This is a genomic window from Pseudomonas sp. Y5-11 (assembly GCF_022368695.1).
In the GTDB taxonomy this organism is placed as follows: Bacteria; Pseudomonadota; Gammaproteobacteria; order Pseudomonadales; family Pseudomonadaceae; genus Aquipseudomonas; species Aquipseudomonas parakoreensis.
In genome coordinates, this window is sequence record NZ_CP058974.1 from 366,771 (window position 1) to 423,451 (window position 56,681).

Consider the following 56,681-nt stretch of genomic DNA (forward strand, 5'->3'; position numbering starts at 1 on the left):
GCAGGGCCTGAAGAGGCATTGGGACGCTGGTGAAGGGCTGGTGAAGCGCACGCGAGGCAAACCCAGCAGCCCAGATCGAATCCGGGCAGTACTAGAGCTCAAGGCCAGTGGCATGTCGAAGGCGGAGGTGGGTCGAGCGCTGGGGTTGCCTGAAGCGACTGTCAGGCGTTACTGGCTCAAAGAACTGCCTGGCTAGAAAGGGAGTTGTGGGGTGAGAGCAGAGAAGCTCTCCACTTTTCCAATTCGATTTAGCGCGGCGGCAGATCCGTGAAGCGCAGCCGGGGATAGATACGCCTTTCCTCAGCGCATTTGGAAATCTGCAAGAACGCTGACAGCAGTGCATCTTCCGAAGGGCAGTGGCGGGTCATGACCTCGAACTCGTTGTAATCGAAGGCTAGGACGCGAATTCCGACCTCATCCATGAATTTCAAAATCATGGCGCTGTATTCATCGTAGTTGTCGATAAAAAGCTCTCTGACCACGACAACTCCCACCAGGGGGCGTGCAGCAAGATCAATGTCCAAGGGCGTGCCGTCCACAAGCGCTAAGGCTGGATTGCCTTCTCGCCTGATCGTTGAGATGGCGCCACGTAGTTGCTGCAGGCCGTTCTTCAACTGACTTATGGCCTTCTTTCGCTTTCTCTCAAGCGTTGTGTTCATCATTGCTGGCGTATTGGGACTGTCCTTCGCCTGCAGCAGCAAAGTCACTTCATCGCCCATCACCACTACGTCAGCCAGCTCCTCGCCATCGGAAACCTTCAAGGGGCCATGGATGATCCGTTCGGAGGTGTATGCGCGCTGGAGAAGATAGATGATGTCCAACTCCTGAAACGTGCCCGGCTCAGTGCGCTCTAACTGCGTATTGGAGAAGCCTTGGGAGCCTCGAAAGTCCTGGCGGGTCAGGTCGGTGATCAAATAGTCCGAGGGGAACAGATCTTCCTGCAGGAACACCGTTGTGGCACGAGCGTCGTCCTCATAGGTCGTGAGGCTGAACCATCTTTCCGCCTGCTCATACATCTTGGGCCAGTGATCTGCTCCAATGGGGCTGAGTGTACCGAGCTCCTTGCGGAGCTGACCAAGCTTCGCCTGGGCCTTACAACTGAACAGCTCGCGGTTGTGCTCGTCGAAAAAGCACACACTGAATTCGTCAGGGAAGCTCTGCAGTGCCTCTGTGAGAGGGTCACCAGGGATGAGTGGGGTTTTGATCAATAGCGGACTTTGTGGGTCATCAAAGCAGGCTGTGAGAAGCGTAAGCCCCGTCGTTTCGCCTGCCTTGTATGGCGCAAGGTAAAGCTTCAATTCACGCCTTTGCTGAGCGGCCAAGATCAGCTCTTTCCCTGCCTTGATTACCAGCACGAAGCCTTCAGGGTATGCGTACGGCCAAGTCATCTACCCAGCCCTGCAAAGCCAAGACATGGTGTGCACTTACATTTAAGTGGGCACCAGTTCTAGCCTTTTAAGCGGGTATTTCATGCAGCCAACACGCCGTTCCTATTCCAAATCCTTCAAAGCTCAGGTCATTCAAGAGTGTGCCCAGCCCGGTGCTTCGATTGCCAGCATCGCACTCAGCCATAACCTCAACGCAAACCTCGTCCACAAATGGATTCGCCTGCAAGCGCAGAAAAGCACAGCGCTGCAACCTGCATTTATTCCGTTACCCGTGCCGCTGGCAGGGGCGAAATCCCACACATCATCATCGAATATTTGCGTTGAAATACAGCACCCGCGTGGCACCGTCACAGTGAACTGGCCCACTGAAAATGCTGCTGCCTGCGCGACCTTTCTTCGAGACCTTCTGCGATGATTCGCATCGACTCCATCTGGCTCGCCACCGAGCCGATGGACATGCGCGCTGGTACCGAAACGGCATTAGCCAAGGTGATTGCGGTGTTCGGTGCGGCGCAGCCGCACTGTGCTTATCTTTTCGCCAACCGCCGCGCCAATCGCATGAAAGTGCTGGTGCATGACGGCTTCGGCATATGGCTGGCGGCGCGCCGGTTGAGCCAGGGCAAGTTCCACTGGCCAAGCATTCGTCATGGCTCTGAAATGCAGTTGGACACCGAGCAACTCCAAGCCTTGGTATTGGGCCTGCCATGGCAACGAGCAGGTTCCGGCGGCTCGATCACACTGCTTTAACGGCTGCCATTAGCCTATCGGTCTATCGCCGCGAAGCGCCTGCTCTGGCAAAATTCGGCGCATGACTTCTTCTCCCAATCTCGACCAAATGACTCCCGACCAACTGCGTGCCTTAGCTGCGCAATTGCTCTCGCAAGTCGAAACAATGGGTAAGACGGTCGAAACCATGGGCAAGAAGATCAACCGCGATCAGACGGTGATCGAGAAGCTGACCTTCGAAATTGCGCAGCTCAAGCGCTTGAAATTTGCCAAGCGCAGCGAGCAGATGAATCCTGAGCAGGCCAGTTTGCTCGATGACCTGATCGATACAGATATCGCAGCGATTGAAGCAGAGCTTCAGGCCTTGCAAACAGTGCCAGCGGCGACCGAGAAAAAGCAGAAGCCCAAGCGCACTGCATTGCCGGCTGAGTTTCCACGCACACTGATCCATCACGAACCTGACAACACTCACTGCCCATGCGGCTGCGCGCTGAAACGCATCGGTGAAGATGTCAGTGAGAAGTTGGATTACACACCGGGCGTGTTCACCGTCGAGCGTCATGTACGTGGCAAATGGGTCTGCGATGACTGCGAAACGCTTATCCAGGCACCGGTTCCGGCTCAGATCATCGACAAGGGCATCCCAACCGCTGGGCTGCTGGCCCACGTCATGATTGCCAAGTTTGCTGACCATTTACCGCTTTACCGTCAGGAATCGATCTTCGGTCGAGCGGGCCTGGCGATTCCACGCTCAACCTTGGCCGAATGGGTTGGCGTGACTGGGGTTCAGTTGCAGCCGCTGGTCGATGCGCTGCGCGAAGTGGTACTCGGGCAGCAGATTATTCATGCCGATGAAACACCCGTGCAAATGCTCATGCCGGGAACAAAGAAAACCCACCGTTCCTATGTTTGGGCCTACGCCACCAGCCAGTTCTCGGATGTGGCAGCGGTGGTTTATGACTTCAGCCCCAGCCGTGCCGGAGAGCATGCTCGCAACTTCCTGCAAGGCTGGAGGGGCAAGCTGGTCTGTGACGATTTTGGCGGTTACAAAGCCAGCTTCGAACTCGGCGTGACCGAAATCGGCTGCATGGCCCATGCACGGCGCAAATTCTTCGAGCTGCACGCTACGAATAAAAGCACGCTTGCTGAGCAAGCCCTGCGCTATATCCAGTTGTTGTACGAAATCGAGAGCGAAGTCCGCGATCTGGAGCCGGATTTACGGCGGCGAATACGGAAAGAAAAAGCCGTCCCGGTAATGGACATGCTACATGTCTGGATGAGCGCCCAGCGCGACCTTGTGCCCGAAGGCTCAGCCATCAGCAAAGCACTCGATTACAGCCTGAAACGCTGGGCAGCGCTGTCGCGCTACCTCGATGACGGGGCTGTACCCATAGACAACAATTGGGCAGAGAACCAGATCCGACCATGGGCTCTTGGACGCAAGAACTGGCTCTTCGCAGGGTCGCTACGCAGCGGAAAACGGGCGGCGGCGATCATGAGTTTGATCCAGTCTGCGCGGCTCAACGGTCATGATCCGTATGCCTATTTGAAGGACGTGCTCACACGCCTGCCGACGCAGCGGGCGAGTGAAATCGATCATTTGCTGCCGCATATTTGGCAACCGGTCTAATTGCGTAAGACGTGATGCTCGGATGCAAACGTTCAGTTGCGCCCAGTAAGCAGCGATGATGTCATATTGGACAAGCACGCTTATCGTGAGAAATTGGAACAGCCTTACGAGGTTGTGCCCGATACAGTTACATCAGAGCTCTTCCTTTGCCTCGGCGAACTGGCGCACGGCGTCGACTACTTGCCGTGCTCCGCTCTGAATTTCCTCTATCACAAAGCCGGCTTGGCTGACCAAATCGACGCCTTGATCGACCTTTTGGCGACTAGCCTGCATGCTCTCCACAGCATCCTGCGCTAGTTCATGGTTGCGCTTCACAACATCGACGATTTCCACGGTGGCCTGCGCCGTGCGGGCTGCAAGGTTTCGTACTTCATCGGCGACCACCGCAAAACCTCGGCCTTGTTCACCCGCCCTTGCAGCTTCGATAGCAGCATTTAGAGCAAGTAGGTTGGTCTGCTCGGCGATACCTCGGATGGTCTGCACGATGCTGCGGATCATCTCTGACTGCTGATTGACTGCAGTGATGCCTTCAGCCGCTCGTGAGAGCTCGGCTGCTATGCCTTGTACCACCTCGACCGTTTCACTAATGACCTTGGCACCATGGCGAGCGCTTCTGTCCGTCTGCTGGGATATATTGTAGGCGAGCGTGGCTGCATCGGATTCTGCCTGCTGCTGGCGCACTTGGGACGTAATATCACGGGCAAACTTAACTACTTTGTAAAGCCGGCCACTGGCATCGAATACCGGGTTGTAGGTTGCGCTCAGCCAGACGGTATCGCCATGCCGGTTGAGTCGCTGGAAGCGTCCAGAGAAGAACTCACCACGGTTCAGTCGCTCCCAGAAATCGCGGTATTCAGGAGAGTCCGCTTCACCTCGTGTGCAGAACATGCGGTGGTGCTTTCCCCGAATCTCATCCAGGCGATAGCCCATGGCCTGCTCGAAGTTTTCGTTGGCGTCGAGAACCTCACCTTTCAAGTTAAAGGAAATCGCAGCCATCGAGCGACTGATGGCCTGAACCATGCTGCTCTGCTCCTGCTCACGGATCACCTGAGTAGTAATGTCGGTGGCCAGCTTCAGCACGCCTTCGACGCGACCATCGGCGCCTCGGATAGGGTTGTAGCTGGCTTCGAGCCAGACCTCCAGGCCTTGCTTATTACGCCTCAGGAAACGTTCACGTATGTACTCGCCACCAGCCAGGCGCTGCCAGAACTTACGATAGTCGGCACTCGCCTGGTAATCAGGAAAACAGAAAATACGATGGTGCTGTCCGACGATCTCCTCCAGTCGGTAGCCCATGGTGGTAAGAAGGTTCTCATTGGCACCTATGATGGTGCCATCGGGTTTAAATTCAATTGTTGCCGTCGAACGGTCAACGGCCACGGCCCTTGCTTCTGCGGCCTGAAGCTTTTGCAGAGCCTCAGCCAAGGTCTGCTTGATTGCCTTGTTGAACATTGATTAGCCTTAGAGTGAATTTTACTATCGGACGAATGAGGAGAAGCCGTAAATCCCAATTCGAATGTTTAACTGATGCTTAAATCAGGTGATGTAGCGGGTCTGCAAATTGCACCAGCAAGCACCAACTTGAATCTATGGCTTGTGCAGTATCACGCTAGAGTCTTGGTCGCGCTTAAGCTTTCCAGCATCCTCTCTGCGCTCATCGGCTTGCCCAGCAGGTAACCTTGCAAAATGTCGCAACCCAACTCGGTAAGCATCTGTTGTTGTTCAGCGGTTTCCACACCCTCTGCAACGATCCTCAGCCCCAGCGTTTTACCGAGCGCTACTATGGCCGAAACGATAGCCGCGTCATCGTTACACTTAGCCAGCTCGGTGATAAAACCTCGGTCGATCTTCAGTTCGTTGGCTGGTAGGCGCTTAAGATAAAGCAGGCTGGAATAACCGGTACCAAAGTCGTCGATGGAGATATTCACGCCCAATGCTGCCAATTGATCAAGAGCAATCAAAGCAGCTTCAGCGTCCCGCATCGCCGTAGATTCGGTAACTTCCAGTGTCAGGAAACGGGGGGGCAGGCCACTGCTTTGCAGGGCATTGCGCACGACATCAACGAGCTTTGCATGGGCCAGTTGTACCGTCGAAATGTTGACCGCAATACTCCATTCGTCTTTACCTTCGCCTAACGCTTGCCATTCGGCCATCTGCCGGCACGCCTCATGGATTACCCAGCTACCGATTGGCACGATCAATCCAGTACGCTCTGCCAAGGGCAGGAAACGGACGGGCGGCACCAAGCCAAAACCTGGCTTGTTCCAACGCAGTAAAGCTTCAACGCCGATCATAGGGCCATTTGGGGCGAGCATCTTCGGCTGGAAGTGCAGGATAAATTCATTCCGATCCAGTGCGCACCGCAGATCCTGTTGCATTTCCAACTGCAGGTGAGCGTTAACGTTCATAGCTTTTTCAAAGAAGCAGTAGCCATCGCGGCCCTGCTCCTTGGCGTGGTACATAGCCGCATCGGCATTGACCATCAGCTCATGCTCGGTTAGGCCATTTTCTGGGAATATAGCGATACCGATGCTAGCGGACACATGCACTGTCTGCCGCCCAAGTACGTAAGGTAATCGAATATTTTCCACCAAGCGTTGCGCCAACATCGCAGCGTCTTCAGGTTCGCCGGGATCGATAAGCAGAACGAACTCGTCGCCTCCGAGGCGAGCCACCGTATCTTCGCCGCGTTTGGCGTCGTTGATTCGCTTTGCTACTTGCAGAAGCAACTGGTCGCCAGTGTGATGACCGTAAGTATCGTTAACAGCTTTGAAACCATCCAGATCCATGAAGAGTACGGCAAAGTGGCTCTTCTGCCTGATGGCTTTATGAATCGCTTGCTGAAGACGGTCGTTTAGGAGGATACGGTTAGGGAGGCGAGTAAGATTGTCGTGAAGAGCTAGCTGCACCAGTTCACTGTTTGCGAGGTCAAGGGAGCTGGCAAGTATGCTGGTGCGGACGTCAAGCATTGATACGATCAAGGCAATAGCGCAGACAGCCAGCGTGATCAGAATCACCAAAACCATTAGCCAGTTGCTATCAATGCCTGCATTGACCGCTCCGCACACGCTCCCGATAGGAAATTGGGCAGCCGCCATTCCGGTATAGTGCATTCCAACAATGGCACACCCCATAATTAACGAGGCGCCGATGCGTGTACGATTGATGTACTGACCTTCGCCACGCAGGCGGAAAGCGATCCACAAAGCCACGCCCGAAGCAAGGATAGCAATCAGCACCGATAGCGCGAACAAAGACGGAACGTATTCCACTACAGGATTCATCAGCAGCGCCGCCATTCCAACGTAGTGCATGGATGCAATTCCGATACCCATGAGCACCGCACCAAGCAGCAAACGCGGCAGTGGCATTTCCGTCTGGCATGCTAGCCACAAAGCAAAGGCGGAGGAGGCGATGGCGATCAACAACGATAAGCCAGTCAGCGTCGGGTCGTAACCCAGCTCGATGGGCAGTTGGAAGGCCAACATGCCAATAAAATGCATCGACCAGAGGCCCGTGCCCATGGCGGAAGATCCACCGGCAAGCCAAAGTGCCGATGCTTTGCCTTCGGTACGGGTGACTCGACCAGTCATGTCCAGCGCGGTATAAGACGCCAGGATCGCTACGGCGAAGGAAAACAGCACATACACGCTGTTATAGCTGCTTACTAGCATTGAAACCCCGAAGGTTGAATTTGGCTCCTCTGGGCCATCGGCGGCACGAGCAGTTTCTGAAGAGTACGCTTCATCCTATCGTCAAAAATTTTACAAAAAAAAGCGTCATGCCAGCCTTGCGACTTCCACGGGCACGCTTACGGCTGAATGCGATGCTGGAAATTGTAGTGCCGTGCTGGGCACCCATATTGAATGACCTGGGCTTTGAAGGCCTTGGAATAGGAACCGAGTGTTGGCTGCATGAAATACCCGTTTAAAAGGCTAGATCTGGTGCTCACTTAAATTTGAGTGCACACGATGTCTTGGCTTTGCGGGGCTGGGTAGATGACATGGCCGGACGGTTACCCTTCAGGGCCTTCAACGATCCATAATCCACGGGCTAAGACAGCGATTTGCTGAAGCGCTTGTGGCTTCATGATCGTGAGGTACATTTGAACTCCTTGGCGGTTGCCTGATTGCGTCCTGCAAAACCCGAAGCCTAAAGCGATGAGGCGAGGCCTATGCTTACCATTCAAAATTCCCATCCTGGCCAACCAAAATTTGGCTAGCCAGGCATCGACTCAGTTAGATCGATACAGGAGCAGGAATATGAGGATGTGGGTCATAGCCCACAATCTCAAAGTCCTCAAACTTGTAATCGTAAATGCTGTCCGGCTTGCGCTTGAACTGCAACTTAGGCAGAGGGCGCGGATCACGAGTCAGTTGCAGGTTAACTTGCTCAATATGATTCAAGTAAATATGCGCATCACCCATTGTAACTACAACCTCGCCAACTCCCAAATCGCACTGCTGCGCCAACATATGAGTTAAAAAACTAACCCCTGCTAGGTTATAGGGATTTCCGAGCAATAAGTCTGACGACCGAATGTATAGATGCGCCGACAACTTATTGTTGGCTACATAGAACTGATAGAGCAAATGGCATGGTGGCAATGCCATCTTCCCATTCCGGGCATTCTCTTGTGGACTCACCGATTCATCAGGAAGGTACTCGACGTTCCATCCATGGAAGAGAATCCGACGACTGTTTGGGTTAGTCTTGAGCGTATGAACGACGTAGTCGATTTGATTGATGGCCTTGCCGTCCTGGGTAGGCCAGGCCGTCCACTGCTTGCCGTAGATCGGGCCGAGGTCACCGTCTTCAGTTGCCCACTCATCCCAGATGCTGACACCATGCTCCTTCAGCCATTTGGTATTCGTGTCACCATTCAGGAACCAGATCATCTCGTTGATGATGCTCTTGAAATGCAGCTTCTTGGTGGTGAGGAGCGGGAAGCCATCCTCCAGGTTGTGGCGGAACTGGCGACCGAAGACACTCAGCGTGCCGGTGCCGGTGCGATCGCCTTTCTCGACGCCATTCTCTAGCACGTCGGCCAGCAAATCGTGGTACATCTTCATTTCGGTTCCTCAAGGTTCGCGCTGACCAAATCCAGTGCGTCACGCAATTTCAAAATTTCAGTATCTTGCTCTTTGATCTTCTGACGCAGCTCATCTGCGAGCTGGAGGTAGTAGTCCCTAGACTCGCGGACAGTGTCCAATCTCTTGTCGAGCGTGGCACAAGAGTTCTCAGAATCCTGATACCTATTGAACCAATAAAGCACTTCCAATCGACTCTTTTCAAGGCGTTGCATCAGAATCGTCTTGGGATCCTGCTTCTTCTCAGCCTTGACCCTCTGAGCGAGCACTGCAATGCGGCGGTTGTCCTTGATCGCCTCAAGCCGCTGCGCCGGGAAGTCGCGCTGTCGGATAGTGTTGCGATGAATGCCTGTGATGCGGCTCAGCTCCGCCATCGTCGGCTTCAGTTTCGGATCAGAGGCAATCTGCATAAGCCCCTGAGCCAGCAGCTCAGTGTTCCGGTCGTAGTCGAGCTTATTCTTGGCATCAAACGCCTGGACTGTCATACCTCGACCTCCTCACCCAGATGCTCCAACACACCCTTGGCTTCCTCCATCGCCGCTCGCAACTCCTCCTCAGAGCCTGCTGAGTTCGGAGAGCTCAAGGCCAAGCTGTTCTGCACATAGATCTCCCGCCATTTAGGAGCGTGAGCCTTGGTGACCACGGCGTTTTTGCACCGATTCGGATTGCAACGCAGCGATCCGATGCAGGGCAGAGACTCGTCAAATACCTCACGTTGACCGCCATAACAGAAGCCTTGTCCCACGTTGATGATCGCCATGCGCTTCTTGGCCATCTGGGCGATGATTTGCTCTTTGGTGTAGCCAGCCGCCATGTACCCGCTGAACACCTTTTTCATCCGCGCCTTGTGGCTCTCCGCATTGGGGCCGGCGTAGTTTCCGTCGGGATCGCAGTAGCTCTGGATGTACTCCTCCTCTGCCATTTGCGTCGGCGTCTTGCTAGATGAACGCCCACCCTTGGACAAGATCTCAGCGATCGCTCCGTACCCAAGCGTCACCGCACTGAACGCCTTGTTCTGGCCAGCACCACCGATAAGGTCACCGAAGTGCTTTAGCTGGTGAGAGATGAATGGGAGCCCAAGCTCAGCCCTGGCCATCTGGTAAGCCAGGGTGTGTCGCAACGTGTAAGGCGAGAATTCCAGCGACTCGAACTCCTCGTCCGTCAGAATATCCTCGAAGAAAGCTCTGAACTGGTGAGTGATTCCAAGCGAGGACATTGAGTTTGGTTCGGCGTCCTGCGCGACAGTATCCACATTGGAGAACAGGTAAGGATTCTGCTTTACCTTAGCGATGAGGCAAGCGGCACGGATGGCGTCACGCACAATCGGAATCGCGATCCACTTGTCGTCGAACAGCTTGGCCAAGCCTTGGCGATGCTTGATCACGTTGCTGATCAGCAACCAGTAGTCGCTCTCTTGCTCCATGCACGACTCGACTAGGATCTCGGAGAGCTCTGAGGGCCGCATGCCGGTGTACTGCGCCACGAGATAGCAGGCACTGTACGAGACGAAATTGATGTACCTACGGAAATCATCGTCCAGTTTGGAATCTGAGAGCTTGAGTAACGTTTCGGTCGCCTTAAAATCATGTCGACCAGAGCCAGATTGGAACGTAGATGGAATGCAGCCAAAAGCTGCGGACAGTGCATTCGCCATCGCACCGGAGTCATAGCCTTTTCTCCGCAGCCTCAGCGCTACGTACAACTCGAAATTGTAACGCGACAGCTCTTGAGCGTTGGCTAACGAGTAGCCGCTAGCGTTTTGGCGGGTAAGGGCAACCAGGTCATCCACAGGCTCCCCCAGAGTGCTTAGGAAGTCGACCACTGCGAACGACGCCTCGCGAGAAGCCTTCTCGAACACATCGTTCGGCAGAATACGGTATGTGCGCTCAGAATCAGGGACGTGCTTGAGTACCTTGGCCCAGGCGAGCGATTCCAGCTGAACGTAAGGCAGTGGCTCTTCGAAAATCTGCTCCTCGAAAAATGGCGACCTGACCAAGGTAAAGAACTTCTTGAGATCAGGGCCAAAGGCGTAGGGATGAATGAGCGCTGCCTCCCGGTACATACCCGCATCAAAGTACGTCAGACCATGGTGTCCAACCTCGAAGAACTCATCCGTCATCAGCTGGCGCGCCTGCCCCGACATCGTATCCAGGAAGCTCAATCCAGCCTTCATGCATGAAATGGCGGTGTTGGCTTTGATGTTCCTTGGCGAGGCAAACGAGCGCGTTGCCGCTGGCATCTTCAGCCAGCAATACAGGGCCACCTTGACCTCCAAGACCGCCGACTGGTTGAGCAATGGGTACGAGTCAAAATTGAGCCGTAGCTTGGCTCCTTGGACATTCCTGGCGGCGTTCGGATGATCGTCATTGAAGTCCCAGACGGCGTCGCCCAAGACGGATGTCTTACTGACAGGCAACGCCATCAGCGCCTGGTACCAAGAGAGTGCTTCCAGCGACACAGGAGTCGGATCGGCGATGTTTCTGCGCAACTCAAGCAGCAGGGTGTGAGCAGTTGTACGCCACTGTTTGTACGCAGCGAGTTCAGGGATCAGAGCATGGTTCATAGCGTTACTCCCTCGGTCAAAACACTGACCTGCAGGTTTTCAGAGAGGCGCTCAGCCTTGGTCAGCTCTTCTGCGGAAAAGTCCGATGTCTCAGGATCTAGAAGGTTGTTTAGCACATCAAGGTTGTCCAGGATGACGGCTCCGTAGGGCGTATCGAGCACCCGGTTGACTTCAATCATCCTTTGGTAGTCACGCCGCATGGCGAAGAGCTCCGGCAGGTGCGATACCGTGATGATGCTGTTGCTGCATGAAAGGCACATGTTGAACAGCGTGCAGGGCTTGCTGGGGTCATAGCTTGCCAACGCCTTGATGAAAGCAGGTGGGTCAAAAACGTTCATGCATGTGGCAAGGCCAGAACGCAGTGGCATCGCCTCGGGCGTGGGCTCGATAGTCTTGGTCGGGATCAGCTTCGGAGCCTCCTCTAACGTGTCTTGCTGCATTTCATGGAGAACCTTATTCAGCATTCGGCGCGCCATGGGGTTGAAGTCCATCTGATCCAGATAGGCCATGGTGGTGCTTAGGCTCTTATGCCCCAGGAGAACCTGGATCTCACGTGGAGAGACGCCGCGCTCGATCAGTTCGCTTACGAAGCTAGGTCGGAAACGTGACGGTGAGAGCTTGAGAGGATTACCATCTTCGTCAAGCAGCCCGTGATCCTGAGAGAACTTGTCCAGGGTCTTATTGAGCTGGTTGCCACCTGAGTTCTCAAAGGAATCTACAACCCCGTATTTCCTGGGAGAGCTTGAGCGGTAAATGAAGAGCTTGTTCTGGGCTTCGACAGGCGCACTCAAGCGAATCTCACGGGTCAGGTGCTTCACATCGTCAAAGATTTTCTTGACCACACGGCCTTGAGAGGTGGTCAGCCAAGAGATCTCCGCATGGAAGATATCTAGATGAAGCATCTTCGCGCCTTCAGAACGCTCTTTCCAATACAGCAAGCAAGGCCGATCCGTTAAGTCATGGCGCTCAATGAAATCATCCAGCTCCAGTCCCAGCAGCGAGTCAGCATTCATCCCGGTAACTTGGGCAAGCCGAGCGATGTACGGCGCAATGACTCGACCATCAACCTGATACTGCACGCCCCAGCTTTTATAAACCTCGAAGATCGAAATTGGCGAAGCCGAGATAATCGACATAAACGCCCGTTGATAAAGGTCGTTTTTATCTACGGATTCGAAGTTTAGGGGCTTGCAGTTGAGTTTGTTCTCAAAAATCCACCGTGCGTTATCCAGAGTGTTAAAGCCTCGGCGTACTCTTCCGTCAGCGTTCAGCGGATCTTCCCCTACCTGGCTTGGAACGTAAGCCTGGGCCAAGCGATTGGTTTCATCAATTTCTTGCTCAATGACCTGCGAAATACGGTTTCGGACAGCCTGGGGATAAGGCTTGTACTGGTCAGTTTCACGCTCAGCATCGAAGCCTGTAGCTGCGACGTAGCTGCTCAGCCCGAGACCCTCGATTTGGACTGCGCGCGCCATCATTTTCCGAGCAGAGCTCATCATCGAACTGCTGTGGCTGGTCGACAGCGAACGCTCCAAGATCTTTTCCTGGAGATATCCCCTGAACTTGGGGAGGGAATACGGGGTTACGAGCTCCCTAATGTCCTCCAAGCCTGTGTAGTTGGCATCCTTGAGATAGGCTCGGAAGTTTTTGAAAGCCTCAATGAAATTCGACTGCCCTGACGCACTACTGCTCTTCATTGATGAAGCACTGAAGAGGTGCAGCAGGTGCTGGAAGGGGCGCTCCGGTTCCGGGCTTACGAGGTCGGACAGGCGATGGATGCGGACTGAGCGCAAAGCGTTGAAGCCGTCTCGCAATGACTCAGTCTTTTCGACTACCGTCTTCGAGGCGATACGCTGCTCGACGGTTTGATAGTTAGGGTCAAGAACACCAAGCTTGCGAAGATCATCGAGAATCTCCTCAAACGTGATCCGCACCAGTTCGAAGCTCGCCCTGGCTGATTTGAAGCCAGCCAATTCAGGAATCTCGCTCATGAAGCCACGATCCCTGATGGTATTGGCAGCCACTGGAATCGCCAGCTTCTCCTCCATAGACATGCCTTCGTACCAGGCAAGCAGCCTACGGCGCCAATCGCAGGCGCCAGACGGATGGCCAGGTACGATAATTCCTTCGGCGCGCATCGCCTCGAAGATCGGCTCAAAGCTTGAGACGCGCTTTGAGATCGTACCTGGGTTCAGATTAGTCTGTTCGATGAGGTATTTAGGAGCCACCGCCAACTCGTCCCCCCTGCTCAGACATACCTTCAGCAACGACTCCCGATCATCAGTGGCGCGGGCCACAAATGACTCAATGACGGCGTCTGCCTGAGCGCTAGTCAACCGACTCATTTCATATCTCCCGCATCAATTTTCAGGCGCGTCTGCTGGGAAAGCTCAGCCATCTCGCCTGCTTTCGTCTTGGTTTCAGTTCCGGGGCGTACGAGCTTCTGGTAGAGGTCGTAGGGGATCTGGGTATAGGTTTCCGACGTGCTGAGGCGCGAGTGACCAAGCGTCTTCTGCACGCTCACTAGCCGGTCAAGGTAATCACTACCAATGTCTGGCGTTCTCAACAGGGCATAAGCATTCCCGTGCCTCAACTTGTGGGGAGAGATCATCCTGTCGATTTTCAGCAGGTTCAGCGCTCGCTCGGATGTGCGCTCCAAGAGCTTGGAGATCGAGCGAGGGGTGTACTCACCCCCTTCCGCATTCAGGAAAGCAGGGGTGTTCTCAGCCCCCTTGAATTGACGCTTAGTCATTTTGTACAGCGGCGAAGCATGGTACTTCTTGATGCGCAGCAGCGTGGCGCGGCTGACCAACGTCTGGCGGGGCTTAAATGAGTCCGCAGGGCCTTTGCTTCCATCAATATGCAGCGGGCAGTAGTCCGCGTTTACCGGTTCTGAAACACCAGGCGAGATGAACAACGTGTCCTGGAATCGAAGGGCATCATCAATGGCCTTGAGGGTCACTCGCGGGACTTCTGAGCGGCGCACGCCTGCGTCGTACATGAACTGGAGCAAGCAGCGCTCACGCTCACTCTGCGTAGCCAGGATGAGCTCTCTGAGATCATTCAGGGAACAAGCCACTACCAAGCTCTTGTTGGGACGGGGGGACAGGTAGCCGGCAGTGTAGGGGTTAGGCGCGGTACGAGGCGCGGGTGCGTCGTCCACTCCCCGGCATAGAGAATCATTGAAAAACGCCATCAAAGACGAATCCCGGTTGCGCACCGTCTTCTTGGAAAGCTCCTCGTCCTCGCGCAGGTGAGCGAAGTACTCCTCGATCACGTGGGTGCGGATTTCCAAGAACGCCGAGTCACGCTCGCAATCACGAAACTCACGGCGGTTCGTCAGGTACTCGCAGGTGTACCCAAGGTTGCGACCATAGGTGATGGCCGTCTGCTGGGATATATAGGCTTTCTGAAGCGCGTGGGATAGGTAACCCGAAATCAAAGGCATGAGGCGCTCATCATCATCAAAGACGGCTGTCCCTGTGACGTTCACGGCTTCCTGAATTGGGGATTCTTCGGATGAGTCGTCCCGCCTGGTTGGGGACTCTCTGAAATCTAGGGGGGCGCCCCTAACTGCGATGACCTTCACGGCTTCCTCTCTCTTCAAAGCGGCCCGTACTATACACAATGTGCATTTCGTATTGGGGCACAATAAATGAGCTTGGAAGGTAAAGCCTTACTACGCAGCCATTGCGTAATGTGCGGTTTCGTCGAGGGGGTATAATAGACCCAGGTCATTGGAGCGGATGTACAGGGTCAGGGAGATCTCTTTGGTCTCGACGTTCGGGTGGAACTGGTACAGCAGATGGCACGGCGGCAGGGCCATTTCATCGAGCTGGGCGCAGTTCCAGCCGTGGAACAGGATGCGGCGGCTGCCTGGATCCTTGATGATCGTGTCGACGCACTGGCGCACTTGATCGATGGCTTTGTACAGCACCACGTAGGCCTGACCATCCTCTTCGCCTTGGGCGATCTGCTTGTAGCCGTTGTTCAGGGTTTGTTCGATGGCGGCGGTGTTACTCAGCGGGATCTGCTTGTACGCCGGCCACTTGCGCCATTGCACACCGTAAATTTCGCCGAGGTCGTCTTCGCCCTGACGGAACGGGTTGGCCAGCCACTGCGCGTTTTCGTTGGCGTTCTGGTCCCAGACCTTGCAGCCCAGCGCACGGAATTCAGCGGCATTGTTCACGCCACGCAGAAAACCGCACATCTCGCCGATGGCCGATTTGAAGGCCATCTTGCGGGTGGTGATCGCCGGGAAACCTTCCTGCAGATCGAAACGCAGCATCGCACCCGGGAAGCTGATGGTGTTGATGCCGGTGCGGTTGGCCTGTTTGGTGCCGTTCTGGATAACGTGCGAGACCAGTTCGAGATATTGCTTCATGAGTTACCTGTGTCCTTTGAGCCCCGGCGTCGCGCGCCGGGGTTCGTAGTTTAAGCGGTCGGCGCGAGCGGCGCTGCCGGCGCACGACGATAGGCCAGCCAGATCAGGAACAGCCCGCCGACGATCATCGGCACGCACAGCACCTGACCCATGGTCAGCCAGTTCCAGGCCAGGTAGCCCAGTTGCGCGTCCGGGACGCGGACGAACTCGACGATGAAACGGAAGATGCCGTAGAACAGCGCAAACATGCCCGATACCGCCATGGTCGGACGCGGTTTACGCGAGAACAGCCACAGGATCAGGAACAGCGCGACGCCTTCGAGCGCGAACTGATACAACTGCGACGGGTGACGCGGCAGCTGCGCCGGATCGCTGAACGGCGGGAAGATCATCGCCCACGGCACGTCGGTCGGCTTGCCCCACAGCTCGGCGTTGATGAAGTTGCCGATACGCCCGGCACCCAGACCGATCGGCACCATCGGCGCAACGAAGTCCATCAGCTGGAAGAAGGTCTTGCCGTTACGCTTGCCGAACCACAGCGCGGCGAGCATCACCCCGATGAAGCCGCCGTGGAACGACATGCCACCCTTCCACACTTCGAAAATCAGCGTCGGGTTGGCGATGTAGGCGCTCAGGTCATAGAACAGCACGTAACCCAGACGTCCACCGACAATCACCCCCATCGACAGCCAGAACACCAGATCGGAGAGTTTCTCCTTGGTCCAGGTCGGGTCGAAACGGTTGATCCGGCTCGACGCCAGCAGCCATGCGCCGCCGATGCCGACGAGGTACATCAGGCCGTACCAGTGGATTTTCAGCGGACCGATGGCCAGGGCCACCGGGTCAATCTGCGGGTAAGGCAGCATTGCGACTCCTCGTTAGAGTTGAAACCAAAATTCCCGGGCGACGCTGCCACCTCAGGATTAAGCCAGGATTGCGGCCTGTTCTGAACCAGAGGCTCAGAGCAGGAAATTCAGGCCCACGCAGAACAGCAAAGCGGCGAACAGCCGTTTCAGCAAGCGCGGCGACAACTTGTGCGCCAGACGCGCGCCGAGACGGGCGAATACCATGCTGGTCAGGGCAATGCCCAGCAGCGCCGGCAAATAAACAAAACCGAGACTATGCGGCGGCAACAACGGATCATGCCAGCCCAGAATCATGAAACTTAAGGCACTGGCCAAGGCGATCGGCAAACCGCAGGCCGACGACGTGGCCACCGCTTGCTGCATCGGTACGCTGCGCCAGGTCAGGAACGGCACGGTCAGCGAACCGCCGCCGATCCCGAAAATCGCCGAGGCCCAGCCAATCACACTGCCGGCCACGGTCAGACCCAGTTTGCCCGGCACCGTTCGACTGGCCTTGGGTTTGACCTCCAGCGCCAGTTGCACGGCAATCACCAAGGCGAACACGCCGATGATCTTCTGCAGGTTCGGCCCGGAAATCGCCTCGGCGGTCAGCGCACCAAAACCGGCGCCGAGCAGAATGCCCACGGTCATCCACATGAAGATCGGCCAGCGCACCGCACCGCGCCGATGGTGCTCGCGCACGGCATTGACCGAGGTGAAGATGATGGTCGCCAGCGATGTCCCTACCGCCAGGTGCGTGAGGATCGACTGATCGAATCCCTGCAAGGTAAAACTGAACACCAGCACCGGGACAATAATGATCCCGCCGCCCACCCCGAACAGCCCGGCCAGCACGCCCGCACAGGCGCCCAACGCCAGATAGAGCAGAAATTCCATGACCGTCTCCCAGACGCATCCCCAAAACCGGAGCGGCATGGTAACGGATGCATGCCCTCCGGCTCCACTTGCGATGGATGCACGGACGCCGACTGCGTAGAGTGAGCAGAAAACACACAAGGACCACCTTATGTGCCTGATCGTTTTCGCCTGGCGCCCGGGCCATGCCCAGCCGCTGATCGTCGCGGCCAACCGTGACGAGTTCTACGCCCGCCCGAGCCAGCCGCTGGCGTCATGGGCCGATGCGCCGCACGTACATGCCGGGCGCGATCTGGAGGCTGGCGGCACCTGGCTGGGGATTGGCGCCAACGGGCGCTTCGCCGCGCTGACCAATATCCGCGATCCGCGCCAGCCGCCGGCGCGCACGTCGCGGGGCGAGCTGGTGGCGCGGTTTCTCACGGGCGATGCGTCGATTGATGATTATTTGAGCAATGTGGTCGCGCGCTCGCCGGAGTACGCCGGGTTCAACCTGCTCCTGGGTAATGCCCATGAGCTGTGGCACTTCAATGCGCGAACGTCTGAACCGGTGATGCTCGAACCCGGGGTTTACGGTCTGTCGAATGCCGGGCTGGATACGCCGTGGCCGAAGTTGCTCAAGGCCAAGGCCGCCCTGAGCGCGGTGCTGGACGATCCACAACCTGCGCAGTTGCTGGAGTTGCTGGGCGATGCGCACACCGCACCGTTTGCCGAACTGCCGGACACCGGAGTCGGGCTGGCGACCGAATCACTGCTGTCGAGCGTGTTCATCGCCAGCCAGAGTTACGGGACGCGAGCGAGTACCGTGTTGATTGTGCAGGCGGACGGCACGCGGCGGATGATCGAGCGCAGTTTCGGGCCGTATGGCGGGCATTTGGGGGAGGTGGAGATCAATACCTGAAAGTGAGCAACCATTGTGGCGAGGGAGCTTGCTCCCGCTCGGGTGCGAAGCAGCCGCAACCCAGCCAATGCGATCTCTCAGAAGAATCTCATTGACCGAATTGGGAGCGCTCCGCACTCCAGCGGGAGCAAGCTCCCTCGCCACAGGGCCATCAGCCTTTTAAAGGGCCTTGTTGACCGCCGGCGGATTCATCTTCGACAAGCCGAGATTCTTCAGCGCCAGTTGCAGCGAGCTGTGAATAACCTGCGGGTTGTCGATGGTCATCAGCTCGGCCAGCAGATCCTTGGCCTTGCTCAGGTTGATCTGGCGTAGCATCCACTTCACTTTCGGCAGGTTGGTGGCGTTCATCGACAGGCTGTCGAAGCCCATCGCCATCAACAGCACCGCGGCGGCTGGATCACCGGCCATTTCGCCGCAGATGCTCACCGGCTTGCCTTCGGCATGCGCGTCGCGCACCACGGTCTGCAGGGCTTGCAGCACCGCCGGGTGCAGGTAGTCGTAGAGATCGGCTACTCGCGGGTTGTTGCGGTCAACCGCCAGCAGGTACTGAGTCAGGTCGTTGGAGCCGACCGACAGGAAGTCCACCTGGCGCGCCAGTTCCCTGGTCTGATACACCGCGGCCGGAATCTCGATCATCACACCGATCGGCGGCATCGGCACGTCGGTGCCTTCGTCGCGCACTTCGCCCCAGGCCCGGTGGATCAGGTGCAGGGCTTCTTCGAGTTCGTGGGTGCCGGAGATCATCGGCAGCAGGATCCGCAGGTTGTTCAGGCCTTCGCTGGCCTTGAGCATCGCACGGGTCTGCACCAGGAAGATTTCCGGGTGGTCGAGGGTCACGCGAATCCCGCGCCAGCCGAGGAACGGGTTGTCTTCCTTGATCGGGAAGTACGACAGCGACTTGTCGCCGCCGATGTCCAGGCTGCGCATGGTCACCGGTTGCGGGTGGAACGCGGCGAGCTGCTCGCGGTAGATCGCCAGCTGTTCCTTCTCGCTCGGGAAGCGCTGGTTGATCATGAACGGCACTTCGGTGCGGTACAGGCCGACGCCCTCGGCGCCGCGCTTCTGCGCCCGCGCCACATCGGCCAGCAGACCGGTGTTGACCCACAACGGCATGCGGTGCCCGTCGAGGGTCACGCACGGCAGATCACGCAGGGTGTCGAGGCCCAGCGCCAGTTGTTTCTCTTCTTCGACCACCTCGGCGAACTGCTTGCGCAGCACGTCGCCGGGGTTGGTGTAGACCTCGCCACGGGTACCATCGACGATCACTTCGATGCCGTCGACCTTGGCGTACGGCAGATCGACCAGGCCCATTACCGTCGGAATGCCCATGGCCCGGGCCAGGATCGCGACGTGGGAGTTGCCCGAGCCGAGGACCGACACCAGACCGACCAGCGTGCCTTCCGGCACCTCGCCGAGCATGGCCGGCGTCAGTTCTTCGCTGACCAGAATGGTTTTTTCCGGGTAGACCAGGTTCTGCTGACGCTCTTCCTGCAGGTAAGCCAGCAGGCGCCGGCCGAGGTCTTTGACGTCCGACGCACGCTCGCGCAGGTAGGCGTCATCCATCAGTTCGAAGCGGTTGACGTGCTCAGTGACCACCTGACGCAACGCACCCTGGGCCCACTGGCCGGTCTTGATCACGGTGGTGATTTCGCTGCCCAGCGAGGCATCGTCGAGCATCATCAGGTAGACGTCGAACAGCGCGCGCTCTTCCGGACGCAGCTGGGTCGCAAGTTTGGCGGACAAGGCGCGCATGTCGGCGCGCACGCCTTCGATGGCGGTCTTGAACAGTGCCAGTTCGGCGTCGATGTCGGTGATGTGCTTGTCCGGCACCACGTCCAGATCCGCTGGCGGCAGCATGACCACCGCGGTACCCACCGCAGCACCTGGCGAACCCGGTACGCCGACGAACTTGGCTTCCTGAATGCCCTTGCCCTGACGGCCCAGACCACGGATCGAACCGGTGGCCTCGGCGTGGGCGATTACGCCGGCGAGCTGCGCGCTCATGGTCACGAGGAAGGCTTCTTCACCTTCATCGAACTGGCGGCGTTCTTTCTGCTGGATGACCAATACGCCGACGACGCGGCGGTGGTGAATGATCGGCGCCCCGAGGAAGGAGGCGTAGCGCTCCTCGCCGGTTTCGGCGAAGTAGCGGTAGCGCGGGTGATCCGCGGCGTTTTCGAGGTTCAGGGGTTCTTCACGCGTGCCGACCAGACCCACCAGACCTTCGTTGGGTGCCATGCTGACCTTGCCGATCGAGCGCTTGTTCAAGCCCTCGGTAGCCATCAGGACGAAGCGGTTGGTCTCGGGATCAAGCAGGTAGACCGAGCAGACCTGGCTGCCCATGGCCTCTTTGACGCGCAACACAATAATCCCCAACGCCGCCTTGAGATCCTTGGCGGAGTTAACTTCCTGGACGATCTTGCGCAGCGTATTGAGCATGGCTCGGGGTCGAACTCCGTCGTCAGTCGCGCGCTAAAAGGCGCGGGGCAAGCTCTTTGAGGGCGCGTCGATACACCTCGCGCTTGAATGTCACCACCTGGCCCAACGGATACCAATAACTGACCCAGCGCCAGCCATCGAACTCCGGTTTACCGGTCAAATCCATCCGCACCCGCTGCTCGTTGGAGATCAGGCGCAGGAGAAACCATTTCTGTTTCTGGCCGATGCACAGCGGTTGGCTGTGGGTACGCACCAGACGTTGCGGCAAACGATAGCGCAACCAGCCCCGGGTACAGGCCAGTATTTCAACATCTTCACGTTCCAGGCCAACTTCTTCGTTCAGCTCGCGGTACAAGGCGTCTTCCGGCGTCTCCTCGGGGTTGATTCCCCCTTGCGGAAACTGCCAGGCATCTTGATTGATACGGCGAGCCCATAGCACCTGGCCGGCGTCATTCGTCAGAATGATCCCGACATTGGGGCGGAAACCATCGGGGTCGATCACGGCAACAACCTCGCAAACGCATGTCGCCGCATTGTTCCACAAAGCTTGATAAGGCGGCAACGAAGGTTCCTACCTTATGTGCACTCTTGTGAAAAGACCGTATTCTTGTCGCCTTTTTACTGACTTTTCAGCGGGTAACTGCAATGCGCCTGGCTCTATTCGATTTGGACAACACCCTTCTGGGCGGCGACAGCGATCACGCTTGGGGCGACTATCTGTGCGAACGCGGCTTCCTCGATCCGGTGGCGTACAAGACGCGCAACGACGAGTTCTATCAGGATTACCTGGCCGGCCAGCTGGATAACGCCGCGTACCTGAACTTCTGCCTGGAGATTCTCGGTCGCACCGAAATGGCCGTGCTTGAGCAGTGGCATAACGATTACATGCGCGACTGCATTGAGCCGATCATGCTGCCCAAGGCGCTGGAGTTGCTGAAACAGCACCGTGACGCCGGTGACAAACTGGTGATCATCACCGCCACCAACCGCTTCGTCACCGCGCCGATTGCCGTGCGCCTGGGCGTTGAAACCCTGATCGCCACCGAGTGCGAGATGGTCGATGGCCGCTACACCGGGCGCAGCACCGACATTCCGTGCTTCCGCGAAGGCAAGGTGACGCGCCTGAATCGCTGGCTGGAGGAAACCGGGCATTCGCTGGATGACAGCTATTTCTACAGCGACTCGATGAATGACTTGCCGCTGCTGGAGCAGGTGGCGAACCCGGTGGCAGTGGATCCGGATCCGAATCTGCGGGCCGAAGCCGAGAAGCGGGGCTGGCCAGTCATTAGTCTGCGCGGCTGATATAGCTATCGCTGGCAAGCCAGCTCCCACAGGTTTTTCAGGTGGTCACACCATTTGTGTTCGCTACAGATCCTGTGGGAGCTGGCTTGCCAGCGATTAAAGCAACGCGGTCTCAAGCTTTAAACAGGCTTGGCGCCCATCAACCCGGCAATGGCGATAAAGCAGACAAAGCTGAACAACGCCAAGGCCAGGCTGAACCGCCCCACCCCGCCCGGCGCCTTGCGCAAGCGATTCAACCGCACCAGCAACCAGAACCATGCCAGCGCCGCCACGGTGTACAGCACGCTGGAGGCCAGCAGCCAGGTCTGCCCCAGCGGCCAGCCGACCAGATGCACCATGCCCCAGCCCGTGAACGGCATGCTCAACAGTGCCAGGCCCATCAACAGCCAGATGAACACCCGTGGCCGTTGCAAGGTGCGGCTGCCCGCCGCTGCATCACCCTTGCGTTTTGCCAGAAACACCCAGACTCCCAGTCCCAGCGCACCGGCCAGCAATACTACAGTGGCGACCATGTGCGCGGTTTTCAGGGCAGTTAACGTTTCCATTGTTCGATTTCCTCAGGGCCTGCCCATCAGCGTAGCCGCTCAGCCGAGAAACAACTGATAGGCCGGGTTTTCGCTTTCATCCCAGTACGGATAACCGATTTCCTCAAGCGCCGCCGGCACCAGATGGCGCTCGTCATGCGGTACTTGCAGGCCCGCGACCACACGGCCGTCAGCTGCGCCGTGGTTGCGGTAGTGGAACATCGAGATGTTCCAGCGCCCGCCGAGCTTGTTGAGGAAGTTGAACAGCGCACCCGGGCGCTCCGGGAATTCGAAGCGGAACACCACCTCGTCGATCACGTGCGCCGCATGGCCACCCACCATGTGACGAATGTGCAACTTGGCCAGTTCGTTGTCGGTCAGGTCGAGTACCGGGAAACCCTGCTCGGTCAGGCTCGCCAGCAGCGCGCTGCGCGGGTCGTTTTCCGGGTGCGTCTGCACGCCGACGAAGATGTGCGCTTCGCTGCCGGTGTTGTAGCGGTAGTTGAATTCGGTGATCTGGCGCTTGCCGATCGCTTCGCAGAAGGCTTTGAAGCTGCCGGCCTTCTCAGGAATGGTCACGGCGATGATCGCTTCGCGACCCTCGCCCAGTTCGGCGCGCTCGGCGACGTGGCGCAGGCGGTCGAAGTTGACGTTGGCTCCAGAGTCGATGGCGACGAAGGTCTGGCCGCTGACGCCGCGCAGTTCGACGTACTTCTTGATCCCCGCCACGCCCAAGGCGCCGGCAGGTTCGGTGATCGAGCGGGTATCGTCGTAGATATCCTTGATTGCCGCGCAAATCTCGTCGGTGCTGACAGTAATCACTTCGTCGACGTAGTCTTTGCAGATGTCGAAGGTGTGCTGGCCGATCTGTGCCACCGCCACGCCGTCGGCGAAGATGCCCACGGTCGGCAGTACCACGCGCTCACCGGCGGCCATGGCCGCTTGCAGGCAGTTGGAGTCGTCCGGCTCGACGCCGATGACCTTGATGTCCGGACGCAGGTATTTCACGTACGCCGCGATACCGGCAATCAGACCGCCGCCGCCGACCGGCACGAAGATCGCGTCCAGCGGTTGCGGGTGCTGGCGCAGAATTTCCATCGCCACGGTGCCCTGCCCGGCAATGGTGTGCGGATCATCGTACGGGTGGATGTAGACGTAGCCCTTTTCATCGACCAGTTTCAGCGAGTAGGCCAGTGCTTCCGGGAACGAATCGCCGTGCAGCACGACTTTGCCGCCACGCGAGCGCACGCCTTCGACCTTGATCTCCGGAGTGGTCTTGGGCATGACGATGGTGGCTTTCACACCCAGCACTTTCGCCGCCAGCGCCAGCCCCTGCGCATGGTTGCCCGCCGACGCGGTGACCACGCCACGGGCGCGCTCTTCGTCGGTCAGCTGGGTCAGCTTGTTGTAGGCGCCGCGAATCTTGAACGAGAACACTGGCTGCAAGTCTTCACGCTTGAGCCAAATGTCATTGCCCAGCCGCTCGGAGAGCTGGCGAGCGTTCTGCAGCGGGGTTTCTACGGCAACGTCATAAACGCGCGAGGTGAGGATCTTTTTGACGTACTGTTCGAGCATCGGAAAGCATCACTGGCGATTGGGCGGGACCGACGAGTCTAACCCGGCTTTTGGGCGCACGACCACACTGAACAGGGGGTTTTAGCCGGGGCGAACAGTTTGTGATGTAAACCTCATTGTGGTGAGGGGATTTATCCCCGACCGGCGGCGCAGCCGTCGTCAACCTGAGAGCGCAATATTTGCGAGGGGGGCTGGGAGCGCTTCGCCCTCCATCGGGGATAAATCCCCTCACCACAGGAGTTTTCGCCGGGCATGGGGGCTATAATGCCGGCCTTTCCGAACTCACCTTGCCCGCTTCCGGAGCCCGCATGACCCAGGATCAACTCAAACAGGCAGTGGCTCAGGCCGCCGTCGACTTCATCCTCCCGAAACTCGATGACAAGAGCATCGTCGGGGTCGGCACCGGCTCCACCGCCAACTGCTTCATCGATGCGCTGGCCCAGCACAAGGGTGCGTTCGATGGCGCGGTCGCCAGTTCCGAAGCCACTGCCGCGCGCCTCAAGGGCCACGGCATTCCGGTGTATGAGCTGAACACCGTCAGCGACCTCGAGTTCTACGTCGACGGCGCCGACGAGAGTGACGCGCACCTGAACCTGATCAAGGGCGGCGGCGCCGCCCTGACCCGCGAGAAGATCGTCGCGGCCGTGGCCAAGACCTTCATCTGCATCGCCGACGCCAGCAAACTGGTGCCGGTGCTGGGCGAATTCCCGCTGCCGGTGGAAGTGATCCCGATGGCCCGCAGCCACGTCGCCCGCCAACTGGTGAAACTGGGCGGCGACCCGGTGTACCGCGAAGGCGTGCTGACCGACAACGGCAACATCATCCTCGACGTGCATAACCTGCAGATCACCAACCCGGTGGAGCTGGAAGCGCAGATCAACGCGATCGTCGGCGTGGTCACCAACGGCCTGTTCGCGGCGCGCCCGGCGGATCTGCTGTTGCTGGGCACCAGCGAAGGTGTAAAAACGCTGAAGGCTGAGTAAGCAGAGACTGCCCACCATTTGTAGGCAGATGCAAAACCTGTAGGAGTGAAACCTGTGGTGAGGGGATTTATCCCCGATGGGCAGCGAAGCGGCCCCAAGAGCTGGGACCGCTGCGCAGTCCATCGGGGATAAATCCCCTCGCCACAAAGCTCACTCCTACTTTTTTGTGGTGTTGATCAGTTTTGCGCAGGTTTCTTGAAGACGTAAAACAGATTCGGCTCACTCACCAGATACAACGTCCCGTCGTCATCCATCGCGATCCCTTCGGCTTGCGGCACGCTTTTCTGTAGGCCTTGGCGGCCCCTGTTGAGTGACAGTGTGCTCAGCGGACGCCCATCCACATCCAGTTCCAGAATCAGCCCCGACTCGTCGGACAGCGCCAGCAAATGGCCGCTGCGCTCGTCGTATTGCAGGCTCGACAGATCGCGCACGAACATCCCCGCATCGCGCTTGGGATTATTGATCACGTGCACCGCGTAGGATTTTTCCGGATTGAAGTGCGGGAATCCGTGCACTTCATAAATCAGCATCGGGTCGCGTTCCTTGGCCACGAACAGGCGTTTGCCCACCGAGTCATACGCCAGGCCCTCGAAGCCCTTGTTGCCGCTCATGTGCACGCCAAGTGTCATCTGTTCGGCATCCGCCGCATCGAGGAAGGTCGTGTCCTGCTCAAGATGCACCTTGATCAGCCGTTGCTCTCGCTCGTCGGTAATCACGTAGGTGTCGGCGCTGATGAACTCCACCGCTTCCGCATCGCCAAAGCCGATCAGTGCGATACGCCGCAGGATCTTGCCGTCGAGCGACAACTCGACCAATTCGGCGTGCTTATTGGTCACGGTGAACAGGCTTTTGCGCAGCGGATCGTAGGTCAGCGCCGACACATCGTCGTTCAGCCCGTCGATGACCCGAGCCTCGACCTCGACCTGGTACTGATCCAGGCCGATGGCCTGGCTGCTTAACGGTTGCCACACGCTGTGCAGGTTGAACCAGGCGCGCTCGAACAGGCGCAGGTATTGGCCGATCGCGATCAACGCGATCAGGGCAATCACTGACAGGATGGCAAACAGGGGCTTGGGACGGGCAAGTCGACGCATTCAGGCAGGCTCGGGATCAAAACAGGCGGATGAAATATCACGCCTGTCTGAACTGAAGCTTAATGGCCACTTGCCCTTGTCCACAACAGAACCGTGTAGAAGCTGCCGCAGGCTGCGATCTTTTGATCTTGAAAAACAAAAGCAAAAGATCGCAGCCTGCGGCAGCTCCTACAGGGAGAGATTCAGGTGGTTATTTCTGCTTTTCGAAACGGTAGAACAGGTTCGGCTCACTGACCATGTACAGCGTACCCGCGTCGTCCATGGTCACGCCTTCGGCGCGGGGAATGGTGCTCTTCAAACCGTTGAAGCCGCCCAGCAGGGTCATGAAGCTGACTTGCTCGCCCTTCTCGTCCAGCTCCAGCAACAGATGCGAATCGGCGGACAGCACCAGGGTGTGGCCGGTACGCGGGTCGATGGCCAGCGCCGAGAGGTTGCGGATATCCAGCTCATCATTGGCCAGCTTCTGCTTGTCACCCTTGAGGATCTGGCTGCCGTCGCTTTTCCAGGTGAACAGCGCCGGCGGCCGTTCTTCGCCCAGCAGCAACTGTTGATTGCGCGGATCCCAAGTGATCGCCTCGAACGCCTTGTTCTGGTCTTTCGAGGGGCCCAGATCGTATTTCGGGAATTGGTCGCGCTGCAGTTCGCGGGTTTCGGCATCGACCTTGACGATGGAGAGCAGGTGTTCGCGCTCATCGACGATCGCCATCAGGCCGTTTTGCAACACGGTCACGCCTTCCGGATTGCTCCAGCCCACCAGCGGCATCTTGCGCAGCACATCACCCTGCAGGGTCAGTTCAACCAGGAACGGGTTCTTGCCCATCACTGAAAACAGGGTTTTGGTCTGCGGGTTGTAGGACAGGTCAGAGGCCTCGTCCTTTTCCATGCCCGGCAGCAATTTACCGTCGATGACCACACGATAGTCCGGCAACCAGATGCTCGCTTTCTGCTCGGCCTGGCTTTCGAAACGCTCGCGCAACCAGAGCAGGCCACGGTCGTCCCAATGCATGGCAAACGCCAGGCCGTACACAGCGGCAAGCACCAGCAACAGCCAGACATACCAGCGCAGGGCAAAACGTGAGCGACGAGGAGGATTGAGCTGTGTTTGAGCTGACATCAGGGACGCGTTCCGAAAATTCAGGCTATGGGTAATAGCACAAAGAGGCCGGCTCAGACGCCAGAATGAGAGGAATTATCCGGACAGAATGTGAAAAAAACGGCAAATGGCGGGATTGGCGTGCGGCTTTGCGAGCCGCGACACATAACCAGTGTGGGAGTGAGCCCTGTTGTGAGGGGATTTATTGTGGCGGGGGCGCGAAGCGTCCCTGCTTTTCAAGGGCCTGCTGCGCAGTCCAGCGGGAGCAAGCTCCCTCGCCACAGTTGCTGTGTATCGGATGCGTTCGGTCAGCGCACGCTGCTGCTGAAGCTGCTCGCGCCAACCAGTTCCAGCACAATGTCGTCGCCGACATTCAGCGGGCCGACGCCCACTGGCGTGCCGGTGAGGATCACGTCGCCGGCCTGCAGCGAAAAGCAGCCGGCCATGTGCTGGATCATCGGCACGATCGGGTTGAGCATCGCGCTGCTGTTGCCGTCCTGACGCACTTCACCGTTGATGGTCAGGCGAATGCCGATGTCGGTCAGGTCTGGGAACGTGCTGCCGACCACGAACGGCGCGATCACCGCCGCGCCGTCGAACGACTTGGCGATTTCCCATGGCAGGCCCTTGGACTTGAGCTCGGCCTGCTTGTCGCGCAGGGTCAAATCCAGCGCCGGAGCAAAGCCGGAGATCGCATCCAGCACTTCTTCGCGGCTCGGCTTGGTCGACAGCGGCTTGCCGATCAACACGGCGATTTCCGCTTCGTAGTGCACCGAGCCGCGCTCGGTCGGAATGCTGAACCCGCCTTCCAGCGGCACCACGCAACTGCCCGGCTTGATGAACAGCAACGGTTCGGTAGGCACCGGATTGTCCAGTTCCTTGGCGTGTTCGGCGTAATTACGGCCAATGCACACCACTTTCCCGATCGGGAAGTGAATGCGCGTGCCGTCGACGTACTGGTGCTGATAGCTCATTTACCGACTCCTGCCTTCATTGATTCAGGGGATTGCCAATCAAACCGCGAAGATCTTGCCCGGGTTCATGATGCCGTTCGGGTCGAATACCGCTTTGACCGCTTTCATGTACTCGATTTCGACCGGCGAACGGCTGTACGTCAAGTAGTCGCGCTTGGTCATGCCGACGCCGTGTTCGGCGGAGATCGAGCCGTTGTATTTCTCGACGGTTTCGAACACCCACTTGTTGACGGTCGCACACTTGGCGAAGAACTCGTCCTTGCTCAGGTTATCCGGCTTGAGGATGTTCAGGTGCAGGTTGCCGTCGCCGATGTGGCCGAACCAGACGATTTCGAAGTCCGGGTAATGTTCACCGACGATCGCGTCGATTTCCTGCAGGAATGCCGGGACTTTCGACACAGTGACCGAGATGTCGTTCTTGTACGGCGTCCAGTGCGAGATGGTTTCGGAAATGTACTCGCGCAGCTTCCACAGGTTGTGCAGCTGGGTTTCGCTCTGGCTCATCACGCCGTCCAGCACCCAGCCCTGCTCGACGCAGTGTTCGAAGGTTTCCAGCGCGGTGTTGGCCACTTCTTCGCTGGTTGCTTCGAATTCCAGCAACGCATAGAACGGGCACTCGGTGTCGAACGGCGCCGGTACGTCGCCACGGCCCAGCACTTTGGCCAGGGCCTTGTCAGAGAAGAATTCGAACGCGGTCAGGTCAAGCTTGCCCTGAAAGGCGTGCAGCACCGGCATGATCGAATCGAAATCAGCGGTGCCGAGGACCATCGCGGTGAGGTTTTTCGGCGCACGATCCAGACGCATGGTCGCTTCGACCACAAAACCCAAGGTGCCCTCGGCGCCGATGAACAGCTGGCGCAGGTCGTAACCGGTGGCGTTCTTGATCAGGTCTTTATTCAGCTCCAGCACATCGCCCTTGCCGGTGACCACTTTCAGGCCGGCGACCCAGTTACGGGTCATGCCGTAGCGAATCACCTTGATTCCGCCGGCATTGGTGCCGATATTGCCGCCAATCTGACTGGAACCGGCCGACGCGAAATCCACCGGGTAATACAGGCCGTTTTCTTCGGCGACGTTTTGCAGGTGTTCGGTGACCACGCCGGGCTGGCAGACGGCGGTGCGATCGGTGAGGTTCACGTCGAGAATCTGGTTCATGTAGTCGAACGACACCACCACTTCGCCATTCGCGGCGACGGCGGCGGCGGACAGCCCGGTGCGCCCGCCGGATGGCACCAGCGCCACTTTGTGGGTATTGGCCCAGCGGACGACGGCCTGCACCTGCTCGATGGTCTTGGGAAACACGATGGCGCTTGGCGCGGGCGCGAAGTGCTTGGTCCAATCCTTGCCGTACGCATTCAGGGAGTCGGCGTCGGTCAGGACCTTGCCAGGCTCGACCAGGGTCTTCAGTTCATCAATCAGGGCAGGATTGGTCATCGACAGAACTCTCGAACAATTCATGGTCATCCTGAAGACGCTTCACGTCGCAGGAATGAGTGTTTCGCGGGGTGGCTATGCTAGCATACCGACCCCGCAGGCCAGTGCCCAAGGCCAGTTCTGCGGTGACGGCTTTCTTGTCGTCCAGGTCAATGTCTGTTGACCATTTCCTGCCATTTTTCTCCGGGATACAGGTTTACGCAGATGAGCAAGACTTCTCTCGATAAGAGCAAGATCAAGTTCCTTCTTCTCGAAGGCGTCCACCAATCGGCTGTCGACGTCCTCAAGGCGGCGGGCTACACCAGCATCGAATACCTGACAGGCTCCTTGCCGGAAGCCGAGCTCAAGGAAAAGATCGCTGACGCTCACTTCATCGGCATTCGTTCGCGCACCCAACTGACCGAAGAGATCTTCGATCACGCGAAGAAGCTGGTCGCGGTCGGCTGTTTCTGCATCGGCACCAACCAGGTCGACCTGAGTGCTGCCCGCGAGCGCGGTATCGCCGTGTTCAACGCGCCGTACTCCAACACCCGCTCCGTCGCGGAACTGGTGCTGGCCGAAGCGATCCTGCTGCTGCGCGGCATCCCTGAGAAAAACGCATCCTGCCACCGTGGCGGCTGGATCAAGTCCGCAGCCAACTCCTTCGAGATCCGTGGCAAGAAACTGGGCATCGTCGGCTACGGCTCGATCGGTACGCAGCTGTCGGTTCTGGCGGAAGGCTTAGGGATGCAGGTGTTCTTCTACGATACCGTGACCAAGCTGCCGCTGGGCAACGCCACTCAGGTCGGCAACCTGCACGAGCTGCTGGGCATGTCCGACATCGTCACCCTGCACGTTCCGGAAACCGCGGCGACCCAGTGGATGATCGGCGAGAAGGAAATCCGCGCCATCAAGAAGGGCGGCATCCTGATCAACGCCGCGCGCGGCACCGTGGTCGAGCTGGACGCCCTGGCGGACGCGATCAAGGACAAGCACCTGATCGGCGCGGCCATCGACGTGTTCCCGGTAGAGCCACGCTCCAACGACGAAGAGTTCGAAAGCCCGCTGCGTGGCCTGGACAACGTGATCCTGACCCCGCACATCGGTGGTTCGACTGCCGAAGCCCAGGCCAACATCGGTCTGGAAGTGGCGGAGAAACTGGTCAAGTACAGCGACAACGGTACTTCGGTGTCGTCGGTGAACTTCCCGGAAGTGGCCCTGCCGGCTCACCCTGGCAAGCACCGTCTGCTGCACATCCACGAGAACATTCCAGGTGTGATGAGCGAGATCAACAAGGTCTTCGCCGAAAACGGCATCAACATCTCCGGTCAGTTCCTGCAGACCAACGAGAAAGTCGGTTACGTGGTGATCGACGTCGACGCCGAGTACTCGGAGCTGGCGCAAGAGAAGCTGCAACACGTCAACGGCACCATCCGTAGCCGCGTGCTGTTCTGATCGAACGCCGAGCAATGAAAAAGGGAGCCTTCGGGCTCCCTTTTTCATGCAACGCCGAAAACTTATTTGACGTTGACGGTGATTTTCTTCGACACGATCGGCGGATCGAACGGCATGTGGCCGCTGTCGCCCAGCTCCAGCTGCAAGGTGTGCTTGCCCGGGGCCAGTTTGATCGTAGCCTCGGTCTGCGCCTTGCCGAAGTGCATATGGTTGGCATCATTCGGAATCGGCGCGCCCGCCGCCGGCATTTGGTCAACGTCGATCAGCAGGTGATGGTGACCGGTATTCTTGGTAACGTCACCGGCCGGTGCCAGCGCAACGTCCTTGACCCCGAACTTGACCTTGAACTCCTGAGAAACCGTGGCCCCGTCTTCGGGAGAAACGATGAACACTTCGGCACCTTTAGGCGCCGGGGTCGCTGCACTGGCCAGCACTGAAACACCCATCAACAGGCCAGCCAAGGCTGCTCGTGACATAAACGTTTTCATTCTCTTCTCCAGTTTTTCCGTAAAATCCGCGCGGTCATGACAACTTCATGACCATTCGTTGTCGAAGGCACTCGACAACCATAGCAAAGCGAGCCTGACTCAGAGCATCGCAATAATGATTTCAAAGGAGTGACCATGCGCCTTCTGCCTGGCCTGATCTGCCTGCTACCCCTTCTGAGCCCCTTGGCTCACGCCGAACTGATTGATGACATCAACGACCGTGGCGAGTTGCGCATTGCCCTTGAGGCTAATACACCGCCCTTCAATTTCAAGGATGGCGACACACTCACGGGGTTCGAGGTCGAGCTTGGGCAACTGCTGGCCAACGAGCTGGATGTACGCGCCGACTTCATCGTCACCGACGAAGCCGACCTGCTCCAGGGCGTTGAAAGCGGCAAATACGACGTCGCGCTCAACCACATAGCACTGACACCTGAACTCAAGGATCGTTTCGACTTCAGCGAGTCTTACGGCAAGGTCGATTCGCAGTTGTGGGCGAAGAAAGATGAGCAGCCACGGCCAATGGTGCTGGTGCAGGCGCTGACCGAAGAGAAGCCGAAAGCGACCCCGGTGGAGCTGGCGATTCCGTTTCAGAAGGGTAATCCGGCATTTCACGCCAGCCTGGAAGGTGCGTTGCAGCGGATCAAGGCCGATGGGCGGTTGGCGGCGTTGTCCGCGAAGTGGTTCACCGAACCGTAGGAGCTGCCGCAGGCTGCGATCTTTAGATCTTGATTTTGAAGATCAAAAGATCGCAGCCTCGTTTCACTCGACAGCTCCTACAGACGGTCTTTGGTGGGCTTTTAGTCGAGGTGGGCCAGGGCCATGGAGGCCTGAGAAAGTTCGAGTTCACTGAAGACTTGAACCCCATGGCGTTTGAGCAGCGCAGCCGTCACGCCTTCTCCCGAGACCTTCACCCCACTGAACGTCCCGTCATAAGTCAGCAGATTCCCGCAGGAAGGGCTGTTGGCCTTGAGCACCGCGACGCGGATGCCGTGTTTCTGCACCAGCGCCAGCGCCTGCCGCGCGCCGTCGAGAAACTGCGCGCTGACGTTCTCGCCCTCGGTGGTGATCACCGCCGCCTTGCCATCGAGCACGTCGGCGCCCTGCCCGCCGGGGATTTCCGCCGCGGCGCGCGGGGTCGGCAAACCACCGGCCACTTCCGGGCACAGCGGCACTACACGGCCTTCGGCGATCCATTGTTCGAGCAAGTCGAACGGCCCGCTGGCCCCGCCGTCGTAACGCACGCGGTGGCCCAACAGGCAACGGCTGACCAGAATCTTCTGCATCTCAGAACGGTTCGTTGCCACGGCGGCGGAACCAGCCGGTCAGTGACAGGCGTTCGCGCTGCGCCGGCAACACTTCATGCGGTACTTCGCCGGAGAGGAACACCACCAGGCAGCCGCCGGTGGGTTGCACGTCATGCACACGGTCTTCGCTCAGGTACATGCGCAACTGACCGCCGTCTTCCGGCAGCCAGGCGTCATTGAGGTAGACCACCGCCGAGACCATGCGCCGGTCATCGTCGCGAAAACGGTCGACGTGCTTGCGGTAGAACGCGCCCGGCGGATACAGGGCGAAGTGGCACTCGAAATCCTCAAGCCCGAGGAACAACCCGCGATTGAGCGCCTCGCGCAGACTCTCCATCAGATTCAGGTAACGGTCGCTGGCCTCGGCCTGGCCCGGGTCGATCCACTGGATGTGGTCGCCGCGAATGCCCTCGCGAATCTCCGAAAACGGCCCACGGCCTACCGCTGCCGGCGCCAGTTCGCCCTCGGCCTCACGTTTGCGGCACTCGGCCGCCAGCTCACGGGTCAAACCCGCGGGCAGGAAAATGTTCTGCTGCGACCAGCCATGCTCGGCCAGGTCGTCGACGATACGTAACAGCAGCGGGTGTTCAGAGGATATTTGCATGGCGCGCATAGTATGCCGGCGGCAGGAAATCCGACAGAGCCACGCGGCGGCTTGATACGAATTCTCGACAAGTACCGGCACCGCACGGAGAATAGTCCGCTGCTGACAGGAGTCCCTATGCGCCGTTTGCTTTTTTCACTGTTGATGTTCTGCGTTTTGCCCGCCTGGGCGGACGGCCACGATCAGTTGTACAAGATCGCCGGCTGGCCAGATCAACGTGCGCATTTCAACGATGCCCTGAGTGCCGCGCAGCAGCGCTACCAGAACAACCTGCCACCGGCGGTGTTTCAGGCCCTGGTCAACAACAGCAACCAGCGCTTCGCACCGCAGGCCATGGATCAGCGTGCCGAAGCGCAATTGCGCCAGCACTTGGCCGATCCACAACCGGCGCTGACGTTCTTTCAATCGCCACTGGGCAAGAAAATCGTCGCCGCTGAATTGCTCGCCACCCGTCGCGATCAACTGGCGAAGAACGCCAAAGGCTTGCCGAAGATGCAGGTCAGCGACAGCCGTCTGCTGATCATCGGCCATCTGGCGCAAGCGCTGCCGGCGCGCGAGGCCGGCGCCGAAGTCAGCCTGGCGATTGCCGGCGTGGCGGCGGACAGCTTGAGTTCGATGATTCCCGGCCTGCTCGGCGGCGGTCAGGCGCAAGGCATGCTGAACGGCCAGCGCCAGCGCCTGATGGAGCAGATCGGTGCCGATTTGAACAACACGCTGCTCTATGTTTATCGCGATCTGTCGGACGACGAACTGGAGCAGTTCGCGACCTTTGCCGAGTCCAGCGAGGGCAAGGCGTATTACCAGGCGGCGCTCGCAGCGATCCGGGCCGGGTTGGCGGTGGGGCAAAGCTCTTCGAACCTTGGCCAGTAATTTCTATTGCCTGAAGGGCCGCCTTCGCGAGCAGGCTCGCTCCCACAGGTGATCGCGGTCTCCTGTGGGAGTGAGCCTGCTCGCGAAGAGGCCTTAACAGACGCTAGAGATTCCGCCCCCTGATCCGCTTGTTCAGAAACTCGAAATACTCCTCGCGCATCTCCAGCGTCTCGTTCGCCAGATGATGCCGCGCCTGCGGCAGCAACAGAATCTGCGGCCGGTCGAATTTCCACTTCAGCACCTGCAAGTTGTGCTGCCAGTCCACGGTCATGTCCGCCTGCCCCTGAATGATCAGCGGCCGTCGCGGACTTTTTTTCGCGTGCTCGACGCGGATGATCCAGCGCGACAGCGCACCGACCCACGCGGTCGGCAAGCGTTTGGGCTGTAACGGATCGGCCTGCAGAAACGGCAGGAAATCCGGGTCGTTGGAGTTTTCGCTGAAGCGCCGGGCGATGCCTCGCACGAAAGGTCTGAGCAGGTAATAACTGAGCTGCGACCAGCCCCAGGCGCGCGGACGTACCAGCGGCGCCAACAGGATCAAATGGCCTTGCGCCGGGCTGCCCTCGCCATGATTGAGTACATGGTCGACGACGATCGCGCCGCCGGTGCTTTGCCCGCACAGGTGCCAGGGTTGCGGCAGGGCAATCGAAGCGGCTTCGGCGAACAACGCCTGCAAGGCGTCCTGATATTCAGAGAAATCACGGATGCTCGCCCGCGGCCCACTCGACAGACCATGCCCCGGCAAGTCGCAGGCAATAACAGCAAAATCCTGATCCAGTGCCCACTCGATGACATGCCGGTACAGCCCGGTGTGATCGTAAAAACCGTGCAGCAGAAACAGCGTGCCCTTGACCTTCTCCGGCCACCAGCAATGGCTGACCAGCTCATACCCGTCCACTTCGAACCGGCCCATGCCGCGCCAGACATCGCGCTCGGGGAAATCGGTTTTATAAAACCGCTGATACGCCTTCGCTTCGTCCGACAACGGCTGCCACTGGGCCAAAGGCTTGAGGCTGGCGCGTAAATGATCGGCATCGAAAGTGTCAGGCATGCGGGTATTCCAAAGCGGTAAACAGACTTTATCGGCCTGCGATATTCATCTGTTGCGGCAAGCATGGCAAGCTAGCCCCCCTTCGAGGATCGAAAAACCATGCGCTCGCCCTACCGCACCGCACTGTTTGCCAGCCTGCTCGCGCTTGTGTGTGCCGGGGTACTGTGGGCGGCGTACGACTGGTTTCAGGGGCGTTATCTGCGTGCGTTCAGTCAGCACACTGCGGTGTTTTCCGGTGATTCGCTGCGCCTGCCGGATGAGCTGGCCGGCCCCGGCAAAATCCGTTTCGTGCATTTCTGGGACCCGGCCTGTCCGTGCAACGTCGGCAATCAACAGCACCTGACGGAAATGGTCGAGCAGTTCGGCCCGCGCGGCGTGGAATTCTTCGCCGTGCAAAAGGCTGGCAGCCACGGCCAGTTGCCCGCGACCCTGAGCAATCTGAAACACATCACGGTGTTGCCCGGTTCCGATCAGGTACCGGCCAGCCCCGCCGTGGCGATCTGGGACCGCAGCGGCAAACTGGCGTATTTCGGCCCCTACAGCGAAGGCCTGACCTGCAACTCCAGCAACAGCTTTATTGAACCGATCCTCAACGCGCTGATGGATGATCGACCGGTCAACGCCACGCACACCCTGGCGGTCGGGTGTTATTGCCCTTGGCCGGTGATGGTGCAGTAAGGCATTCCGGACTTTTCGAGGACAGCGATGCACGGCACGGAAGGTCTGTGCTAATTGTTTGCAGCCCGACGGGCGGCAATCCCGCATGCACAAGGAGTCACCATGAAACGCGTCTTCACCGTTCTTGCCTTGCTCATCGTTGTCCTGCTCGCCAGCGTCGGCGCCTATCTCTACAGCAAGCAACCGACGCGTCAGGGCCAGGTGGAACTGCGCAACCTGCAAGGTTCGGTGACGGTGCGTTACGACGAACGCGGGGTGCCGCATATTCGTGCCGAGAACGAAACCGATCTGTATCGCGCCCTCGGCTACGTGCACGCTCAAGATCGCCTGTTCCAGATGGAAGCCATGCGCCGCCTCGCCCGTGGCGAACTGGCCGAAGTGCTCGGGCCGAAGCTGCTCGACACTGACAAACTGTTCCGCAGCCTGCGCATCCGCGAACGCGCCGCCCGTTATGTCGCCAGTCTCGATAAGCAGTCACCGGCGTGGAAGGCCCTGCAAGCCTATCTGGACGGCATCAACCAATATCAGGACAGCCACGCGGCGCCGATCGAGTTCGACGTGCTGGGCATCCCCAAGCGGCCGTTTACGGCAGAGGACAGCATCAGCGTCGCCGGTTACATGGCCTACAGCTTCGCCGCCGCGTTTCGCACCGAACCGTTGCTGACCTACGTGCGCGACCAACTCGGCGCAGATTACCTCAACGTCTTCGACCTCGACTGGCAGCCCCAAGGCGTACTCGCCAAAGGTCACGCCAAGAAGACGCCGACCCTTGCCGCCGACGACTGGAAAGACCTCAACGCCCTCGCCCGCCTCAGCGAGCAGGCGCTGGTTGAAAACGGCCTGCCGCAATTCGAAGGCAGCAATGCCTGGGTGATTGCCGGCAGTCGCAGCCAGAGCGGCAAACCGCTGCTGGCCGGCGACCCACACATTCGTTTCTCGGTGCCTTCGGTGTGGTACGAAGCACAACTGTCGGCGCCGGGGTTTGAGCTTTACGGCCATCATCAGGCACTGGTGCCGTTCGCGTTCCTGGGGCACAACCTGGATTTCGGCTGGAGCCTGACCATGTTCCAGAACGACGATCTGGATCTGATCGCCGAGAAGGTCAACCCGGACAACCCGAATCAAGTCTGGTACCACGGCCAGTGGACAGATCTGGTCAGCTCCGAGCAGCAGATCGCGGTGAAGGGCCAGGCGCCGGTGACGCTGACCCTGCGCCAGTCGCCCCATGGCCCGATCGTCAACGACGCCCTCGGCACCGCCGCCGGGAAGACACCGATCGCCATGTGGTGGGCGTTCCTCGAAACGCCGAACCCGATCCTCGAAGGTTTCTACCAGCTCAACCGCGCCGACACCCTGGCCAAGGCCCGCGCCGCAGCGGCGAAGGTGCAGGCGCCGGGGCTGAACATCGTTTACGCCAACGCCAAGGGTGACATCGCCTGGTGGGCCTCGGCGCTGTTGCCCAAACGCCCGGCCGGGGTCAAACCGGAGTTCATTCTCGACGGCAGCAGCAATCAGGCGGACAAGGATGGCTACTACCCGTTCAGCACCAACCCGCAGGAGGAAAATCCGGCGCGCGGCTACATCGTCTCGGCCAACTTCCAGCCGCTATCGCCGACCGGGATGGAGATTCCCGGTTACTACAACCTCGCCGATCGCGGCCAGCAGCTCAATCGCCAGCTCAGTGACAAGAACGTGAAATGGAGCAACGAAGCCAACCAGAAGCTGCAACTGGGCACCACCACCGCCTACGGCCCGCGCACCCTGGCGCCATTGCTGCCGGTGCTGCGTGAAGTGGTGAGCGATCCGGCGCAACTGAAACTGGTCGAGCAACTGGCGCAGTGGCCGGGCGACTATCCGCTGGATTCGGTGAGCGCCACCGTGTTCAACCAGTTCCTCTACGACCTCGCTGATGCGGCGATGCGCGATGAGTTGGGCAACGATTTCTTCGAGACGCTGCTATCGACCCGGGTGATCGATGCCGCGCTGCCGCGCCTGGCGGCGAGCGCCGATTCGCCGTGGTGGGACAGCCGCAACACGCCGAACAAGGAGACCCGCGCAGACATCGTCAAAGCGGCGTGGCAGGCGAGCATCGCGCACCTGAAACTGACCCTCGGCGACAATCCGTCGGACTGGCAATGGGGCACGGCGCACACCCTGACCCACGGTCATCCGTTGGGTCAGCAGAAGCCGCTGGACCGGATCGTCAATGTCGGGCCGTTCGCTGCACCGGGCAGCCACGAAGTGCCGAACAACCTTTCGGCCAAACTCGGCCCGGCGCCATGGCCAGTGACTTACGGGCCTTCGACGCGGCGTCTGGTGGACTTCGCCGACCCGGCGCACAGCCTGACCATCAACCCGGTCGGCCAGAGCGGTGTGCCGTTCGACAGCCACTATGACGATCAGGCCGAAGAGTACATCGAGGGAATGTACGTGCAGGCGCACTTCAGCGAGGAAGAGGTGACGGCCAATACTCGCAGTACTTTGAAGCTGTTGCCGGCAAGGTCTGCGCAGTAGTCTTGCGCTGACAGCACCGGCCCCTTCGCGAGCAAGCTCGCTCCCACATTTGAAATGCATTCCCCTGTGGGAGCGAGCCTGCTCGCGAAGGGACCCTCAAGAACAACACTGGAACTCAGAGCAGCCCAGCAAAATTCAGCCGAAACTGCTGCGGCGTCACCCCCAACCGGCGATTGAACACACTGCGCATGTGCTGCGCATCGCGAAACCCGCACTGATAGGCCACGGTCTTCAGCGGCGCCGTGGTGCTTTCCAGCAGCACCCGCGCCGCATCCACCCGCGCACTTTCGACGAACTCCGCCGGGGTGACTTTGGCCTCGCGGGCAAACACCCGGGAAAAATTGCGCGCGCTCATGTTCGCCGCATTTGCCAAGTCGGCAATCGTCAGGTCGCCGGTGAGATTGGCCAGCACATACAACTGCACCATTGCCACCGCCGAGGTCGGCTCCGCATGCGGCGTGAGGAACGGGCTGAACTGCGACTGCCCGCCCGAGCGCTGGGTGAACACCACCAGCCGTTTGGCCACGCTCAGCGCCACGTCAGCGCCGTGATCGCGGGCCAACAGGTACAAGGACAGATCGATCCCCGCCGTAACCCCGGCCGAGGTATAGAGCGCACCGTCCTCGACATACAGGCGATCGGCTTCGACCCGCGCCGATGGACACAATTGCGCCAACGCTTGGGCATCGTTCCAGTGGGTGGTCACCGTTCGCCCGTCCAGCAGCCCCGCCCGCGCGAGCATGAACGCGCCGTTGCAGATCGAGCCAAATCGCCGCGCACGGGCACAGGCCTCGCGCAGCCAGGTGTCGAAGCCTTTGCCGAAATCCAGAAACGGTAACTGCGGGCCGCCGGCGACCAGCAGCAAGTCCCAGGCGTCGAGCGCCTCGCTGAAATGCCGGTGAGCGCTGAGGTTCAAACCGTTGGAACAGGCCATCGGGCCATGCTCGACGCCGATCACCTCCAGCCGATAGTGATCCTCGGGGGGCAGAAAACGATTGGCCTCGGCGAACACATCCATCGGCCCGCTGACATCCAGCGCCTGCACGCCGGGGAACACCACGATGGCGATGGTTTTGTTCATAAGCCTCCTTGGGGATCTTTGTGGCGAGGGGATTCATCCCCGATCGGCTGCGCAGCAGTCGTAGATCCTCACTGCGCGGTTTACCTGATTCGCTGAAATAGCAGGTTTTGGAACTGCTGCGCAGTCCATCGGGGATGAATCCCCTCGCCACAAGTTCGGTGTCTGCTGTTTTAAGTGAGTTGGCACGATTTGCAGGTCGATTGGCAAGGATCGCAGCCATGGGTTGTTTGTCCGTGCAGTGCCTCGGGGAACAGACTTTGTCCATCAGCGCCACGACGGCGTTTTCGACGAGGAAACACCTTATGAGCACGACCATTGCCGGCATCAAAATCCCCGACAGCGCCCTCGCCCGGGCCACCACCGAATACATTCGCGACATCGAATCCGACCTGCTCTATCACCACTCGCGCCGGGTGTTTCTGTTCGGTGCGCTGAGCGGCGAACGCCAACAACTGACCTACAGCCCGGAGCTGCTGTATGTCGGCGCGATGTTCCACGACCTCGGACTGGTCGACGGTTATCGCAGTGATGACGAGCGTTTCGAAGTGGATGGCGCCAACGCGGCAGCGGCGTTTCTCAAACCGTACGGGCTGAGCGATGACGACGTCGAACAGGTCTGGCTGTCGATTGCCCTGCACACCACGCCGGGCGTGCCCAAACATCTGCGGCCGACTGTGGCGCTGGTGACGGCGGGTGTCGAGATGGACGTGCTGGGCATGGATTATGCGGCGTTCAGCAGCACCCAGCGCGAGGCGGTGGTGCATGCGCATCCACGCGGGGAAGATTTCAAGGAATGCATCATCTGCGCGTTTGCCGACGGCTTGCGCCATCGTCCGCAGACCACGTTCGGCAATGTGAAGACCGATGTGCTGGTGGATCAGGAGCCGGGGTTCAAGCCGATGAACTTTGTCGAGGTCATCCGTACATCCCCTTGGATTTCCTGAGCTCCAAAAGCAAAAGATCGCAGCCTGCGGCAGCTCCTACAGAGATTGAATCCACTGTAGGAGCTGCCGCAGGCTGCGATCTTTTTGCCCGTCAGGCCGCTTCCGGCGCAGGCGCGCGGCGCACGTCCGGTTGTTTCCACGAATCGGCGGCGCTTTCTTCGATGGCTTGCTGGATGGCTTTCTTGCGCGCTTCTTCGGCGCGACGGCTGAAGAACCACACCAGAAAGGTCACCAGCGATACCGCCAGCAAAATCAGGCTGGCCACGGCATTGATCTCCGGCTTCACGCCAAGACGCACCGCCGAGAACACTTCCATCGGTAGCGTGGTCGAACCCGGGCCGGAGACGAAGCTCGCCAGTACCAGATCGTCCAGCGACAGCGCGAACGACATCATGCCGCCCGCTGCCAGCGAAGGCGCGATCATCGGGATGGTGATCAGGAAGAACACCTTCCACGGCCGCGCACCGAGGTCCATGGCTGCCTCTTCGATCGACAGGTCCAGCTCACGCAGACGCGCCGACACCACCACCGCCACATACGCTGCACAGAACGTGGTATGGGCGATCCAGATGGTGACGATGCCACGTTCCTGCGGCCAGCCGATCATCTGCGCCATGGCCACGAACAGCAGCAACAGCGACAGACCGGTAATCACTTCAGGCATCACCAGCGGCGCGGTGACCAGGCCACCGAACAGCGTGCGGCCCTTGAAGTGGGTGATGCGGGTCAGGACGAACGCGGCGAGGGTGCCCAGCGCCACCGCGGCAACCGCGGTGTAGCAGGCGATTTCCAGCGAGCGCACCACCGAGCCCATCAGTTGCGTGTTGTCGAGCAGGCCGACATACCACTTGATCGACCAGCCGCCCCATACCGTCACCAGTTTCGAGGCGTTGAACGAGTAGATCACCAGGATCAGCATCGGCAGGTAGATGAACAACAGACCCAGAACCAGCATCAAGCTGGAGAAACGGAAGCGCTTCATTCTTTACCCTCCATTTCCTTGGCCTGACTGCGGTTGAACAGGATGATCGGCACAATCAGGATCGCCAGCATCACCACCGCCAGGGCGGACGCCACCGGCCAGTCACGGTTGTTGAAGAACTCTTGCCAGAGCACTTTACCGATCATCAGGGTTTCCGGGCCGCCAAGCAGTTCCGGGATCACGAACTCACCGACCACCGGGATGAACACCAGCATGCAGCCGGCAATGATCCCGTTCTTGGACAGTGGAATGGTGATTTTCCAGAAGCTGTTGAAGGTGCTCGAACCGAGGTCGGCAGCAGCCTCCAGCAAGCTGTGATCGTGCTTCACCAGGTTGGCGTACAGCGGCAGGATCATGAACGGCAGGTACGAGTAGACGACGCCGATGTACACCGCGAGGTTGGTGTTGAGGATCTGCAGCGGCTCGTCGATCCAGCCCATGCTCATCAGGAAGCCGTTGAGCAGGCCGTTGTTGCTGAGAATGCCCATCCACGCATACACACGGATCAGGATCGCGGTCCAGGTCGGCATCATGATCAGCAGCACCAGCACCGTCTGCAGCTCTTTACGGGCGCTGGCGATGGCGTAGGCCATCGGGTAGCCGATCAGCAGGCACAACAGCGTGCTGAAGAAAGCCATCTTCAGCGAGCCAAGGTACGCGGCGATGTACAACTCGTCGTCGCCGAGCATTGCGTAGTTGCCAAGGTTCAGCAGCAGTTGCAGCTTCTGCTCGGCGAAGGTGTAGATCTCGGTGTACGGCGGAATGGCCACATCGGCTTCGGCAAAGCTGATCTTCAGGACGATGAAGAACGGCAGCATGAAGAACAGGAACAGCCAGATGAAGGGAACCCCGATGACCAACTGGCGGCCACCGGGAATTATTCGATTGAGCCGGCGTTTGAATTTGCGCATGTTCATGAGCGAAGTACCACGCCGCTGTCGTCTTCCCACCACACGTAAACCTGATCACCCCAGGTCGGACGTTGACCGCGACGCTCGGCGTTGGCGACGAACGACTGCACCAGTTTGCCACTCGGCAATTCGACGTAGAACACCGAATGCCCACCGAGGTAGGCGATGTCATGCACCTTGCCGCTCGACCAGTTGTATTCGCAGGTCGGCATCTCGGCGGTGACCAGCAGCTTCTCCGGACGAATCGCGTAGGTCACGGATTTGTCCTGCACCGAGGTGCTGATGCCGTGGCCGACGTAGATCTGCCGGTCGAGGTCCTTGCAGGTGATGGTCGCGTGGCCTTCAGCATCGTCGATCACTTCACCTTCGAAGATGTTCACGTTGCCGATGAATTCGCAGACCAGACGGCTGGTCGGAGTTTCGTAGATGTCGATCGGGCTGCCGATCTGGGCGATCCAGCCCAGGTGCATGATCGCGATGCGCTCGGCCATGGTCATGGCCTCTTCCTGGTCGTGGGTCACCATCACGCAGGTCACGCCCACGCGCTCGATGATTTCCACCAGCTCCAGCTGCATCTGCGACCGCAGTTTCTTGTCCAGTGCACCCATCGGTTCATCGAGCAGCAGCAGCTTCGGCCGCTTGGCCAGCGAACGCGCCAGTGCCACACGTTGACGCTGACCGCCGGACAGTTGATGCGGCTTGCGCTTGGCGTACTGGCTCATCTGCACCAGTTTGAGCATCTCGGCGACGCGCGCATCGATCTCGGCATTGGGGATCTTGTCCTGCTTGAGGCCGAAGGCGATGTTCTGCGCCACGGTCATGTGCGGGAACAAGGCGTACGACTGGAACATCATGTTGATCGGTCGCTCGTACGGCGGCATGTCGGTGATGTCGACGCCGTCGAGGAAAATGCGCCCCTCCGTGGGCCGTTCGAACCCTGCCAGCATCCGCAGCAGTGTGGATTTGCCCGATCCCGAACCGCCGAGCAGGGCGAAAATTTCGCCCTTCTTGATTTCCAGGGACACATCGTCCACGGCAATCGTCTCGTCGAACTTCTTCGTGACCCGGTCGATTTTGACCAACACCTGCTTAGGTGTCTGGTCGCCCTCGAGGGCTTTCTTATAGGCGCCGGAGGCAACTGCCATTTACGAAACTCCCAGAAAAAAACAGTGCAGTTCGCCCCATGCGGACGAACCCAGGATAGTTTGTGCCTTACTTGCCCGACTTGACCTTGGTCCAGCTACGGGTCATCAAACGCTGAATATTGGGTGGCAACTCGACCGACACGTAAGTCTTGTCGAGGACTGCTTGCGGTGGATAAACCGCTTCATCGGTGCGGATGGACTGCTCCATCAGCTTGTCCGACCCCGGGTTGGGGTTGGCGTAACCGACGTAATCACTGACCTGGGCGATCACCTCAGGTTTCAGCAAATAGTTGATGAAGGCGTGGGCCTCTTTGACGTTGGACGAGTCCTTCGGAATCGCCAGCATGTCGAACCACAGCGCGCCGCCCTCTTTCGGAATCGAGTAGGCGATGTTCACACCCTTCTTGGCTTCCTCGGCACGGTGCTTGGCCTGGAAGATGTCACCGGAGAAACCAATGGCCACGCAGATATCGCCGTTGGCCAGATCACCGATGTATTTCGAGGAGTGGAAGTAGGTGACGTAAGGACGCACGGCCAGCAGTTTGTCGGTGGCCTTGGCGTAATCCTTCGGATTGGTGCTGTTGGCGTTCAGGCCCATGTAGTTGAGCACGGTCGGCATCATTTCATCGGCCGAGTCGAGGAACGCGACGCCGCAGCTGTGCAGTTTCTTGATGTTCTCCGGTTCGAACAGCACGCTCCAGGAGTCGATCTTGTCGATACCGAGCACGGCCTTGACCTTGTCGACGTTGTAGCCGATGCCGTTGGTGCCCCACAGGTACGGGACGGCGTACTGGTTGCCCGGGTCGTTCTGCTCCAGGCGCTTGAGCAGCACCGGATCGAGATTCGCATAGTTCGGCAGCTGCGACCTGTCGAGCTTCTGGAACGCGCCCGCCTTGATCTGCTTGCCTAGGAAGTGGTTCGACGGCACGACCACGTCGTAACCGGTACGCCCGGCCAGCAGCTTGCCTTCCAGGGTCTCGTTGGAATCGAACACGTCGTACACCGGTTTGATCCCGGTTTCTTTCTGGAAGTCGGCCAGGGTGGTCTCGCCGATGTAATCCGACCAGTTATAAATATGCACCGTACCGGCGGCCTGGGCTCCGACAGCGATCGTCAGGCCGGCAGTGGCCAGCAGAGCTTTGCGCAAAGAAGAAAAAATAGGCAAGTGGAGGTCCTCTAATTGAGTTGGGCCCAAGTTGCCCCGTACTGCATGACAGTCACGGTTGCCCGGCAACAAAACCGGCGCGCAACTTACCTTCGAAAAACCGATCCAGCAAAACTTTCTGTCATTTAATTGATCCGCTGACCGCCGTCATGGCGACGACAGCCAGCGGTTGCTGCTTCAAACCGGCTTATTTACCGGATTTGATCTTGGTCCAGCTGCGGGTCATTTCGCGCTGGGTAGCGGCCGGCAAATCGGCGATCGCATACAGCTTGGCCTGCACGTCGGCTGGCGGGTAAATGCCTGGATCGCTGGTGATGTCTTTTTCCACCAGAGCGGTCGCAGCAGCGTTACCGTTCGGGAAGCGTACGGCGTTGGTGATGCCGGCCATGACTTCAGGCTTCTGCAGGAAGGTCATGAACTTGTAGGCGCCTTCGACGTTTTCGGCATCTTTAGGGATGGCGACCATGTCGAAGAAGCTGCCAGCGCCTTCTTTCGGAATGGCATAGCTGACTTTCACCTTGTCACCGGCCTCGGCGGCACGAGACTTGGCCTGCTGCACGTCACCCGAGTAACCGACCGCTACACAGATGTTGCCGTTGGCCAGGTCCGAGATGTACTTGGAGGAGTGGAAGTAGGTGATCGAAGGACGAATCTTGAGGAACAGGTCCTCGGCTTTCTTGATGTCTTCTTTTTTCTGGGTGTCGGTAGGCAGGCCCAGGTAGTGCAGCGCGACCGGGAGCATTTCGGTCGGCGAATCGAGGAAGCTCACACCGCAGCCCTTGAGCTTGGCGATGTTTTCCGGCTTGAGCAGCACGTCCCACGAGTCGATGGTGTCGACGCCCAGCGCAGCCTTGACCTTCTCCGGGTTGTAACCGATACCGATCGAACCCCACATGTACGGGAAGGCGTGCTTGTTACCCGGATCGCTGACCGACACGGCCTTGAGCAGGTCCTGGTTCAGGTTTTTCCAGTTAGGCAGCTTGGACTGGTCCAGTTCCTGATAAACACCGGCCTTGATCTGCTTGGCCAGGAAGTTGTTCGACGGCACAACGACGTCGTAACCGGATTTGCCCGCCAGCAGTTTGGCTTCCAGGGTTTCGTTACTGTCGAATACGTCGTAGACGACTTTGATCCCGGATTCTTTCTCGAAGTTGGCAATGGTGTCCGGAGCGATGTAGTCGGACCAGTTGTAAACGTGCAGTACCTTGTCGTCCGCGTGAACCGCACCCGCCATCATGCCCGCGACGGACAGCGCGAGAAGAGTCTTGCCAGCAAGCTTTTTACCTAATGCCTTCATGCGTCATGCTCCAAATTTTTCTTTTTTGAACCACTTTGTTCAGCGGCCGAACCCCGACAACTGGAACTGCGGCTAGTCTGGCAAGATCGGAGGCGGTCTTTCAAGAAAAGGCCCACCTTTCTGACACCTTCGAGCGAGAGCGCCGCAGCTCCCCCGCTCGAAGCCTAGCACTTAGGCTTGCAACGCACTGAGGGTCAGGTCCAGGCACTTGCGTGCCTTGGTCACCAGCTCATCGATCTCCGCCTTGCTGATCACCAGCGGCGGCGCAATGATCATGGTGTCGCCCACGGCACGCATGATCAGGCCGTTATCGAAGCAGAACTGCCGGCAGATCATGCCCACGCCCCGTCCTTCGTAACGCTTGCGAGTGGCCTTGTCCTGCACCAGCTCGATCGCCCCCAGCAACCCGACGCCGCGCACTTCGCCCACCAACGGGTGGTCGTTGAGTTCGCGCAGACGTTTCTGCAAATACGGTGCCGTTTCGTTGTGCGCGTTCTCGATAATTTTCTCGTCGCGCAGAATCCGGATGTTTTCCAGACCCACCGCCGCCGCCACCGGGTGCCCGGAGTAGGTGAAGCCGTGGTTGAAGTCGCCACCTTCGTTGAGCACCTTCACCACGTCGTCACGGACGATCAGGCCACCCATCGGGATGTAACCGGAAGTCAGGCCTTTGGCGATGGTCATCATGTCCGGTTTCAGGTCGTAGAAATCCGAACCGAACCACTCGCCGGTACGGCCGAAACCGCAAATCACCTCATCAGCGACGAACAGAATGTCGTACTTGGCGAGGATTTCCTTGATGCGCGGCCAGTAGGTATCAGGCGGAATGATCACGCCGCCGGCGCCCTGGATCGGCTCGGCAATGAACGCACCGACGTTGTCCACGCCGACTTCGAGAATCTTCTCTTCCAGCTGATTGGCGGCCCAGATGCCGAACTCTTCCGGCGACATGTCGCCGCCCTCGGCGAACCAGTACGGCTGCGCGATGTGGACGATGCCCGGGATCGGCAAATCGCCCTGTTCGTGCATGTAGGTCATGCCGCCCAGGCTCGCGCCGGCCACGGTGGAACCGTGATAACCGTTCTTGCGGCTGATGATGACTTTCTTGTTCGGCTGGCCCTTGATCGCCCAGTAGTGGCGAACCATGCGCAGCATGGTGTCGTTGCCTTCGGAGCCGGAGCCGGTGAAAAACACATGGTTCATGCCTTCCGGCGCCACGTCGGCGATGGCCTTGGCCAGTTCGAGCGCCGGCGGGTGCGCGGTCTGGAAGAACAGGTTGTAGTAAGGCAGTTCGCGCATCTGCTTCGCGGCGGCGTCAGCCAGCTCATCGCGGCCATAACCGATCGCCACGCACCACAGACCCGCCATGCCATCGAGGATCTTGTTGCCCTCGCTGTCCCACAGGTACACGCCCTTGGCGTTGGTGATGATCCGTGGGCCCTTCTCTTTCAGTTGCTTGAAGTCGCTGAACGGGGCCAGGTGGTGTTCGCTGCTCAGGGCTTGCCACTCACGGGTTTGCGGGTTGTTGCTGGTCATGCCAATTCTCCTTGTTATCGGTGAAGGCGCGGCTGCTGCCAGCCGCGCCCGGCGTATCAGACGGCGAAGAGCAAGTACTCACGCTCCCAGGAACTGATCACGCGCTTGAAGTTTTCATGCTCGGCCCGCTTGACCGCGACGTAGCCGGTGATGAAGGTCTTGCCCAGGTATTTCTCGATGGTTGCGCTGTTTTCCATACGCTCCAGCGCGTCTTCGATGGTCAGCGGCAGGCGCAGGTTGCGGCGTTCATAGCCACGACCGACCACCGGCGCGCTCGGATTGAGGCCCTCGACCATGCCGATGTAACCGCAGAGCAGGCTCGCGGCAATCGCCAGGTACGGGTTGGCGTCGGCGCCCGGCAGGCGGTTTTCCACGCGGCGGTTCTGCGGGCCGGCATCCGGGACGCGCAGGCCCACGGTGCGGTTCTCTTCGCCCCACTCCACGTTCACCGGCGCCGAAGTGTCCGGCAGGAAGCGGCGGAACGAGTTGACGTTCGGCGCGAACAGCGGAAGCAATTCCGGGATCAGTTTCTGCAGGCCACCGATGTGGTGCAGGAACAGCTGGCTCATGGTCCCGTCTTCATTGGAGAACACGTTCTTGCCGGTCTCGATGTCGATGATGCTCTGGTGCAAGTGCATCGCACTGCCCGGCTCGCCGGTCATCGGCTTGGCCATGAAGGTGGCGGCCACGTCATGCTTGAGCGCGGCTTCGCGCATGGTGCGCTTGAACACCAGGATCTGGTCGGCCAGCGACAGTGCATCGCCGTGACGGAAGTTGATTTCCATCTGCGCCGTGCCGTCTTCGTGGATCAGGGTATCGAGGTCCAGCTCCTGTAGTTCGCACCAGTCGTAGACGTCCTCGAACAGCGGGTCGAACTCGTTCGCCGCTTCGATGGAGAACGACTGACGCCCGATTTCCGGACGGCCCGAGCGGCCGATTGGCGGCTGCAGCGGATAGTCGGGGTCGTCACTGCGCTTGGTCAGGTAGAACTCCATCTCCGGCGCCACGATCGGCTGCCAGCCCTTGTCGGCGTAGAGCTTCAGGACCTTTTTGAGCACGTTGCGCGGCGACAGCTCGATCGGGTTGCCTTGCTTGTCGTAGGTGTCGTGGATCACCTGGGCGGTCGGCTCTATGGCCCATGGCACCAGGTATACGGCGTTCTGATCGGGGCGGCAGATCATGTCGATGTCGGCCGGGTCGAGCAGTTCGTAATAGATGTCGTCTTCGACGTAGTCGCCGGTCACGGTCTGCAACAGCACGCTTTCCGGCAGACGCATGCCCTTTTCGGCGATGAACTTGTTGGTCGGCGAGATCTTGCCCCGGGTGATACCGGTCAAGTCGCCGATCATGCATTCGACTTCTGTGATCTTGTGGTCTTTCAACCAATCGGTGAGCTGGTCGAGGTTGTTACTCATAAATGCCTCTGGGCTGAGTCTCCTGACATCGTGTCAGGCAAAGTTTGACGCCGTGGCGTCGCGTTAAAGGGGGCTTGCTTGCGCGCAGTGCCGGCTTACGCCTGGCACCGCGCATCGACAATGAAAGAGGAGCTTACCTGCCCTTTACGCTGGCGTTGCATTTCCTGTGCACATTCAAGGCGTGCAGAATCATGAGCACGGCTGGGGAAGCGGCACAGGCTTTGGGACTCAAAGGGATCTATATTGAAGGAAGGCGCCATGAACAGAATGCTTTGCCGTACGTCCAGAATAACGGACGCTGCCGTTTGGCCTGATGCGGACGAGGATATCGTCGACAGCCCGCGAGCCTTGCGGGCTGCACTACGGACGGATTTGTCGCCACTGATGTGTTGAGCATGCAGACCGGACTGTTGCGAGCAGTCGGTGATGCCGATTAACGGCAGGCGAGACATGAAGCACCCCGGTATTATTGCTGTTATGGGTTTGATCGGAGCTTAGCCTTGTTCATTTTTTTACACAACACCCCCGTAAAAAATACAACACGGCCTGCTCAAGCCCGCGGGTGCCAAGCGTCCCAAGGACAAAAAACCGCCCCAAAGTGCCCCATAAATGCCCTCGCAGCGCTTTTTTAGGGCAAAAAAGGCCTCGCTTGACTTCGGCATGCCGTTCGGGTTGACTGAAACCAGAAAAGATCAATGATTGATATTTTTAACAACAAAGGTGTTGCATCATGTCGGTACCCCCGCGTGCCGTTCAGCTTAACGAAGCGAACGCGTTCCTTAAGGAACATCCTGAGGTTCTGTACGTTGACCTTCTGATTGCGGATATGAATGGTGTGGTGCGCGGCAAGCGCATCGAACGCACCAGCCTCCACAAGGTTTACGAGAAAGGCATCAACCTGCCGGCCTCTCTATTTGCTCTGGATATCAATGGTTCTACGGTGGAAAGCACCGGCCTGGGTCTGGACATCGGCGACGCCGACCGGATCTGCTATCCAATCCCCGATACCCTGTGCAACGAGCCATGGCAGAAGCGCCCGACCGCGCAACTGTTGATGACCATGCACGAACTCGAAGGCGACCCGTTCTTCGCCGATCCGCGCGAAGTGCTCCGTCAAGTTGTTGCAAAGTTTGACGAGCTGGGCCTGACCATCTGCGCAGCCTTCGAGCTGGAGTTCTACCTGATCGACCAGGAAAACGTGAACGGCCGTCCACAGCCGCCACGCTCGCCGATTTCCGGCAAACGCCCGCACTCGACTCAGGTCTACCTGATCGACGACCTCGACGAATACGTCGACTGCCTCCAGGACATTCTGGAAGGCGCCAAAGAGCAAGGCATCCCGGCCGACGCCATCGTCAAGGAAAGTGCCCCGGCGCAGTTCGAAGTGAACCTGCACCACGTCGCCGACCCGATCAAGGCGTGCGATTACGCGGTACTGCTCAAGCGTCTGATCAAGAACATCGCCTACGACCATGAAATGGACACCACCTTCATGGCCAAGCCGTACCCGGGCCAAGCCGGTAACGGTCTGCATGTCCACATCTCGGTGCTCGACAAAGATGGCAAGAACATCTTTGCAAGCGAGGATCCCGAGCAGAACGCCGCGCTGCGTCACGCGATCGGCGGTGTGCTCGAGACCCTGCCGGCGCAGATGGCTTTTCTCTGCCCGAACGTCAACTCGTACCGTCGCTTCGGCGCGCAGTTCTATGTACCGAACTCGCCGTGCTGGGGCCTGGACAACCGCACTGTGGCGATCCGCGTGCCGACTGGCTCTGCCGACGCCGTACGGATCGAACACCGCGTGGCCGGTGCCGACGCCAACCCGTACCTGCTGATGGCTTCGGTCCTGGCCGGTGTGCATCACGGTCTGGTGAACAAGATCGAACCGGGCGCTCCGGTCGAAGGCAACAGCTACGAGCAGAACGAACAAAGCCTGCCGAACAACTTGCGCGATGCCCTGCGTGAGCTGGACGACAGCGAGGTGATGGCCAAGTACATCGATCCGAAATACATCGATATCTTCGTCGCCTGCAAGGAAAGCGAGCTGGAGGAGTTCGAACACTCCATCTCCGACCTTGAGTACAACTGGTATCTGCATACCGTTTAAGCGGTTGTAGTGCCAAACAGAACGCCGTCAGCTCTTGCAGCCAACGGCGTTTTTTATGGCTAAACACACATCTCTGTGTTTGGGATGCATGGCCGCCTGCGGCGGATCGCTGGCAAGCCAGCTCCCACAGGGTTCTGTTGTGTAATCAAAATTTGTGTTCAACACGGATACCTGTGGGAGCTGGCTTGCCAGCGATGGCGTCCGGGCAGACAACATCGAACCCGGCTCGTACAATGCCCGCTGCCCCGCAGGAGACTTTCATGACGCGTCCCGCCCCCGTCCGCAAACCCCGTGCCCGCAGTCAGGCGCGCATCGACTCGATACTCGACGCCGCGCGCACGCTGCTGGCTGCCGAGGGTGTGGCCAGCCTGTCGATCTACAGCGTCGCCGAACGCGCGCAGATTCCACCCTCCTCGGTCTACCACTTCTTCGCCAGCGTCCCGGCGCTGCTCGAAGCCTTGACCGCCGACGTGCACGCGGCGTTTCGCGCCTGCCTGCAAGCGCCGATCGACCACGATGCCCTGCGCGACTGGCGCGACCTGTCGCGGCTGATCGAGGAACGGATGCTGGAGATCTACGGCGAAGACGCGGCGGCCCGTCAGTTGATCCTCGCCCAGCACGGCCTGACCGAAGTGACCCAGGCCGATCGCCAGCACGACATCGAACTCGGCGACCTGATGCACAAACTGTTCGACCATCACTTCGAATTGCCGCGACTGCCGACCGATGTCGACGTGTTTGCGCTGGCGATGGAACTGGGCGACCGCGTGTATGCACGTTCGGTGCAGCAGTACGGGCAGATCACGCCGCGCATGGCCGAGGAAGGGATGCGGGTGTTTGATGCCTACCTCGGGTTGTATCTGCCGCCTTATCTGCCCAAGAGACATCTGGTGAGCTGAATGGCCTCATCGCTGGCAAGCCAGCTCCCACAAGGAGCTGCTGTGTATGCAGATTTGGTGACCGACAGATAACCTGTGGGAGCGCCGCGACAGCATCCTCATCTGATGCAGATAACAAAAAACCCCGAAGGGCTCACGCCTTTCGGGGTTTGTTTTTATCCACAGGCTTACAACTTGGCGATCGACACCTCGGTGGATTTCACGAAGGCGATCACTTCGCTGCCCACCGCCAGTTCCAGCTCCTTGACCGAGCGGGTGGTGATCACCGAAGTGACGATGCCGGAGGCGGTCTGCACGTCGATTTCCGACAGCACGTCGCCGAGAACGATCTCCTTGATCGAGCCTTTGAACTGGTTGCGCACGTTGATGGCTTTGATAGTCATGGCTTTGATTCCTGTCGTTGGAGGTAACTTGAGTTATTGAGCCCAGCGCAATTGCGTAGGCAGTGGTGAAACAGGTTCCGGCTCCGGCGGCTCGCCGGGCAGGGACAGAACACGGTTGAGCACTTCGGTTTCCAGCGCCGCCAGTCGATGCGATCCGCGCACGCGCGGACGTGGCAGCTCCACTTGCAGGTCGAGGCCGACTTCGCCGTCCTCGATCAGAATCACCCGGTCGGCAATCGCCACCGCTTCGCTGACGTCATGGGTCACCAGCAGCACGGTGAAGCCATGCTGTTGCCAGAGGCGTTCGATCAGTTGCTGCATCTCGATCCGGGTCAGCGCATCCAGCGCACCCAGCGGCTCGTCGAGCAGCAGCAGGCGCGGTTGATGAATCAGCGCGCGGGCCAGCGCCACACGCTGCTTCTGCCCACCGGACAAGGCGGCCGGCCATTCGCTGGCACGATCGGCCAGACCCACCGCTTCCAGCGCCTCCAGCGCTTGCGGGCGCCAGTTGCCTTTAAGGCCGAGCCCGACGTTGTCGATGATCTTTTTCCACGGCAGCAGCCGGGCTTCCTGGAACATCAGCCGGGTGTCTTCCCGCGCATCGCTCAGCGGTGCGGCACCGGCCAACAGGTCGCCGCCCGTCGGTTGATCGAGGCCGGCGAGCAGACGCAGGAACGTGCTCTTGCCGCACCCGCTGCGCCCGACCACGGCGACGAATTGCCCCGCTGGAATGTGCAGGTCGATGTCGCGCAGCACCTGCCGCGCACCAAAGGTTTTCTGCAGGTTGCGCACCACCAGCGGAATCCCGCGCAGCAGGCGTGGAGGTTGTTGAGCGGTCATGCCACGCCTCCCTTGGCAACCTGATAAGCCGGATGCCAGCGCAACCACACACGTTCAAGTCCACGGGCCGCGAGGTCGGCGAGTTTGCCGAGCACCGCGTAAAGCAGGATCGCCAGCACCACCACATCAGTCTGTAAAAACTCCCGGGCATTCATTGCCAGATAGCCGATGCCGGAGCTGGCGGAAATGGTTTCGGCAACGATCAGCGTCAACCACATGAAGCCCAGCGCAAAGCGCACACCGACCAGAATCGAAGGCAACGCACCCGGCAGAATCACCTGCCAGAACAGGCTGAAACCGCTCAAGCCATAACTGCGCGCCATCTCCACCAACGCCGGATCAACGTTGCGGATGCCGTGATAAGTGTTGAGGTAGATCGGGAACAACGTGCCCAGCGCCACCAGGAAAATCTTCGCCGACTCGTCGATGCCGAACCACAGGATCACCAGCGGAATCAGCGCCAGGTGCGGCACGTTGCGGATCATCTGCACCGAACTGTCGAGCAGGCGTTCGCCCCACTTCGACAGGCCGGTAATGAAGCCCAGCAGCAGGCCGATGCTGCCACCGATGGTGAAGCCCAGCGCGGCGCGCCAGCCGCTGATTGCCAGGTGCGTCCAGATTTCGCCGCTGCGCACCAGGCTGACACCGGCCTCGATCACCGCCACCGGTGCCGGCAGAATCCGCGTCGACAACCAACCGGCCGACACCGACAACTGCCACACCGCCAGCAACAACACCGGCAACGCCCAGGGCGCGAGGTTGTGGATAAGTTTCTTCATGACGCGCCTCAGCTCTGCGACGCGGCTTTGGGAAGAATGTCGTTAGCCACCATCTCGCCGAACGGGCTGACATAACCGGCGCTTTTCGGCAGCTCCGGACGCTCGATGTCGAGGTGCGGGAACAGCAGCTCAGCGACGCGGTACGACTCTTCGAGGTGTGGATAACCGGAGAAGATGAACGTATCGATCCCCAGATCCGCGTACTCCTTCACGCGGGCGGCCACGGTCGGACCATCGCCGACCAGCGCGGTACCGGCACCGCCGCGCACCAGACCGACGCCGGCCCACAGGTTGGGGCTGACTTCGAGGTTGTCGCGACTGCCGCCGTGCAGCGCGGCCATGCGTTGCTGGCCGACCGAGTCGAAGCGCGCCAGCGATGCTTGCGCACGTTTGATGGTGTCGTCGTCCAGATGCGAGATCAGCCGGTCGGCTGCTTGCCAGGCTTCGGCGTTGGTTTCGCGCACGATCACATGCAGACGAATGCCGAAGCGCACGGTACGCCCGAGCCTGGCTGCCTTGGCGCGCACCTGCTCGATCTTCTCGGCCACCGTCGCTGGCGGTTCGCCCCAGGTCAGGACCATCTCGACCTGTTCGGCAGCGAGATCCTGCGCCGCTTCCGAGGAGCCACCGAAGTACAGCGGTGGGCGCGGTTGCTGGATCGGCGGATAGAGCAGTTTGGCGCCCTTCACGCTGATGTGTTCGCCGTCGTAATCGACGGTTTCGCCTTCCAGCACCCGACGCCAGATGCGGGTGAATTCCACCGAAGCCTGATAACGCGCTTCGTGATCGAGGAACAGACCATCACCGGCCAATTCTTCCGGGTCGCCACCGGTCACCAGGTTGAACAGCGCGCGACCGCCGGACAGACGATCCAGGGTCGCTGCCTGCCGCGCCGCCATCGTCGGGGAAATGATCCCGGGGCGCAGGGCGACAAGGAATTTCAGACGCTGGGTCACCGGGATCAACGACGCGGCCACCAGCCACGAGTCTTCGCACGAACGGCCGGTGGGAATCAGCACGCCGCCAAAACCCAGACGATCCGCCGCTTGCGCGACCTGTTGCAGATAACCGTGGTCAACGGCGCGGGCGCCTTCGGCGGTGCCAAGGTAATGGCCGTCGCCGTGGGTAGGCAGGAACCAGAAGATGTTAAGGCTCATGGAGTGGTCTCCTTGGGGATTCGATTTACTGGGCTTGGCTGACCGAGCTTTGGGCCACAGCGGCCGGTGGTGTCCAGATCACATCCTTGATGCTCAACGGCTTGGGAATCAGCTTGAGCTGGTAGAAGGTGTCGGCGATTTTCTGTTGCGCGGCGACCACGTCCGGGGTAAGGAACAGCGCACCGTAGCCCTGGCGTTTCACCGAGGTCAGGGTGATGTCAGCCGGCAGGCCGAGCAGTGGCGCGACCTGTCGGGTCACGTCTTCAGGATTGGCTTTGGACCACTCGCCCACGGCGCGCACTTCTTCGACGAGGGTCTTGATCACCTCGGGATTTTTCTGCGCGTAAGGTTTGGTCGCGAGGTAGAACTGATGGTTGTCGACGATGCCTTTGCCGTCACGCAGGGTGTGCGCTTGCAGCTGTTGCTCGGCAGCGGCCTGGTACGGATCCCAGATCACCCAGGCGTCGACGCTGCCACGTTCGAACGCGGCGCGGGCATCGGCCGGCGGCAGGTACACGGTCTGGATATCGGCGTATTTGAGGCCGGCGTCTTCAAGGGCGCGCACCAGCAAGTAGTGCACGTTGGAGCCTTTGTTCAGCGCGACTTTCTTGCCCTTCAGATCGCCGACCGATTTGATCGGCGAGTCTTTCGGTACGAGGATCGCTTCGCTGTTCGGCGCTGGCGGTTCGTAGGCGACATAGAGCAGGTCAGCGCCGGCAGCCTGAGCGAATACCGGTGGAGTTTCGCCGGTAACACCGAAGTCGATCGAGCCTACGTTCAGGCCTTCGAGCAGTTGCGGGCCGCCGGGGAATTCAGTCCATTGCACGTCCACGCCTTGGGCGGCCAGACGTTTTTCCAGTGTGCCTTTGGCCTTGAGCAGCACCAGCGTGCCGTACTTCTGATAACCGATTCTTAGCGTCTCGGCCTGAGCCTGGGTGATGGCGCCGAAGGACACAGCCGCAGCAAACAGAGCGACCAGACCACGACGCAAAAATACAGTGCGCATAGCGCTCTCCTTTTTGCTGTTGGGTTGTGGCTGCACCTGCTTGCCCGTTGGCGGGCGAGTAAGGCCAGTACTTCAACTTCGGTGAGGCTTAAATGCTCCAGCGAGCACTCAACAAACGTTCATTCAACAGCCCCGGCTCCAGCGGTTTCGGCCGGCGGGCCATGGCACTGACAAACTGCTCCAGTGCTTCGTGCAGACGCTGCTCCAGCGCCGGCGCCAGTTGCGCCTGGGCACTGCCTTCGCCGTAAGCAATCTGGCTGTCCTCGGCAA

At 59.3% G+C, this 56,681-nt stretch carries 51 protein-coding genes and 1 pseudogene (2 of these 52 cut by a window edge); 15 read left to right on the forward strand and 37 right to left on the reverse strand.

Going from position 1 to position 56,681, the window contains the following annotated elements; translation table 11 throughout:
• A protein-coding gene (locus tag HXW87_RS01645) for a helix-turn-helix domain-containing protein (protein ID WP_042561611.1) crosses the window boundary here: on the forward strand, nt 1-196 show its final stretch. It extends 281 nt beyond the left edge of the window; only the last 196 of its 477 coding nucleotides appear in the window; its start codon lies beyond the left edge, outside the window; it ends in the stop codon at nt 194-196.
• Nucleotides 197-248: 52 nt separating this feature from the next.
• Here HXW87_RS01645 and HXW87_RS01650 read toward each other — a convergent pair whose 3' ends face one another.
• The gene (locus HXW87_RS01650; RefSeq protein WP_235378435.1) at nt 249-1,388 is read right to left on the reverse strand and encodes a hypothetical protein; all 1,140 of its coding nucleotides are present in this window, start codon (nt 1,386-1,388) and stop codon (nt 249-251) included.
• An 82-nt stretch (nt 1,389-1,470) separates the two neighbouring features.
• On the opposite strand from HXW87_RS01650, the gene HXW87_RS01655 reads away from it, so the two are divergent.
• From HXW87_RS01655 to HXW87_RS01665, 3 genes are all read left to right on the forward strand, one after another.
• Nucleotides 1,471-1,803, forward strand: coding sequence for a transposase (locus HXW87_RS01655; RefSeq protein WP_009682494.1), 333 nt, complete (start codon nt 1,471-1,473; stop codon nt 1,801-1,803).
• Nucleotides 1,800-2,135 (forward strand): IS66 family insertion sequence element accessory protein TnpB, encoded by a 336-nt coding sequence (gene tnpB, locus HXW87_RS01660; RefSeq protein WP_009682493.1) that lies wholly within the window; start codon nt 1,800-1,802, stop codon nt 2,133-2,135. Before HXW87_RS01655 ends, tnpB begins: the two co-directional genes overlap by 4 nt.
• A gap of 61 nt (nt 2,136-2,196) precedes the next feature.
• Nucleotides 2,197-3,744 (forward strand): IS66 family transposase, encoded by a 1,548-nt coding sequence (locus HXW87_RS01665; protein ID WP_034128274.1) that lies wholly within the window; start codon nt 2,197-2,199, stop codon nt 3,742-3,744.
• Nucleotides 3,745-3,876: 132 nt separating this feature from the next.
• On the opposite strand, the gene HXW87_RS29450 is transcribed toward HXW87_RS01665, so the two are convergent.
• The 10 genes and pseudogenes from HXW87_RS29450 to HXW87_RS01720 all read right to left on the reverse strand — a co-directional run bounded on the left by HXW87_RS29450 (nt 3,877) and on the right by HXW87_RS01720 (nt 17,523).
• A complete protein-coding gene (locus HXW87_RS29450; protein ID WP_009682490.1) occupies nt 3,877-5,196 on the reverse strand; it encodes a PAS domain-containing methyl-accepting chemotaxis protein in 1,320 nt (439 codons plus the stop codon).
• A 152-nt stretch (nt 5,197-5,348) separates the two neighbouring features.
• The gene (locus tag HXW87_RS01680) at nt 5,349-7,418 is read right to left on the reverse strand and encodes a bifunctional diguanylate cyclase/phosphodiesterase (RefSeq protein ID WP_033690316.1); all 2,070 of its coding nucleotides are present in this window, start codon (nt 7,416-7,418) and stop codon (nt 5,349-5,351) included.
• A gap of 564 nt (nt 7,419-7,982) precedes the next feature.
• Entirely contained in the window at nt 7,983-8,816 is an 834-nt protein-coding gene (locus tag HXW87_RS01685) for a thymidylate synthase (RefSeq protein WP_020190342.1), read from the reverse strand.
• On the reverse strand, nt 8,813-9,319 hold the full coding sequence (locus HXW87_RS01690) for a hypothetical protein (RefSeq protein ID WP_020190341.1): 507 nt from the start codon (nt 9,317-9,319) through the stop codon (nt 8,813-8,815). The genes HXW87_RS01685 and HXW87_RS01690 overlap by 4 nt, the downstream gene beginning before the upstream one ends.
• The gene (locus HXW87_RS01695; protein ID WP_020190340.1) at nt 9,316-11,397 is read right to left on the reverse strand and encodes a tyrosine-type recombinase/integrase; all 2,082 of its coding nucleotides are present in this window, start codon (nt 11,395-11,397) and stop codon (nt 9,316-9,318) included. The genes HXW87_RS01690 and HXW87_RS01695 overlap by 4 nt, the downstream gene beginning before the upstream one ends.
• Nucleotides 11,394-13,742: a site-specific integrase gene (locus tag HXW87_RS01700; RefSeq protein ID WP_020190339.1), complete on the reverse strand. Its 2,349-nt coding sequence runs from the start codon at nt 13,740-13,742 to the stop codon at nt 11,394-11,396. The genes HXW87_RS01695 and HXW87_RS01700 overlap by 4 nt, the downstream gene beginning before the upstream one ends.
• On the reverse strand, nt 13,739-14,845 hold the full coding sequence (locus HXW87_RS01705; RefSeq protein WP_169775904.1) for a tyrosine-type recombinase/integrase: 1,107 nt from the start codon (nt 14,843-14,845) through the stop codon (nt 13,739-13,741). The genes HXW87_RS01700 and HXW87_RS01705 overlap by 4 nt, the downstream gene beginning before the upstream one ends.
• A 276-nt stretch (nt 14,846-15,121) precedes the next feature.
• A pseudogene (thyA, locus tag HXW87_RS01710) lies at nt 15,122-15,781 on the reverse strand (thymidylate synthase); the annotation flags it as partial.
• A 50-nt stretch (nt 15,782-15,831) separates the two neighbouring features.
• On the reverse strand, nt 15,832-16,647 hold the full coding sequence (lgt, locus tag HXW87_RS01715) for a prolipoprotein diacylglyceryl transferase (protein WP_239778360.1): 816 nt from the start codon (nt 16,645-16,647) through the stop codon (nt 15,832-15,834).
• 93 nt (nt 16,648-16,740) lie between these two features.
• Nucleotides 16,741-17,523 carry a sulfite exporter TauE/SafE family protein gene (locus HXW87_RS01720; protein ID WP_047297179.1) on the reverse strand — a complete coding sequence of 261 codons (783 nt, stop codon included), beginning with the start codon at nt 17,521-17,523 and terminating at the stop codon, nt 16,741-16,743.
• 130 nt (nt 17,524-17,653) lie between these two features.
• On the opposite strand from HXW87_RS01720, the gene HXW87_RS01725 reads away from it, so the two are divergent.
• Entirely contained in the window at nt 17,654-18,400 is a 747-nt protein-coding gene (locus tag HXW87_RS01725) for an NRDE family protein (protein WP_239778361.1), read from the forward strand.
• 159 nt (nt 18,401-18,559) lie between these two features.
• Here the strand turns inward: HXW87_RS01725 and ptsP are convergent, their stop codons facing one another.
• Nucleotides 18,560-20,839, reverse strand: coding sequence for a phosphoenolpyruvate--protein phosphotransferase (gene ptsP, locus HXW87_RS01730; RefSeq protein WP_041072165.1), 2,280 nt, complete (start codon nt 20,837-20,839; stop codon nt 18,560-18,562).
• A 22-nt stretch (nt 20,840-20,861) separates the two neighbouring features.
• Complete coding sequence (locus HXW87_RS01735; RefSeq protein WP_003229203.1) at nt 20,862-21,341, reverse strand: RNA pyrophosphohydrolase; 480 nt, start codon at nt 21,339-21,341, stop codon at nt 20,862-20,864.
• 143 nt (nt 21,342-21,484) lie between these two features.
• Between HXW87_RS01735 and HXW87_RS01740 the strand changes: the two genes are divergently transcribed.
• Nucleotides 21,485-22,141 carry an HAD family hydrolase gene (locus HXW87_RS01740; protein ID WP_047297181.1) on the forward strand — a complete coding sequence of 219 codons (657 nt, stop codon included), beginning with the start codon at nt 21,485-21,487 and terminating at the stop codon, nt 22,139-22,141.
• Nucleotides 22,142-22,260: 119 nt separating this feature from the next.
• Here the strand turns inward: HXW87_RS01740 and HXW87_RS01745 are convergent, their stop codons facing one another.
• A complete protein-coding gene (locus HXW87_RS01745; protein WP_095668078.1) occupies nt 22,261-22,686 on the reverse strand; it encodes a DUF2269 domain-containing protein in 426 nt (141 codons plus the stop codon).
• Nucleotides 22,687-22,725: 39 nt separating this feature from the next.
• Nucleotides 22,726-24,240, reverse strand: coding sequence for a threonine ammonia-lyase, biosynthetic (gene ilvA / locus HXW87_RS01750; protein ID WP_041072159.1), 1,515 nt, complete (start codon nt 24,238-24,240; stop codon nt 22,726-22,728).
• Nucleotides 24,241-24,548: 308 nt separating this feature from the next.
• Between ilvA and rpiA the strand changes: the two genes are divergently transcribed.
• A complete protein-coding gene (rpiA, locus tag HXW87_RS01755) occupies nt 24,549-25,223 on the forward strand; it encodes a ribose-5-phosphate isomerase RpiA (protein ID WP_041072157.1) in 675 nt (224 codons plus the stop codon).
• A 176-nt stretch (nt 25,224-25,399) separates the two neighbouring features.
• Here the strand turns inward: rpiA and HXW87_RS01760 are convergent, their stop codons facing one another.
• From HXW87_RS01760 to HXW87_RS01775, 4 genes are all read right to left on the reverse strand, one after another.
• Nucleotides 25,400-26,317: an SdiA-regulated domain-containing protein gene (locus HXW87_RS01760; protein WP_239778362.1), complete on the reverse strand. Its 918-nt coding sequence runs from the start codon at nt 26,315-26,317 to the stop codon at nt 25,400-25,402.
• A 190-nt stretch (nt 26,318-26,507) separates the two neighbouring features.
• On the reverse strand, nt 26,508-27,431 hold the full coding sequence (locus HXW87_RS01765) for an SdiA-regulated domain-containing protein (protein ID WP_095668075.1): 924 nt from the start codon (nt 27,429-27,431) through the stop codon (nt 26,508-26,510).
• A 287-nt stretch (nt 27,432-27,718) separates the two neighbouring features.
• Nucleotides 27,719-28,384 carry a fumarylacetoacetate hydrolase family protein gene (locus tag HXW87_RS01770; RefSeq protein WP_027610530.1) on the reverse strand — a complete coding sequence of 222 codons (666 nt, stop codon included), beginning with the start codon at nt 28,382-28,384 and terminating at the stop codon, nt 27,719-27,721.
• A 39-nt stretch (nt 28,385-28,423) separates the two neighbouring features.
• On the reverse strand, nt 28,424-29,818 hold the full coding sequence (locus HXW87_RS01775; protein WP_121182511.1) for an FAD-binding oxidoreductase: 1,395 nt from the start codon (nt 29,816-29,818) through the stop codon (nt 28,424-28,426).
• Between the two features lie 204 nt (nt 29,819-30,022).
• On the opposite strand from HXW87_RS01775, the gene serA reads away from it, so the two are divergent.
• Complete coding sequence (serA, locus tag HXW87_RS01780; RefSeq protein WP_003229219.1) at nt 30,023-31,252, forward strand: phosphoglycerate dehydrogenase; 1,230 nt, start codon at nt 30,023-30,025, stop codon at nt 31,250-31,252.
• Between the two features lie 62 nt (nt 31,253-31,314).
• Here serA and HXW87_RS01785 read toward each other — a convergent pair whose 3' ends face one another.
• Entirely contained in the window at nt 31,315-31,740 is a 426-nt protein-coding gene (locus tag HXW87_RS01785) for a DUF4399 domain-containing protein (protein WP_041072147.1), read from the reverse strand.
• 135 nt (nt 31,741-31,875) lie between these two features.
• On the opposite strand from HXW87_RS01785, the gene HXW87_RS01790 reads away from it, so the two are divergent.
• A complete protein-coding gene (locus tag HXW87_RS01790; RefSeq protein WP_121182513.1) occupies nt 31,876-32,439 on the forward strand; it encodes a transporter substrate-binding domain-containing protein in 564 nt (187 codons plus the stop codon).
• A 101-nt stretch (nt 32,440-32,540) separates the two neighbouring features.
• On the opposite strand, the gene HXW87_RS01795 is transcribed toward HXW87_RS01790, so the two are convergent.
• On the reverse strand, nt 32,541-33,026 hold the full coding sequence (locus tag HXW87_RS01795) for a DUF523 domain-containing protein (protein WP_047297187.1): 486 nt from the start codon (nt 33,024-33,026) through the stop codon (nt 32,541-32,543).
• Nucleotide 33,027: 1 nt separating this feature from the next.
• Nucleotides 33,028-33,660: a 2OG-Fe(II) oxygenase gene (locus tag HXW87_RS01800; protein ID WP_041072141.1), complete on the reverse strand. Its 633-nt coding sequence runs from the start codon at nt 33,658-33,660 to the stop codon at nt 33,028-33,030.
• Nucleotides 33,661-33,768: 108 nt separating this feature from the next.
• On the opposite strand from HXW87_RS01800, the gene HXW87_RS01805 reads away from it, so the two are divergent.
• Complete coding sequence (locus HXW87_RS01805) at nt 33,769-34,521, forward strand: DUF2059 domain-containing protein (RefSeq protein ID WP_108589223.1); 753 nt, start codon at nt 33,769-33,771, stop codon at nt 34,519-34,521.
• Between the two features lie 103 nt (nt 34,522-34,624).
• Here HXW87_RS01805 and HXW87_RS01810 read toward each other — a convergent pair whose 3' ends face one another.
• Complete coding sequence (locus HXW87_RS01810) at nt 34,625-35,572, reverse strand: alpha/beta hydrolase (protein ID WP_239778363.1); 948 nt, start codon at nt 35,570-35,572, stop codon at nt 34,625-34,627.
• Nucleotides 35,573-35,671: 99 nt separating this feature from the next.
• On the opposite strand from HXW87_RS01810, the gene HXW87_RS01815 reads away from it, so the two are divergent.
• Entirely contained in the window at nt 35,672-36,250 is a 579-nt protein-coding gene (locus tag HXW87_RS01815) for a DUF6436 domain-containing protein (protein WP_239778364.1), read from the forward strand.
• A 102-nt stretch (nt 36,251-36,352) separates the two neighbouring features.
• Nucleotides 36,353-38,764 (forward strand): penicillin acylase family protein, encoded by a 2,412-nt coding sequence (locus tag HXW87_RS01820; RefSeq protein WP_239778365.1) that lies wholly within the window; start codon nt 36,353-36,355, stop codon nt 38,762-38,764.
• Nucleotides 38,765-38,879: 115 nt separating this feature from the next.
• On the opposite strand, the gene HXW87_RS01825 is transcribed toward HXW87_RS01820, so the two are convergent.
• Complete coding sequence (locus HXW87_RS01825; protein ID WP_239778366.1) at nt 38,880-39,845, reverse strand: GlxA family transcriptional regulator; 966 nt, start codon at nt 39,843-39,845, stop codon at nt 38,880-38,882.
• A 302-nt stretch (nt 39,846-40,147) separates the two neighbouring features.
• Here HXW87_RS01825 and HXW87_RS01830 point away from each other — a divergent pair, with 302 nt between their 5' ends.
• Complete coding sequence (locus tag HXW87_RS01830; RefSeq protein WP_239778367.1) at nt 40,148-40,789, forward strand: HD domain-containing protein; 642 nt, start codon at nt 40,148-40,150, stop codon at nt 40,787-40,789.
• 91 nt (nt 40,790-40,880) lie between these two features.
• Here the strand turns inward: HXW87_RS01830 and HXW87_RS01835 are convergent, their stop codons facing one another.
• The 7 genes from HXW87_RS01835 to HXW87_RS01865 form a co-directional block, all read right to left on the reverse strand.
• A complete protein-coding gene (locus HXW87_RS01835) occupies nt 40,881-41,771 on the reverse strand; it encodes an ABC transporter permease subunit (protein ID WP_047297195.1) in 891 nt (296 codons plus the stop codon).
• Complete coding sequence (locus HXW87_RS01840; RefSeq protein ID WP_174377002.1) at nt 41,768-42,649, reverse strand: ABC transporter permease subunit; 882 nt, start codon at nt 42,647-42,649, stop codon at nt 41,768-41,770. The genes HXW87_RS01835 and HXW87_RS01840 overlap by 4 nt, the downstream gene beginning before the upstream one ends.
• A 35-nt stretch (nt 42,650-42,684) precedes the next feature.
• A complete protein-coding gene (gene potA / locus HXW87_RS01845) occupies nt 42,685-43,827 on the reverse strand; it encodes a polyamine ABC transporter ATP-binding protein (protein ID WP_003229245.1) in 1,143 nt (380 codons plus the stop codon).
• A 67-nt stretch (nt 43,828-43,894) separates the two neighbouring features.
• Nucleotides 43,895-44,992: a polyamine ABC transporter substrate-binding protein gene (locus HXW87_RS01850; protein ID WP_047297196.1), complete on the reverse strand. Its 1,098-nt coding sequence runs from the start codon at nt 44,990-44,992 to the stop codon at nt 43,895-43,897.
• A gap of 187 nt (nt 44,993-45,179) precedes the next feature.
• Nucleotides 45,180-46,289, reverse strand: a complete 1,110-nt coding sequence (locus tag HXW87_RS01855; protein ID WP_047297197.1) for a polyamine ABC transporter substrate-binding protein — start codon at nt 46,287-46,289, stop codon at nt 45,180-45,182.
• 171 nt (nt 46,290-46,460) lie between these two features.
• Nucleotides 46,461-47,825, reverse strand: coding sequence for an aspartate aminotransferase family protein (locus tag HXW87_RS01860; RefSeq protein WP_086792334.1), 1,365 nt, complete (start codon nt 47,823-47,825; stop codon nt 46,461-46,463).
• A gap of 56 nt (nt 47,826-47,881) precedes the next feature.
• A complete protein-coding gene (locus HXW87_RS01865; RefSeq protein WP_007967993.1) occupies nt 47,882-49,240 on the reverse strand; it encodes a glutamine synthetase family protein in 1,359 nt (452 codons plus the stop codon).
• Nucleotides 49,241-49,970: 730 nt separating this feature from the next.
• Between HXW87_RS01865 and HXW87_RS01870 the strand changes: the two genes are divergently transcribed.
• Together HXW87_RS01870 and HXW87_RS01875 are read left to right on the forward strand one after the other, a co-directional pair.
• Nucleotides 49,971-51,347 carry a glutamine synthetase family protein gene (locus HXW87_RS01870; RefSeq protein ID WP_003229254.1) on the forward strand — a complete coding sequence of 459 codons (1,377 nt, stop codon included), beginning with the start codon at nt 49,971-49,973 and terminating at the stop codon, nt 51,345-51,347.
• A gap of 260 nt (nt 51,348-51,607) precedes the next feature.
• On the forward strand, nt 51,608-52,246 hold the full coding sequence (locus tag HXW87_RS01875; protein WP_047297199.1) for a TetR/AcrR family transcriptional regulator: 639 nt from the start codon (nt 51,608-51,610) through the stop codon (nt 52,244-52,246).
• A 167-nt stretch (nt 52,247-52,413) separates the two neighbouring features.
• Here HXW87_RS01875 and HXW87_RS01880 read toward each other — a convergent pair whose 3' ends face one another.
• The 6 genes from HXW87_RS01880 to ssuE form a co-directional block, all read right to left on the reverse strand.
• Nucleotides 52,414-52,629: a TOBE domain-containing protein gene (locus HXW87_RS01880; RefSeq protein WP_007967989.1), complete on the reverse strand. Its 216-nt coding sequence runs from the start codon at nt 52,627-52,629 to the stop codon at nt 52,414-52,416.
• A 33-nt stretch (nt 52,630-52,662) separates the two neighbouring features.
• Nucleotides 52,663-53,469: an aliphatic sulfonates ABC transporter ATP-binding protein gene (gene ssuB / locus HXW87_RS01885; RefSeq protein ID WP_047297200.1), complete on the reverse strand. Its 807-nt coding sequence runs from the start codon at nt 53,467-53,469 to the stop codon at nt 52,663-52,665.
• Nucleotides 53,466-54,248 carry an aliphatic sulfonate ABC transporter permease SsuC gene (ssuC, locus tag HXW87_RS01890; RefSeq protein ID WP_239778368.1) on the reverse strand — a complete coding sequence of 261 codons (783 nt, stop codon included), beginning with the start codon at nt 54,246-54,248 and terminating at the stop codon, nt 53,466-53,468. Before ssuC ends, ssuB begins: the two co-directional genes overlap by 4 nt.
• Nucleotides 54,249-54,256: 8 nt before the next feature.
• Nucleotides 54,257-55,405: an FMNH2-dependent alkanesulfonate monooxygenase gene (gene ssuD / locus HXW87_RS01895; RefSeq protein ID WP_239778369.1), complete on the reverse strand. Its 1,149-nt coding sequence runs from the start codon at nt 55,403-55,405 to the stop codon at nt 54,257-54,259.
• A 25-nt stretch (nt 55,406-55,430) separates the two neighbouring features.
• Nucleotides 55,431-56,411: a sulfonate ABC transporter substrate-binding protein gene (locus HXW87_RS01900; protein ID WP_239778370.1), complete on the reverse strand. Its 981-nt coding sequence runs from the start codon at nt 56,409-56,411 to the stop codon at nt 55,431-55,433.
• Nucleotides 56,412-56,499: 88 nt separating this feature from the next.
• Nucleotides 56,500-56,681, reverse strand: the end of a protein-coding gene (gene ssuE / locus HXW87_RS01905) for an NADPH-dependent FMN reductase (protein WP_041072109.1). Its footprint extends 412 nt past the window's final position; 182 of the gene's 594 nt are visible here — the last part of the coding sequence; its start codon lies beyond the right edge, outside the window; the stop codon is at nt 56,500-56,502.

What these genes read in the sequence shown, in the direction of transcription:
- HXW87_RS01650 (WP_235378435.1), bottom strand. Translation starts at nt 1,388, where the DNA reads ATGACTTGGCCGTACGCATACCCTGAAGGCTTCGTGCTGGTAATCAAG.
- HXW87_RS01655 (WP_009682494.1), top strand. Translation starts at nt 1,471, where the DNA reads ATGCAGCCAACACGCCGTTCCTATTCCAAATCCTTCAAAGCTCAGGTC.
- tnpB (WP_009682493.1), top strand. Translation starts at nt 1,800, where the DNA reads ATGATTCGCATCGACTCCATCTGGCTCGCCACCGAGCCGATGGACATG.
- HXW87_RS01665 (WP_034128274.1), top strand. Translation starts at nt 2,197, where the DNA reads ATGACTTCTTCTCCCAATCTCGACCAAATGACTCCCGACCAACTGCGT.
- HXW87_RS29450 (WP_009682490.1), bottom strand. Translation starts at nt 5,196, where the DNA reads ATGTTCAACAAGGCAATCAAGCAGACCTTGGCTGAGGCTCTGCAAAAG.
- HXW87_RS01680 (WP_033690316.1), bottom strand. Translation starts at nt 7,418, where the DNA reads ATGCTAGTAAGCAGCTATAACAGCGTGTATGTGCTGTTTTCCTTCGCC.
- HXW87_RS01685 (WP_020190342.1), bottom strand. Translation starts at nt 8,816, where the DNA reads ATGAAGATGTACCACGATTTGCTGGCCGACGTGCTAGAGAATGGCGTC.
- HXW87_RS01690 (WP_020190341.1), bottom strand. Translation starts at nt 9,319, where the DNA reads ATGACAGTCCAGGCGTTTGATGCCAAGAATAAGCTCGACTACGACCGG.
- HXW87_RS01695 (WP_020190340.1), bottom strand. Translation starts at nt 11,397, where the DNA reads ATGAACCATGCTCTGATCCCTGAACTCGCTGCGTACAAACAGTGGCGT.
- HXW87_RS01700 (WP_020190339.1), bottom strand. Translation starts at nt 13,742, where the DNA reads ATGAGTCGGTTGACTAGCGCTCAGGCAGACGCCGTCATTGAGTCATTT.
- HXW87_RS01705 (WP_169775904.1), bottom strand. Translation starts at nt 14,845, where the DNA reads ATGCCTTTGATTTCGGGTTACCTATCCCACGCGCTTCAGAAAGCCTAT.
- lgt (WP_239778360.1), bottom strand. Translation starts at nt 16,647, where the DNA reads ATGCTGCCTTACCCGCAGATTGACCCGGTGGCCCTGGCCATCGGTCCG.
- HXW87_RS01720 (WP_047297179.1), bottom strand. Translation starts at nt 17,523, where the DNA reads ATGGAATTTCTGCTCTATCTGGCGTTGGGCGCCTGTGCGGGCGTGCTG.
- HXW87_RS01725 (WP_239778361.1), top strand. Translation starts at nt 17,654, where the DNA reads ATGTGCCTGATCGTTTTCGCCTGGCGCCCGGGCCATGCCCAGCCGCTG.
- ptsP (WP_041072165.1), bottom strand. Translation starts at nt 20,839, where the DNA reads ATGCTCAATACGCTGCGCAAGATCGTCCAGGAAGTTAACTCCGCCAAG.
- HXW87_RS01740 (WP_047297181.1), top strand. Translation starts at nt 21,485, where the DNA reads ATGCGCCTGGCTCTATTCGATTTGGACAACACCCTTCTGGGCGGCGAC.
- HXW87_RS01745 (WP_095668078.1), bottom strand. Translation starts at nt 22,686, where the DNA reads ATGGAAACGTTAACTGCCCTGAAAACCGCGCACATGGTCGCCACTGTA.
- ilvA (WP_041072159.1), bottom strand. Translation starts at nt 24,240, where the DNA reads ATGCTCGAACAGTACGTCAAAAAGATCCTCACCTCGCGCGTTTATGAC.
- rpiA (WP_041072157.1), top strand. Translation starts at nt 24,549, where the DNA reads ATGACCCAGGATCAACTCAAACAGGCAGTGGCTCAGGCCGCCGTCGAC.
- HXW87_RS01760 (WP_239778362.1), bottom strand. Translation starts at nt 26,317, where the DNA reads ATGCGTCGACTTGCCCGTCCCAAGCCCCTGTTTGCCATCCTGTCAGTG.
- HXW87_RS01765 (WP_095668075.1), bottom strand. Translation starts at nt 27,431, where the DNA reads ATGTCAGCTCAAACACAGCTCAATCCTCCTCGTCGCTCACGTTTTGCC.
- HXW87_RS01770 (WP_027610530.1), bottom strand. Translation starts at nt 28,384, where the DNA reads ATGAGCTATCAGCACCAGTACGTCGACGGCACGCGCATTCACTTCCCG.
- HXW87_RS01775 (WP_121182511.1), bottom strand. Translation starts at nt 29,818, where the DNA reads ATGACCAATCCTGCCCTGATTGATGAACTGAAGACCCTGGTCGAGCCT.
- serA (WP_003229219.1), top strand. Translation starts at nt 30,023, where the DNA reads ATGAGCAAGACTTCTCTCGATAAGAGCAAGATCAAGTTCCTTCTTCTC.
- HXW87_RS01785 (WP_041072147.1), bottom strand. Translation starts at nt 31,740, where the DNA reads ATGAAAACGTTTATGTCACGAGCAGCCTTGGCTGGCCTGTTGATGGGT.
- HXW87_RS01790 (WP_121182513.1), top strand. Translation starts at nt 31,876, where the DNA reads ATGCGCCTTCTGCCTGGCCTGATCTGCCTGCTACCCCTTCTGAGCCCC.
- HXW87_RS01795 (WP_047297187.1), bottom strand. Translation starts at nt 33,026, where the DNA reads ATGCAGAAGATTCTGGTCAGCCGTTGCCTGTTGGGCCACCGCGTGCGT.
- HXW87_RS01800 (WP_041072141.1), bottom strand. Translation starts at nt 33,660, where the DNA reads ATGCGCGCCATGCAAATATCCTCTGAACACCCGCTGCTGTTACGTATC.
- HXW87_RS01805 (WP_108589223.1), top strand. Translation starts at nt 33,769, where the DNA reads ATGCGCCGTTTGCTTTTTTCACTGTTGATGTTCTGCGTTTTGCCCGCC.
- HXW87_RS01810 (WP_239778363.1), bottom strand. Translation starts at nt 35,572, where the DNA reads ATGCCTGACACTTTCGATGCCGATCATTTACGCGCCAGCCTCAAGCCT.
- HXW87_RS01815 (WP_239778364.1), top strand. Translation starts at nt 35,672, where the DNA reads ATGCGCTCGCCCTACCGCACCGCACTGTTTGCCAGCCTGCTCGCGCTT.
- HXW87_RS01820 (WP_239778365.1), top strand. Translation starts at nt 36,353, where the DNA reads ATGAAACGCGTCTTCACCGTTCTTGCCTTGCTCATCGTTGTCCTGCTC.
- HXW87_RS01825 (WP_239778366.1), bottom strand. Translation starts at nt 39,845, where the DNA reads ATGAACAAAACCATCGCCATCGTGGTGTTCCCCGGCGTGCAGGCGCTG.
- HXW87_RS01830 (WP_239778367.1), top strand. Translation starts at nt 40,148, where the DNA reads ATGAGCACGACCATTGCCGGCATCAAAATCCCCGACAGCGCCCTCGCC.
- HXW87_RS01835 (WP_047297195.1), bottom strand. Translation starts at nt 41,771, where the DNA reads ATGAAGCGCTTCCGTTTCTCCAGCTTGATGCTGGTTCTGGGTCTGTTG.
- potA (WP_003229245.1), bottom strand. Translation starts at nt 43,827, where the DNA reads ATGGCAGTTGCCTCCGGCGCCTATAAGAAAGCCCTCGAGGGCGACCAG.
- HXW87_RS01855 (WP_047297197.1), bottom strand. Translation starts at nt 46,289, where the DNA reads ATGAAGGCATTAGGTAAAAAGCTTGCTGGCAAGACTCTTCTCGCGCTG.
- HXW87_RS01860 (WP_086792334.1), bottom strand. Translation starts at nt 47,825, where the DNA reads ATGACCAGCAACAACCCGCAAACCCGTGAGTGGCAAGCCCTGAGCAGC.
- HXW87_RS01865 (WP_007967993.1), bottom strand. Translation starts at nt 49,240, where the DNA reads ATGAGTAACAACCTCGACCAGCTCACCGATTGGTTGAAAGACCACAAG.
- HXW87_RS01870 (WP_003229254.1), top strand. Translation starts at nt 49,971, where the DNA reads ATGTCGGTACCCCCGCGTGCCGTTCAGCTTAACGAAGCGAACGCGTTC.
- HXW87_RS01875 (WP_047297199.1), top strand. Translation starts at nt 51,608, where the DNA reads ATGACGCGTCCCGCCCCCGTCCGCAAACCCCGTGCCCGCAGTCAGGCG.
- HXW87_RS01880 (WP_007967989.1), bottom strand. Translation starts at nt 52,629, where the DNA reads ATGACTATCAAAGCCATCAACGTGCGCAACCAGTTCAAAGGCTCGATC.
- ssuB (WP_047297200.1), bottom strand. Translation starts at nt 53,469, where the DNA reads ATGACCGCTCAACAACCTCCACGCCTGCTGCGCGGGATTCCGCTGGTG.
- ssuC (WP_239778368.1), bottom strand. Translation starts at nt 54,248, where the DNA reads ATGAAGAAACTTATCCACAACCTCGCGCCCTGGGCGTTGCCGGTGTTG.
- ssuD (WP_239778369.1), bottom strand. Translation starts at nt 55,405, where the DNA reads ATGAGCCTTAACATCTTCTGGTTCCTGCCTACCCACGGCGACGGCCAT.
- HXW87_RS01900 (WP_239778370.1), bottom strand. Translation starts at nt 56,411, where the DNA reads ATGCGCACTGTATTTTTGCGTCGTGGTCTGGTCGCTCTGTTTGCTGCG.